Origin of the sequence: Micromonospora sp. H33, assembly GCF_052068455.1 — a bacterium.
Classification (GTDB): domain Bacteria; phylum Actinomycetota; class Actinomycetes; order Mycobacteriales; family Micromonosporaceae; genus Micromonospora.
This window is the reverse complement of record NZ_JBQHDE010000008.1, coordinates 113,937-170,118: the sequence shown is the minus strand read 5'-3', so window position 1 is coordinate 170,118 and position 56,182 is coordinate 113,937. Positions and strand designations below refer to the sequence as shown.

The window sequence follows — 56,182 nt, the reverse complement described above, 5'->3', positions numbered from 1 at the left end:
TGCTGTCCGGCGAGGTGGAGAGCCCGCACCGCCGCGAGGAGATCCTGCGCCGGGTGTCTGAACGCTTCCCGGACGTGCCGATCACCAGCGACATCGGGCTGATCCGCACGCAGGCGCCCACGGAGATCGAGCAACTGCCCTGAGGGAGGCACGATGGTGATCCGGATCGCCGCCGTGGGCGACGTGCATCTGGACGAGGACGTGGTCGGCCGCTTCCGGCCGGCCCTGGAGGAACTGCCCGACTGCGCCGACGCGCTGCTGCTCGCCGGCGACCTGACCCGGCACGGCACCGAGGCCGAGGCGCGGTGCGTGGCGCAGGAGTTCGGTGGGCTGGGCGTGCCGGTCGTGAGCGTGCTCGGCAACCACGACCACCAGTGCGACCAGGTGCCGCAGGTGGTCAAGGTGCTGGAGGACGCCGGGATCGCCGTGCTGGAGGGCACCGGCCTGGTCCTGGAGTGCGCGGGCGGGCGGCTCGGCATCGCCGGGGTGAAGGGGTTCGGCGGTGGGTTCGCCGGGCGCTGCGCGAGCGACTTCGGGGAACCGGAGATGAAGGCGTTCGTCCGGACCACCACGGAGAGCGCGGACGCGCTCGGCGCCGCCCTGCGCTCCCTCGAGTGCGACCTGCTGGTGGCGCTCACCCACTACGCACCGGTTCCGGACACGCTGGCCGGCGAACCACTGGAGATCTACCCGTTCCTCGGCTGCTACCAGCTGGGCCAGGCGATCGACTCGGCGCCCACCGCCCTCGCCCTGCACGGGCACGCCCACCACGGGACCGAGCGGGGGACCACGCCGGCCGGCGTACGCGTCCGCAATGTGGCGCACCCCGTCATCAAGCAGGCGTACAGCGTGTTCCACCTGGGCGATCATCTCGATCCGGGCCAGGTTTCCCGGATCGGCGCCTCGGGTACTCAGCGGCCATGGAGCTGATTCTCTGGATTCTCGCAGTCGTACTGGTGGTCGCCGGCGTCCTCGCGCTGTTCCGGCGGCAGATTCTCTGGGGCGTCGTCCTCATCATCGTCGGCCTGCTGGTCGGACCGGGTGGTGTCAGCATCTTCAGTTGACATGGCGGCCCGAGCGCCGCGCCAGGTGCGCGGTGACCGACGCCGCCGACCGAGGGACCCGCCGGGGTCGTCGCGACCGGAAGCTCCGTCCTCCCGACAGGAGCACGCCGGATGCGACGACCCCGGCGCCGTGTGTGCGGCGGGAGTCGTCGCCCCCGCCGCTCCGACACCGCCGGGTCGGGCTCGCAGGCGGGCGAGCAGGGTGCGGATGAGCGGGACCGCGACGGCCTGGTTTCCGGATTGTTACTTGGTCGTGTCCGTCCCGGGGGTGGACCACATCACATGCAAGCGCTTACATGTGGGCACGCCCATCGGACCGGCGCCGGGTGAGCGAGCACGACCTGCGCCGGCAAGGAAGGAGGACGGCATGGCGGTCTTCACCAGACCACGCCAGGCCTTCGTGATCGCCGGCGTACTCGGGCTGGCGCTCAGCGCCACCGCCTGCGGCACCGGCGGCAACGACAACAGCAACGACAAGGCGGACTCCGCCGAGTGCGCCGCTTACGAGAAGTACCAGGGCCACGACGGCAAGAAGGTCACGATCTACTCGTCCATCCGGGAGATCGAGGCCGACCGGCTGGAGCAGTCGTGGGAGCAGTTCTCCGAGTGCACCGGCATCGAGATCGACCACGAGGGCAGCGCCGAGTTCGAGGCGCAGCTCCCGGTCCGGGTCGACGGCGGCAACGCCCCCGACCTCGCCTTCATCCCGCAGCCGGGCCTGCTCAAGCGCTTCGTCGACGCCGGCAAGCTCAAGCCCGCCGGCGCGGACACCAAGGCCATGGCCGAGGCCAACTACCCGGCCGACTGGCTGAAGTACAGCACCGTCAACGGCACGTTCTACGGTGCCCCGCTCGGCTCCAACGTGAAGTCGTTCGTGTGGTACTCGCCGAAGACGTTCAAGGAGAAGGGCTGGGCCGTCCCGCAGACCTGGGACGACCTCATCAAGCTCAGCGACACGATCGCGGCCAGCGGCACCAAGCCGTGGTGCGCCGGCATCGAGTCCGGTGACGCCACCGGCTGGCCGGCCACGGACTGGATCGAGGACCTGATGCTGCGGACGCAGACGCCCGACGTCTACGACCAGTGGACCAGCCACGGCATCCCGTTCAACGACCCGAAGGTGGCCGAGGCCGTCGACCGGGCCGGCACCATCCTCAAGAACGAGAAGTACGTCAACGGCGGCTTCGGTGGCGTGAAGAGCATCGGCACCACCGCCTTCGGTGAGGCCGGCCTGCCGATCCTCGAGAACAAGTGCGCGCTGCACCGGCAGGCGTCCTTCTACGCCAACCAGTGGCCGGAGGCCACCAAGGTGGCCGAGGACGGCGACGTCTTCGCGTTCTACTTCCCGGCGATCGACCCGGCGAAGGGCAAGCCGGTGCTGGGCGGCGGCGAGTTCGTGGCGGCCTTCAACGACCGGCCCGAGGTGCAGGCGGTGCAGACCTACCTCGCGTCGGGCGAGCACGCCAACAGCCGCGCGAAGATCGGTGACTGGGTGTCGGCGAACAACAAGCTCGACATCGCCAACGTCGCGAACCCGATCGACAAGCTCTCCGTCCAGATCCTCCAGGACAAGAACTCGGTCTTCCGCTTCGACGGTTCCGACCTGATGCCGGCCGCGGTCGGCGCCGGGACCTTCTGGAAGGGCATGGTCGAGTGGATCAACGGCAAGGACACGGCGACGGTGCTCCAGGGCATCGAGGGCAGCTGGCCGAAGTGACCTTCTGACGGTGGGCCGGCCCGCGTCGCGGGCCGGCCCACCGTCGAAGCCGAGCCCCCAGAGGGAGGGTTGATGAACTTCGACTTCGCCGACGAACAGCCGAAGCTCCTCATGCTCATGTACGGGCTGGTCGCGTTCGTCGCGGTGGTGGGGGGCCTGCTCCTCCTGCTGGACGTCGTACCGGCCTGGTTCGCCCGGCGCCGGGAGGCGCAACTCGTCGCCGCGTCGGTGAGTGGCGCACCGCTCCCCCGCCGGCCGAAGCAGCGTGAGGCCCTGTTCGCGCTGTTCTTCCTGCTGCCCACCGTGCTGTTGCTGCTGGTCGGGCTGGTGGTGCCGGCGATCCGCACCGTGCTGCTGTCCTTCATGGACTCCAGCAGCACCGACTGGGTCGGCCTCCGCAACTACGTGTGGATGTTCGACGAGGACGCGATCGTCCGGGTGCTGAGCAACACTCTGATCTGGGTCGTCCTGGTGCCGCTGCTCGCCACATCGTTCGGGCTGCTGTACGCGGTCATGGTGGACCGGGCGCGGTTCGAGGCGATCGCCAAGTCGCTGATCTTCATGCCGATGGCGATCTCGATGGTCGGCGCGGCCATCATCTGGCGGTTCGTCTACGCCTACCGCGGCGAGGGCGAACAGCAGATCGGTCTGCTCAACCAGATCGTGGTCAGTCTCGGCGGCACGCCCCAGGCATGGTTGCAGGAGCCACCGATCAACACGTTCCTGCTGATCATCATCATGATCTGGATCCAGGCCGGCTTCGCCATGGTGGTGCTCTCCGCAGCGATCAAGGCGATCCCCGCCGACATCGTCGAGGCCGCCCGCCTGGACGGCGTCACACCGTGGCAGATGTTCTGGCAGATCACCATGCCGAGCATCCGGCCGGCGGTCATCGTCGTGGTGGTGACGCTGTCGATCGCGACGCTGAAGGTCTTCGACATCGTCCGGACCGGGACCAACGGGAACTACGACACCAGCGTGATCGCCAACGAGATGTACAACCAGGCGTTCCGCTACGGCGAGAACGGCCAGGGCTCCGCGCTGGCGGTCGTCCTGTTCGTCCTGGTCGTCCCGATCGTGTTCTACCAGATCCGTAACCTGCGTCAGCAGCGGGAGGGCTGAGATGACCACCACCACGCCCACCGTCGCCGTCGGCACCCAGCAGGTGGAGAAGTCGCTCGGCCGGTCCACCCGGGTCCGCCGGCGCCTGAACACGCGTACCGCCACGCTCGTCTCGGTCGTCATCGCGGTGCTCTGGACGGTCCCGACCTTCGGCCTGCTGATCTCCTCGATCCGGCCGGAGGACCAGATCAAGACCACCGGCTGGTGGACGTTCTTCAGCGACCCCCAGTTCACCCTCGAGAACTACCAGGAGGTGCTGTTCGGGCGGTCCTCGTCCTCCGGACAGCTCGCCAGCTACTTCATCAACTCGCTGGCCATCACCATCCCCTCGGTGCTGTTCCCACTCGCCTTCGCGGCGCTGGCCGCGTACGCGCTGGCGTGGATCAACTTCCGGGGGCGGGACTGGCTCTACATCGCGATCTTCGCGTTGCAGATCGTGCCCCTGCAGATGGCGCTGGTGCCGCTACTGAAGTTCTTCTCCACCGGGGTCACCCTGGCCGGCGTCACCCTGCTCCCGGCATGGGACCTCGACGGCTCGCAGAAGTTCGCGCAGGTGTGGTTCGCGCACACCTGTTTCGCGCTCCCGTTCGCCGTGTTCCTGCTGCACAACTTCATCTCGCAACTGCCCAAGGATCTGATGGAGGCGGCCCGCGTCGACGGCGCCACACACCCGAAGATCTTCCGCACCATCGTCCTGCCCCTGATCACCCCGGCGCTCGCGGCGTTCGGCATCTTCCAGTTCCTCTGGGTCTGGAACGACCTGCTGGTCGCGCTGATCTTCGCCGGGGGCGGCGACGAGACCGCCCCGCTCACCGTCCGGCTCGCCGAGCTGGCCGGCACCCGGGGCAACGAGTGGCAGCGGCTGACCGCCGGTGCGTTCATATCGATGGTCGTACCGCTGATCGTGTTCCTGTCCCTCCAGCGCTACTTCGTGCGCGGCCTGCTCGCCGGCAGCGTCAAGGGCTGATCCACGCTGCCGTCCCGCCGTCGACGCCCGGCGGCGGGGCGGGAGCGGGAGCGGGAGCGGGAGCGGGGTGAGCGTGACCAGGATCGACGACGTCGCCCGGCTGGCCGGGGTCTCGACGGCCACCGTCTCCCGGGCGCTGCGCGGGCTCCCGACGGTGTCCGCGGCGACCCGTCGCCGGGTGCTCGCCGCCGCCGAACAGTTGCAGTACGCCGTCTCGCCCAGCGCGTCACGGCTCGCCGGGGGCCGCACCGGCACGGTCGCCGTGGTCGTCCCCCGGCTCACCCGCTGGTTCTTCGGCGTCGTCGTCGAGGCGGTCGAGGACTTCCTCCACCAGGCCGGCTACGACCTGCTGCTGCACAACCTCGGCGGACGGGAACAGACTCGGCAGCGGGTGCTGCGCACCGCCAACCTGCACAAGCGGGTGGACGGGGTCATGCTCGTGGCCACCCCGCTGCGGGGCCCGGAGCTCACCTCGCTGGCCGCACTGGACCTGCCCGGCGTGACGGTCAGTTCCGGCACGACGGTGCCGGGCTGGCCGTGCGTACGCATCGACGACGTGGCGGCGGCGCGGACCGCGACGCGGCACCTGCTCGACCTCGGGCACCGGCGGATCGCCCACATCTCCGGCGACCCCGACGACGAACTCGCCTTCACCACCCACCTGGACCGACGCCGTGGCTACCGGGAGGCGCTGCGCGCCGCGGGAATGCGCCCGGACCCGAGCCTCGACGTCGAGTCGCGGTTCGACGTCGACGGCGGCACCCGGGCCACGGAGGAGCTGCTGCGCCGGGGCGACCCCCCGACGGCGATCTTCGCCGCCTGCGACGAGATGGCGATGGGGGCCCTGACGGCGCTGCGCGACGCCGGGCTGCGGGTGCCCGACGACGTCAGCGTCATCGGCGTCGACGACCACGCGCTGTCCGGTGTCCTCGGGTTGACCACCATCGCCCAGCCGGCGACGGACCAGGGGCTGCTCGCGGCGAAGATCCTGCTCGGCTCGCTGGACGGTCGACCGGCCGACCCGCTCCGCGCCGGTCCGGCGGACGGCCCGGTGATTCTGCCCACTCGGCTGGTCGTGCGTGAATCGACCGCACCACCACGGGCACACTGAACGGCAGACCGCCAGCCCGTACGGCTCGATCATGGGGAGAAGGTCCTGAACAGCAACCCGACGCACCAGGAGCAGTCCGCCGACCCGGTCACCGGCTGGTGGACCGAGGCCGTCATCTACCAGATCTACCCGCGCTCCTTCGCCGACTCGAACGGCGACGGGATCGGCGACCTGCCCGGCATCACCGCCCGCCTTGACCACCTGGTGGAGCTGGGCGTGGACGCCGTGTGGCTCTCGCCGTTCTACCCCTCGCCGCAGGCGGACGCCGGGTACGACGTCGCCGACTACCGCGACGTCGACCCGCTGTTCGGCACACTCGCGGACGCGGACAAGCTGATCACCGAGGCACGCTCGCGCGGCCTGCGGGTCATCGTCGACCTCGTCCCCAACCACACCTCGTCGGCGCACCGGTGGTTCACCGCCGCCCTCGCCGCCGGCCCGGGCAGCCCCGAACGAAACCGGTACGTCTTCCGTGAGGGCAAGGGTCCGGGCGGCGACCAGCCGCCCAACGACTGGCAGAGCGTCTTCGGCGGGCCGGCCTGGACCCGGGTCACCGAGGCCGACGGCCGTCCCGGCCAGTGGTACCTGCACCTGTTCGACCCCGGCCAGCCCGACCTGAACTGGGACAGCCCGGAGGTGCGGGCGGAGTTCCTCGACGTGCTGCGGTTCTGGCTGGACCGGGGTGTCGACGGGTTCCGGGTGGACGTCGCGCACGGCCTCATCAAGCAGGCCGACCTGGCCAACTGGCAGGAGCCGCAGGAGATCCTCTCCGGCCGGGAGGTGGACAAGCCGCGCCCGCCGATGTGGGACCAGGACGGCGTCCACGACATCTACCGGGACTGGCGCGCGCTGCTCGACGGCTACCCCGGCGAGCGGATCCTGGTCGCGGAGGCGTGGGTCGAACCGGCCGAACGGCTGGCCCGGTACGTGCGCCCGGACGAGATGCACCAGGCGTTCAACTTCGAGTACCTGCTCGCCTCGTGGACCGCGCCCGCCCAGTACGCGGTCATCACCCGCTCCCTGGAGGCCACCGACACGGTCGGCGCACCGACGACCTGGGTGCTGTCCAACCACGACGTGGTCCGGCACGCCTCCCGGCTCGGCCTGCCGGTTGGCACCCCGCGACCGCACGGCATCGGCATCGGCGACGAGCAGCCGGACGCCGCTCTCGGCCTGCGCCGGGCGCGGGCGGCCACCCTGCTGATGCTCGCCCTGCCCGGCTCGGCGTACCTGTACCAGGGCGAGGAGCTGGGTCTGCCGGAGCACACCACGATGCCGGACGAGGCCCGGCAGGACCCGACGTGGGAGCGCAGCGGCCACACCCTGCGCGGCCGGGACGGCTGCCGGGTGCCGATCCCGTGGGAGGCCGACGCGCCGTCGTACGGCTTCGGGCCGACCGACGCGAGCTGGCTGCCGCAGCCGCCGATCTGGGCGGAGTACGCGCTGGACCGGCAGCGCGGGGTGCCCGGCTCGACGTACGAGCTGTACCGCACCGCGCTGCGCCTGCGCCGGGAGCACGGGCTGGGCCGGGGCACGCTGGCCTGGCTCGCCACCGGGGACGAGGTGCTCAGCTTCCGCAACGCCGGGCTGACGGTGCTGACCAACTTCGGCGAGGCCGCCGTACCCGCGCCGGCCGGCGAGGTGGTCGCCACGAGCGCCCCGCTCACCGACGACGGCCGCGTACCGACCGACGTGACGGTGTGGGTGCGCTCCGCGTGAGGCGTTAGGCGGGGCCCCTTGTACAACGCGAGGCGTTAACAAGGGGCCCTTCCTTACAGCCGCTCCGCGCGGGTGTGCAGGAGGTCGCGCACGTCGGCGATGTCGCGCGGCGACGTCCGCGCGGCCCGCCAGTACATGATCCCGGTGGGCACGAAGAAGAGCTGGAAGGCCGCGAGCCCGACCGCGTAGTTCAGCGGCGGCGGGAAGGCGGCCCGCAGGCCGTGGAAGGCCACCCCGACCAGCCCGTTGCCGGCCGCCCGGCCGACGCCGTTGACCAGGTTGCCCAGGCTGTAGACGGTCCCCCGGTGCTCCGGCGGGTTGACGTCGGCGATCAGCGCGAACCAGTTGGGCGAGTTGGCCGAGGTGAGTGCGAGCGCCAGCAGCGCCGCGAGCAGGCTGAGCCCGACCGTCGGCTCGGTGAGGACGCTGGCCAGCACCGCACGGACCACGGCACCGCCGCCGGCGCCGTCGGGCACGTCGATGCGGATCGGCACGAAGAAGAGCACCAGGTAGAACGGGAGCGCCGCGAGGATGCCGACCGCCGCGACCAGCGCCCGGCCGGAGGGCGTACGCCGTTGCAGCGCGTCCCCGACCAGCCCGCCGACGATGGAGAAGACGCCGCCGAGCTGGAACAGCGTGGCGAAGACGCTGCCCACCACGACCGCCGTGGCGGTCGAGTAGCCCTGGGCCTCGGCCCGTTCGGTGAACAGCACGGGCAACCACACCAGCGACCCGAACGCGGCCTGCGCGGTGAGTCCCTGCAGGATCAGCCAGCGGTTGGTCGGCCGGCCCAGGATCCTCGGCAGGTCGGCCCGGGTGATGCGGTAGTCGTACTCGGCGCCGCCGGCGAGCCGCCCGGCGAGTTCCGGCTCGCTCTGCCCGCGCCGGATGTCGTAGGTCAGCAGGTACGCGGCGGTGGCGCCGAGCCCGACGACGGTCAGCACCAGGAAGGGCCGCCGCCAGTCGGCCGCGCCGAGCAGGCCGCCGACCAGCGTGCCGGCCAGCGTGCCGACGCCCTGGGACAGCCCCCAGAAGCTCATCACCAGGCCCCGCCGGCGGGGCGAGATCAGGTCGGTGACCACCGAGAACCCGACCGACCCGACCGCGCCGAGCCCGATCGCGCCGATCAGCTGGGCGGCCAGGAACGCGGGGTACGTCCCGGCGACCGCGCTGCCGCCGGTGCCGACCGCCCAGATCAGGGTGCCGAGCATGAGCAGCGGCTTGCGGTTCGTGCGGTCCCCGACGTACGCCCAGCCGACCGCCGCCACCGCGCTGACCAGGAAGGTGACGGCGGTGACCAGGCCGAGCAGGCGCTGCGGCACCTCGAACGCCTCGGCGATCGAGCCGTACAGCGGGGGGACCAGGCCGATCGCCACGTTGTCCAGGGAGGCGAGCAGCACGAACACCACCACGCTGTAGAACCGGTGCGCCGCGCCGCCGCGCCAGGCGCGTACCGCCCCGTCCCTGGCCACCGTCATGCCCGGCAGCCAACCAGGACGAGATCACGGTCCGGTCACCGGGGTCGGCGACGGCTCATCCCGGCGGTTCAAGACGCGGTCGCGGGCCTGCGCGTACCGCTCCCGGATGGCGGGGACGGGATCGGCCTCGTACGTCTCCGCGTCACCAGGTGTCCACAGCGGTGGCTCCGCACCGCCCAGGGCGATCCAGGCGGCCTGGCGGGCGGCGCCGTCGGCGACGTACTCGCCGGGCGGCGGGACGACGACCGGCGCACCGAAGACCTGCGGGGCGATCCGCCGCACCGCGGCCGAGCGGGCTCCTCCGCCGACCAGGATCACCCGGCGGACGGTGGCGCCCTGCGCGACGAGCGCGTCGAGGCCGTCGGCGAGGGCGCACAGCATCCCCTCGACGGCCGCCCGGGCCAGGTGCGCCGGCGTCGAGGTGCGCGCGGTGAGTCCGTGCACCGCGCCGGTGGCGTCCGGCCGGTTCGGCGTCCGCTCCCCCTCCAGGTACGGCACCTGGACCAGCCCGTCCGCGCCGGGCGGCGCGGCGAGCGCCAGGTCGGCCAGTTCGTCGAGGTCGACCCGGAGCAGCGCGGCGGCGGCGTCGAGCACCCGCGCGGCGTTGAGCGTGCAGACCAGCGGCAGGAAGCGGCCGGTGACGTCGGCGAAGCCCGCGACGATGCCACTCGGGTCGGCCGCCGGGGTGTCCGCGACGCTGAAGACCGTGCCGGAGGTGCCGATGGAGACGACCACGTCGCCGGGGCCGGCGCCGGCCCCGAAGGCCGCGGCGGCGTTGTCGCCGGCACCGGGACCGAGCAGCGCCGTCCCGACGGCGCGTGCCGGAGCCGCACCCGGGAGCACGGTCCGGTCGAGATGACCGGCGACCTCGGCCGGGCCGAGCACCCGGGGCACCGCCACGACCCGGCCGAGCGCGCGCTCCAGCAGGTCCGGGCGGTACTCGCCGGTCGTCGGGGACCAGTAGCCGGTGCCGCTGGCGTCGCTGCGGTCGGTGTGCAGCGCGTCGAGGCCGCGGGCGCCGGCCAGCCGCCAGGTGAGCCAGTCGTGCGGCAGGCAGACCGCGGCCACCCGGGCGGCGTTCGCCGGCTCGTGCCGTGCCAGCCAGCGCAGTTTGGTGACGGTGAAGCTGGCCACGGGCACCGCACCGACCGCCTCGGCCCAGAAGCGGCGGCCCTCCTCCCCGCCCCCGGCCTCGGCGATCAGGTCGGCGGCGGCGCCGGCCGAGCGGGTGTCGTTCCACAGCAGCGCCGGGCGGACCACCTCCCCGGTGTCGTCCAGGCAGACCATGCCGTGCTGCTGGCCGGCCACGGAGACCGCCGCGACGTCGTCGAGTCCACCGGCGGCGGCCACCGCCTCCCCCAGCGCGGACCACCACGCGGCGGGGTGGACCTCGGTGCCGTCCGGGTGCGGCGCCCGGCCCTCGCGGACGAGGACGCCGGTCTCCGCGTCCCGGACGACCACCTTGCAGGACTGGGTCGAGGAGTCGACCCCGGCGACGAGCGGCATCGTCGACCGCCTCAGCGGGCGCCGAGCAGGTGCTCGACGGCGAGCTGGTTGAGCCGGACGAAGCCGAAGCCGCGCGCGGCGGCCGCGTCGACGTCGTACTCCTCGAAGGCGGACCGGTCGGCCAGCAGGTCGGCGTAGCTCTCGCCGTCGCCCAGCGTCGGCGTGGCCAGCTCGCCCACCCGGCTGGCGGCGAGAGCCTCGGCCACCTCCGGGTCCGCCCGGAAGGCGGCGGCCCGCTCCTTGAGCAGGAGGTACGTCCGCATGTTCGCCTCGGCCGAGGCCCACACGCCGGTCATGTCCTCGGTGCGGGAGGGCTTGTAGTCGAAGTGCCGGGGGCCGTCGTACGCGGGACCGCCGTTCGGGCCGCCGTGCTCGAGGAGGTCGACCAGCGCGAACGCGTTGAGCAGGTCGCCGTGGCCGAAGACCAGGTCCTGGTCGTACTTGATCCCGCGCTGGCCGTTGAGGTCGATGTGGAACAGCTTGCCCTGCCAGAGCGCCTGGGCGATGCCGTGCGCGAAGTTCAGCCCGGCCATCTGTTCGTGGCCCACCTCCGGGTTGAGGCCCACCCGCTCGGGGTGGGCCAGGGTGGAGATGAAGGCGAGGGCGTGGCCGACGGTGGGGAGCAGGATGTCGCCGCGCGGCTCGTTCGGCTTGGGCTCGAGGGCGAAGCGCAGGTCGTAGCCACGGTCGACGACGTACTGGCAGAGCAGGTCGACGGCCTCCCGGTACCGGTCCAGGGCGGCGCGGACGTCCTTGGCCAGGTCGTACTCGGCACCCTCACGGCCGCCCCACATGACGAACGTGCGGGCTCCCAGCTCGGCGGCGAGGTCGACGTTGCGGAGCACCTTGCGCAGCGCGTACCGCCGCACGTCGCGGTCGTTGCTGGTGAAGCCGCCGTCCTTGAACACCGGGTGGGTGAAGAGGTTCGTGGTGACCATCGGCACCACCAGGCCGGTCTCGTCCAGGGCCTTGCGGAAGCGGGTCAGGTGCGCGTCGCGGGTGGCCGCGTCCGCGCCGAAGGGCACCAGGTCGTCGTCGTGGAACGTGATGCCGTACGCGCCGAGCTCGGCGAGCCGGTGCACGGCCTCGGCGGCGTCCAGCTCCGGCCGGGTGGCGTCGCCGAACGGGTCTCGGGCCTGCCAGCCCACCGTCCAGAGGCCGAAGGAGAACTTGTCGGCAGGGGTGGGACGGGGTGCCATGACAGACCTCCGGGAGTGTCGTCCACCATTTGTTCAGTGGTTGAATTATTTGACCGGCGTATGGCACTGTCAAGGGGTGAGCCCAACCGCCGCCGTACCCGCCGGCGCCGCCCGGCAGGGCAGTCTGCGCGAGCTCAACCTCGCCCTCGTGCTCGGTCGGATCGCCGCCGCCGACCGCCCGCCCTCGCGGGCCGACCTCGCCGCCCGGACCGGGCTGACCCGCGCCACGGTCTCCGCGGTCGTGGAGGATCTGCTGCTCGGCCGGTTGGTGGCCGAGGTGGAGCCGGCACCGCGCGCCGGCGCGGGACGGCCGGCACGCGGGCTGGTCCTCGCCGGCGACGGCCCGGCCGGGCTGGGCCTGGAGGTGAACGTCGACTACCTCGCCGCCTGCGTGGTCGACCTCGCCGGCCGGGTGCGGCACCACACCGTCGACCGGGCCGACCTGCGCCCGGTCCCGCCCACCGAGGCGCTCGACCGGCTGGCCGCCCTGGCGGCGGCCGCCCGGGCCGACGCGGCCGACCAGGGCCTCACGCTGGCCGGCGCGGCGCTCGCGGTACCCGGGCTCGTGGACGACGCCGGCCTGGTCCGCCTCGCGCCCAACCTGGGGTGGCGGGACGTGCCGGTGCCCGCGCTGCTGGCCCGGCACCCCGCGCTGACCGAGCACGTCGACGGCGTACCGCCCCTGGTGGTCGACAACGAGGCCAACCTGGCGGCCCTCGGCGAGCTGCACGCCGGCCCGCCCGGGGCGGCGAGCTTCCTGCACATCTCCGGCGAGGTGGGCATCGGCGCCGGCATCGTCCTGGACGGGACGCTGTTCCGGGGAGCGCGCGGCTGGAGCGGCGAGATCGGCCACGTCCCGGTCCGGCCGGACGGGCGGCCGTGCCGCTGCGGCGGGCGCGGCTGCCTGGAACGGTACGCGGGCCAGGAGGCGATCCTCGCCGCGGCCGGCCTGTCCGGGCCCGACCTGCCGGCGGACACCGCGGCGTACCGTCTGGCCGAGCTGGCCCGGGCCGGTGACGCCGCGACCCTGGCCGCGCTGCACGACGCCGGGACCGCGCTGGGCGTGGCGGTGGCCGGGGTGGTGAACCTGCTCGACCTGGACACCGTGGTCCTCGGGGGCGGCTACGCCCCGCTGGAGCCGTGGCTGCGCCCGCCGGTGCTGGCCGAGATCTCCCGCCGGGTGCTCACCGCCGCGTGGTCGCCGGTGACCGTGCGACCCGCGGCGCTCGGCACCCAGGCGGCGGCCGTCGGCGCGGCCGGTTCGGTGGTCCGCCGGATCCTCAGCCGGCCCGGCGGCTGGCTGGCGCACCGGTCCTGACCGCCACGTCCGGCCTGGTCAGACGTCGCGGTCGTCGCTCCGGGCCGCCGCTCAGGCCGTCCGGGCCGCCGGCGGCTCGCCGGCCGTCCAGTCGTCCGCTGGCGCCTCGACGTCCGCAGCCGGCCAGGGACCGGGCGGTTCGGCGTACGGGATCGACTCGCCCTGCCGGCGTGCCGCGTCGTCGAACTCGCGCAGACCCAGCAGCAGGGCCTCCCGGCCCTCCGGGCTCATGCCGGCGAGGATCTCGGTCAACTGGCGCCGCCGGTGCTCGCGGAGCTCGGTGAGGAGGCGGCGGGACTCCACCGTCAGGTGCAGCGAGATCTCCCGCCGGTCGAGGCGGCCCGGCTCGCGTTCCAGCATCCCGGCCGCCACCAGCCGGTCGCAGAGCCGGCTGGCCGAGGAGAGCAGCATCCCGAGACGGTTCGCCAACCGGCGCAGGTTGATCCCGTCGTGCTGCTCCACGACCATGATCACTCGCAACTGCGCTCCGGAGACCCGGTTGGTCGTGCTCTCCCGCGCCGTCTCCCAGACGGTCAGCAGGGCCTTCGCCGCGGCGTCGACCTCGGCAGCCATACTCGTCTGTGGTCCCGGCGGACCCTGTACTTCGACCATGGTGCGCCGAGCGTACTCCGCATCGGGCGGTAGCGGGTTTGTGATCAAGGAGCGGTGATGAGCGAACCGGTCGGCCGGGCACGAAGGGTGCTCATCCAGGCACCGGCCGACCTCCTGCTGGACCGGGTCGCCGAGGTCATGGGCCGGGCGTACGGCATCGAGCAGGCCGAACTGCTCCAGGTCGACTACCGCTTGTCGGTGCTGCTGCCGCTGACCGGGGGCGACCCGGTCAGCTCTCCGGGGCACCCCGCGTGGCGCTGCTTCGACCACCAGGTCCCCCTCGTCGCGGACGGCTGGGCGTACCTGCCGGTCTCGATGCGCGGCGAGCGCCGCGGCGTGCTGCGGATCGCCCCGGCGCCGGACGACGGAACGGTCCTCGCCGAGCTGGCGGAGGTCGCCACCGCGCTGGCGCACGAGATCTCCGCCGTCAACGAGGGCACCGACGTGTACCGCGTCGCCCGGCGCAGCCGGCGGCTCACCCTCGCCGCGGAGATGCAGTGGGAGCTGCTGCCGGGGCGGAGCCGCGTCCGCTCCGCGTTCAGCCTGGCGGGGCAGTTGGAGCCGGCGTACGCGGTGCGCGGCGACAGCTTCGACTGGTCCGACGACGGCGACCGGGTGTGGCTCGCCACGATCAACGGCTCGGGCGTCGGGGTGACGGCGTCGCTGCTGACCTCGTTGGCCACGTTCGCCCTGCGCAACGCGCGGCGGGCCGGCCTGTCCCTGGCCGACCAGGCGGCCCTCGCCGACCAGGCCGTGTACGAGGTGCACCGCGGCGAGCGGCACCTCGCCGTGCTGCTGATGGAGCTCGACCTGCACTCCGGGGTGCTGACCGTGGTCGACGCGGGGTCGCCCCGTCTGCTGCTGCTGCGCGAGGGCGAGGTCCACGACCAGCCGCTGGAGAAGCAGTTCCCGCTGGGCATGTTCGAGGACACCGACTACCGGGAGCAGCACTTCGCGCTGCGCCGGGGGGACCGGCTGTTCGTGGTCAGCGACGGGGTGATCGACGCGACCGGCCACGACGTCCGGTACGGCGAGACGGCGCTGGACCGCTTCCTGCGGCGCACCGGGCCGATGCAGCCGCTGGACGCCGTCCGCTCGCTCATCGGGGACCTGCGCGCCTTCGTCGCCGGCGACCTCGTGGACGACGCGGTGGTGGTCTGCCTGGACTGGACCGGGCCCCGGGTCTGACCGCGGTCAGTAGGCGCCGCGGCTGTTGATCACCGCGCCGAACGTCTTCCACAGGATCGTCAGGTCGGCCGCCAGCGACCAGTTCTCCACGTAGTAGAGGTCGAGCCGGATCCCGTCCTCCCAGCTCAGGTCCGACCGGCCGCTGACCTGCCACAGGCCCGTCATGCCGGGCTTGACCAGCAGGCGCCGGGCCACGTCGCCGTCGTACCGGGCGACCTCCGACGGCAGCGGCGGGCGCGGGCCGACCAGGCTCATCTGCCCGAGCAGGACGTTGACGAGCTGGGGCAGCTCGTCCAGCGACCACTTGCGCAGCAGCCGGCCGATCCGGGTCACCCGCGGGTCGTCGCGCATCTTGAACATCAGGCCGTCGGTCTCGTTGCGGGTCGACAGCTCCGTCAACAGGGCGTCCGCGTTCACCACCATCGTGCGGAACTTCCAGACGCCGAACTCCCGACCCCCCTGCCCCACGCGCGTCTGCCGGAACAGCACCGGCCCCCGGCTGTCCAGCCGGATGGCGACCGCGATGACCGCCAGCAGCGGCAGCAGCACCGCCAGCGCGAGGAACGCGGCGGAGCGGTCGACGAGGCCCTTGACGAGCTTGCGGGCACCCCGGAACTCCGGCGCCTCGACGTGGATCAGCGGCAGGCCCGCCACCGGCCGGGTGTGGATGCGGGGGCCGGCCACGTCGGTCAGCGCCGGGGCGACCACCAGGTCGACGCCGGTGCCCTCCAGCTGCCAGCCGAGACGGCGCAGCCGGGTGGCGGTCAGCTCCCCGGAGGCGGTGACGGCCACGGTGTCCGCGCCGATGGCGGTGGCGGCCTCGGGGATGCCCCGGAACGAGCCGACCACCGGCACGTCGCCCAGCCGCTGCGGGACCGGGGCGAGCAGCGCGTCCGGGATGCACGCCCCGACCACCTGGTAGCCCGCGTACGGCTCGCGGCGCAGCGTGTGCACCAGTTCCAGAACGTGCGCGGTGTCGCCGACCACGAGCACCTTGCGGGACCAGCCGCTGCCCCGGGAGCGGGCCCGGTGCAGCCGTTTGCGGGCGGCGAAGCGGGCCACCTCGAGCCCGAGCGTGCCGACCGCGAAGGAGATGCCGAGGAACCCGCGCGAGACACCGATGTCGAAGATGTAACCGGCGATCGCGATGCCGCCGGCGAGCCGCAGGCTGGCCGAACTCACCCGCCGGTACTCGTCGGCGCCGTACCCGAGGACCCGGTCGTCGTAGCACCGCAGCGCCTTCAACGAGACCAGCCAGGCCAGCACCAGGCCGGGCGCCACCACGACGTACGGGATCTCGGCGCCGCGCGGCAGCTCGTCACCGAAGCGGGCCACGTACCCCACGAGGACGGCGACGATCAGCACGGTGGTGTCGAGCACCACCAGCGCCCGGGTGTAGGAGCGCTCGGCGGTGCGTGCCGCGGGCCGGGACTGAGGGCCGCCCGCGGCCGACGACGACCGGGCGGGTGTCAACAGCGTTGCCGACGTCACCGCCCCCTCCCCACTTCCACGCCACCGGTGCCGTCCGCTGACTGCCCGCTCGTCGTCCGGAGCTCGACGACATCCTGCCCGAGAATTATGTCGGCCGATTGATTCCGACGTGTTGCCGTCACTTTTTCGACCATCGGCGATCGAAAAGGGGCCCGCCGTACCCGGATCCGGCGGTACGACGGGCCCTTCTTCGCTGTGTCGCCGCTCAGCTCAGGAGGGCGCCTTCCGCAGCGCGATCGCCTTGAGGAACACATCGGTGATCTTGGTCGGATCCTTGGCGATGAAGGCACCGCCGCTGCCGGCGGCATCCGCGATGGTGTCCAGCTCCGCCTTGCTGACATCGGGGCCGACGCCGACGATGATCACCTGCACCGGCTGCTCCGGATCCTTCAGTTTCTTGAGCTCGGTGACCAGCTGCGGCAGGGTGATACCCCCGTCAGGGTCGTCGTTCTCACCATCGGTGAAGAGCACGATCGAGTTGACCTTGCCCGGCTCCCATCCGCGCAGAGCCTCCCTGTAGGCGGCCAGCATCGTGTCGTAGAGGCCGGTGTCGTTGCTCGACGGCGTGATGCCCTCCAGCGCGCTCTGAATGTCGTCGCGCTGCCTCGACAGCGGCCCGGTCTGGATCAGCTCCCGGTGGTCGGTCGTGGCCGTCAAATTCGTGGAGAAGATCCAGAGCCCGATCGACCAGGAGTTGTCGGTGAGGGTGAGACCACGTCGGGCCGCATCGACGATGAGCTGCTGTCGAGTGGCCCCGTTCGCCGCCGGGACCTTCGTCTTCATCGAGCCGGAGACGTCGATGACGGCGAGCATCCGCCCCGACAGCGTGGCGATCGACCAGCTGGAGACCGCCCGCTCCACCGCGGTCGGGTCCAGGCTACCGGCCGCGACACCGCCCTGCGGGGGCGGCGCGACGGGCGCGTCACCACTGGCCGGGCTCGGCGCTCCCCTAGGCGCGTTGAAGCCGGCGCCCCAGTTGCTGTCCGGCGCTCGCAGCGCCTGGACGGCCAGCCGGTCGCGGAACTCCCGCGTGGTCAGCACCTCGTAGAGCACCTGCGCGGCGGACGCCTTGGCCGGTTCGATGCCGGGCAGGACCGCGAACGGATAGTCCAGGGCCATCGGTGGCGGAGTCAGGTAGAGCGCGGCCAACGGCACCGGCGGCTTCTTGCTGTTGTAGGCGATGACGTTCTGTTCCGACAGCGCAGCCGCGCCGAGGGAGCCGGCGATGGTGGTGGCGTCCGGGGCGGTGGGGAACTTGGCCAGCAGGTCCTGCCGCAGCGCCGAACTCTCGGTGGCCAGCGCCCGGAGCGCCGCGATCCGGTTCTTGTCGGCGGATTCGCCACCGGCGCCGGCGGCGGCGGTGGTCAGCGAGAGCAGACCGGACAGGCCCGCCGCGTCCCGCGTCGGCTCCACGATTCCGGTCTTGATCGGCCGAGAACTGTTGACCTGCTTGAGCAGCTGGTTCCACTCCAACTGCTTGTCCGGCCAGCCCAAGCGGGTGGCGATCGGCTCCGGCATGGCCACGACCACCGGGCTCATCGCGATGGACGCGCCGTTGCCCACTTCGAAGGCCGAGGCGCCGCCGGACTTCAACCGCAGCAGCCAGGTCGAGGAGTCCGGCACCCAGACGTCCGGGCTGACCGCCGTACCCGGCGCCTGACCCACACCGCCGAGGATCGCGCCGTGCTTGGCCGCCACCGTCGCGGCCACCTCGACCGGGTCGGACGCGGACACGTTCACCTCGATGCAGGTGGGGCCGACCGCAGCGCCCTCCTTCTCCCACTCGGTCGCGGCGGCGTCGACCGCCGGAGCGAGCTCCGTCGCCACGGCGACCGAGAGCTCGATCTTGCCCGAGCAGTCGGACGACGCGAGCTGTCGGTAGCCGAAGTAACCACCGGCGGTGACGACGAGCACGCCGACCGCGGCTGCGGCTCCGGCGGCATGGATATTGCTGCGCATACGATGGCGGCCTGCTGACACGGAGACCATCTTGCGGATCCGATGCGAGCAATGCCATGTCCGTTCGGACGAAAGTTACGCAGCAGCAACAGTTGATCGCAGATTTGCGACACTGCGTAACCACTCAGCCTCGGGCCGTTGCGCTGAACGGCGACTCAGGGTAGGACGCACGTGGGGCTCGGCACCGCCACGGGCTCGCCCACCGGGGCCGGCACACCGGTCGTCGGATCCACCCGGAAGACGCGGATCATGTCCGCCCGCTCATCGGCGACGTACAGGTGGTCACCGGTGAGCGCGAAGTGCCGGGGCCATTCCCCGTCCGTGTCGACCTCGGCCACCGGCTGCGGCAGCTCACCATCGAGGGCGAAGACCGCGATCGTGCCGACGCCCCGGTTGGCGACGTAGAGGAAGCGCCCGTCCGGCCCCACCGCGATCTCGGACGGCTGCACGTGACCCGGCCGCTCACTGGCCTCCACCCGGCCCCGCTGGTGCAGCGCGCCGTCGGCGGTCAGCTCGTACGCGACGACCGAGCCGTCCAGCTCCCCGACCAGCCAGCAGCGCCGCCCGTCCGGGTGGCGGGCCAGGTGCCGCGGGCCGGCCCCGGCGGCCGTCCGCACCCGCGGCGCCCGAGGCACCAGCCGTCCGGTCGCGGCGTCGAGGTCGTACCGGTAGACCGAATCGGTGCCGAGGTCGACCGCGAGCAGCGGGCCGCCGTCCCGGTCCGGGTTGACCATGTGGGTGTGCGCGTGCTCCTGCCGGTCCGGATCCGGGCCGTGGCCCTCGTGCCGGACCAGGTCGCTGCGCTCACCGGGAGCCCCCTGCTCGTCGAGCGGGAACACCGTCACGCTGCCGCCGCCGTAGTTGGCCACGAAGAGGTGCCGGCCGTCCGGGGCGACCGCCAGGTGGCACGGCTCGGCCCCGCCCGTGGGCCGCGTGCCGAGCGGGCTCAGGTCACCGTCGGGGGCGACCCGGAACGCGCTGATCTCGCCGGTGGTCAGCTCGTTGACCGCGTACAGCACGGGCCGGCGCGGGTGGCGGGCCAGAAACGACGGTGAGGGCGTGACCGCGACGGTGCCGAGCGGGGTGAGCGCGCCCGAATCGGGATCCCGCCGGGCGGCGACGATGCCGGTGCCCCGGCCGCCGCTGGCCGCGGTGTAGCCGCCGATGTGGACGATCACGCCCTGACCTGTCACCGGATCCGCCCTCCGCCGAGTCCTCCCCGATCAAACCAGAGGCTTCCCGGTCCACCGCGCCGTCACGCCCGAAATCAACCCCGATTTCCGGCAGTCTCTCAGCCCGCCGGCACCGGCTCACCGCGCTGGCGCGCCACGTGCTCGACGAGCGCGATCAGCACCTGCTTGCCCGACTGCCGGTCCCGCGCGTCGCACAGCAGCAGCGGCACGTCCGGGTCCAGGTCCAGCGCCTGGCGTACGGTCTCCAGGTCGAACCGGCGCGCCCCGTCGAAGCAGTTGACCCCCACCACGAACGGGATGCCGCGCTGCTCGAAGTAGTCGATCGACGGGAAGCAGTCGGCCAGCCGCCGGGTGTCGGCGAGCACCACCGCGCCGAGCGCCCCGAAGGCCAACTCGTCCCAGAGGAACCAGAACCGGTCCTGTCCGGGCGTACCGAACAGGTAGACCTGGAGGTCCTCGTTGATGGTGATCCGACCGAAGTCCATCGCCACCGTCGTGGTGGACTTCGCCTCCACGCCGGAGAGGTCGTCGGTGCCGATGCCGGCCCCGGTGAGCACCTCCTCGGTCTGAAGCGGTCGGACCTCGCTCAACGCACTCACCAGGGTCGTCTTCCCGGCACCGAAGCCCCCGGCGATGAGGATCTTCAGCGCGAGCGGAATGCGAGTGCCTGTTCCCGCCAGGTCAGAGCGCACGGAGTCCACTGACCACCGCCTTGAGGATGTCGTTGTCGGGCAGATACGGGGCGGGCGGGGGCTGGTGCACCGTCACCAGTCCCCGGTCCATGAGGTCGCCGAGCAGCACGCGGACCACCCCGACCGCGAGGTCGAGGTCGGCCGCGAGCTCGGCCACCGGCACCGGGCGGCCGGCCAGCGCCACCAACCTCCGGTGCTCGGGGTGCAGGTCGGGGTGCGCGGCGGGGTCGGCGTCCGGCTCGGCCACCACGTACGCGACCAGGTCGAAGCCGTCGACCGCGGACCGGACGCGTCCGCCGGTCAGGGTGTAGGGGCGCACCACCGGGCCGGCGTCGTCGTCCAGCCACTCGTGCGGCGAGCCCCCCTCAGCGCGCATCGCCGGTCCCCGCCGAGGACCGGGCCGGAGCGCTCATGTTCTCCCCGACGCGGGTGACGAGCATGGCCATCTCGTACGCCACCAGCCCGATGTCCGCGTCCGCGTCGCTCACGACCGCCAGGCAGGCGCCCTGCCCGGCCGCGGTCACGAAGAGGTACGCCGACTCCATCTCGACGACCGTCTGCCGGACCGGACCACCCGCGACGTGCCGGCTCGCGCCCCGGGCCAGGCTGGAGAAGCCGGAGGCCAGCGCGCAGAGGTGCTCCGCGTCCGCCCGCTCCTGCCCGGCGGACGCGCCGAGCAGCAGCCCGTCCGCGGAGAGAACCACGGCCTGCCGCGCGGACGGCACCCGCCCCACCAGCTCGTCGAGCAACCAGTCGAGACCGGCACTCTGCCTCGTCGGATGCAGCATCATGCGTCCCTCTCAGTCGCAGTCAGGTTTTCCGGGTCCGCCGGCGCCTCGCCCGACGCGGCGGACGGAGCCGGCGCGGCGGACGGAGCCGGCGCCACGCGTGGAACCGGCACCGTGGGTGGTGTCGCGGGCACGGCGACCGGTGTCGTGGCGGACGTGGCCCCGTCACCGCCCCGGGGCGCGGGGCCGGCGGCGGCCCGGCCCCGGGCGGTGCCCGCCTGCAACGCCGACATGAGCCGGCGCGCCTCCTCCGGCGTCCGTGGGGTCGGGTCGGCCGACGGCGGCCACCAGCCGGGGCCGCCGACAGTGGGCTGCCGGAGCGTCGGGCCGTCCACCGCCGGCCGGCGGACCTCGACGGTCGTCTCGTCCGGATCCGCCACGTCCGCGGCGGTGGTCCGCGTCCACCCGCCGGGCGCGGCGCCGGCGGCCGGCGGGTCGCTCCCGTCGTGCGCGGGCGGCGACGCGGGGATCGTCGCGTCGGGCCCTCCCGCGTCGCCGTGCCTCGCGTCGCCGGCCGGGCGCCCCCGGGCGGGGGGACGGAGCGGGACGACCGGGCCACGGCGGCGGACCCGGCGGGGAAGCCCGTCGATCTCACCGACCACCTCCGCCGGAGCCGGACCGCCGCCGGGCGGGGCCGCCTCGGCGGGGCCGGCCGCCGGACCGGACGCGCCGGAGGGCACGGGCGCGGGCGCCCCCGGGGCGCGCGGGCGCCGGGGTCGCGGCAGGGTCTCCCGCCGGCCCGACCGGGCGGTCCGCCGCCCGTCGTGGCCGGGGTCCGGCACTCCCACCGGCACCAGCGGCGGCTCCTCGGTGACCACGTCGTTCGGGACGAGGACGACGGCGGTCAGGCCGGCACCGTCGGACCGGCGCAGCCGGACGCGGACGCCGTGCCGGGCGGCCAGCCGGGCCACCACGAACAGGCCCAGCCGGGCGGTCCGGGTCGGGTCGAACTCGGGCGAGGACGCCAGGCGCCGGTTGGCGTCCTCCAGCGCCTCGGCGGACATGCCGAGCCCCCGGTCGGTGATCTCCAGGGCGTACCCGTTGGGCAGCCGCTGACCGGAGACCCGCACCCGAGTGTCCGGCGGGGAGAACCTCGTCGCGTTCTCGACCAGTTCGGCGAGCAGGTGGATCAGGTCGCCCACGGCGCGGCCGGCCACGCCCGCCGGCTGCACGGCGACGATGTCCACCCGGTCGTACGCCTCGACCTCCGAGATCGCCCCCCGGATCAGGTCGACCATCGCGACCGGATTGCGCCACCCCCGGCCCGGCGCCGCACCGGCCAGGATCACCAGGTCCTCGGCGTGCCGCCGCAACCGCGTCGCCAGGTGGTCGACCCGGAACAGCTCGGCCAGCTCGTCCGGGTCCTCGGTGCGCCGTTCCATCCGGTCGAGCAGGGCGAGCTGCCGGTGCACGAGGCCCTGGCTACGCCGCGCGATGTTGAGGAACACCTCGTTGACGGCCCGTCGCAGGTTGACCTCGTTCTCGGCGGCCCGGATGGCGGTCCGCTGCACGGAGGTGAACGCCCGCCCCACCTGGCCGATCTCGTCCGCGCCGTACTCCAGCGACGGCGCCTCGCGGGCGATGTCCACCGTCTCGCCCTGCCGCATCCGCGCCACCACGTCGGGCAGCCGGCGCTCCGCCCGTTCCAGCACGGTGCGGACCCGGGCGAGCCGGTACGCGAGGGAGCGACCGACCCGCAGTGCCACGACGAGTGAGACCACGACGGCGACCAGGCCCAGCACCCCCGCGAGGGCGAGCCGCACCAGGATGCGTACGGCCGTGGGGACCGACCGTTCGGCCAGGCCGTCGGCCTGGCCCAGCTCGAACTCGCGCAGGGCCTGCTGGACGGTGTCGTAGTCGGCCAGCCACGCGCCCGCGTCGACCGGCGGCCGGGGCGTACCGGCCGCGATCAGGCGGTCCTGCATGGACCTCAGCCGGTCGAACGCCTCGCGCTCGGTCAGCCGCTGGTACGCCGCGCGGTCCGCCTCGGGCAGGTCGGCCACCGCCGTCTCCACCAGGAACCGCTGGTTGGCGATGGTCTGCACGAGCTGGGTGTGCTCGCCGTCGGCGAAGCGGCCGGACACGAACACCCCGGCCAGCAACGCGTCGGCCTGGCCGAGCAGTTCCCGGGAGCGGCCGAGGGCGGTGACCGCCAGCGCCTGCCGGTTGAGCTCCGGGTCGGGCAGCGCCGCCATCCCCGCGAACGCCTGGAACGCCGACGAGATCATGCCGCTGTAGAGGCCGACGGCGCCGGCCCGGTCCACCGCCCGGCGGTCGATGAAGTCCCGGCCGGCCGGCAGTGCGTCCAGAGCGGCGACGAGCTGGTCCAGCCGGGCGTCCAACAGGTCCCCGGCGGCGTCGCGCAGGTCCTCGCCGGCGATGCGGCGGCGCAGCTCGGCGACGGCGCGGTCGGTCCGCTGCCGCTGCTCGGCCAGGCCGGGCAGGTCACGTTGCGTCGACAGGTGGACCACCGAGAGGCGGCGCTCGCGTTGCAGCTCCACCACGACCGCCTCACCGGGTCGGCCGAGGTCGTACAGGAGCGTCCGGGCGGCGAGCAGGTCCAGCGCGGGCCCGAAGGTGAGCGTGGTGGCGAAGAGCCAGAGCGCGAGCAGCGCGGTCACCGGCACCACGACCAGCGCGGTCAGCTTGGAGCGGATCGGCCAGTCGCGGGTGTTCACTCAAGACCTCGCCCGGAAGGTGTGGCTGCGGGGGCACCGGCAGCGGCCGGGCAACGCCCGACGGAGCCCGCCCGGCTGTGGCGCCGGGACGTCATCGACGGACGCCTTGGGCAGGATACGTAATCAGCGCCCGTTGCACTACCGTCCGTCGCACGTCGACGCCGTACGACATCTGGCCACCGTCCTGGTTGGTGTGGACCTGGAAGTCCGCTCTCTCCTGATCGGTCCACCCCACCCAAGCTTCTGTTCTGGGATGAGTCAAGACTTCGATGGGCGGCGCCCGTGTCCCGAGTCATCGACGACCCGGGGAAACGCCCGGACCGGGAGGTTTCACCGCCGCCGAGGAAAGTATCCCGGAACGGGATTGGCGATCAGGAGAGAGAGGGAATACCGGGGGCGAAGGAGGAGCCATGTCGCCCACGCAGGTAATCGTCATAGTCGTCGTCGTACTGGTGATCGTGGCGCTGGCCGTCGCGGGCCGGACGTACGCCCGCCGCCGGGCCCTGCGGTCCCGGTTCGGCCCGGAGTACGACCGGGTCGTCGCGGAGCAGGACAGCCGCACGGCCGCCGAGCGGGAGCTGCGCGACCGCGAGCGCCGCCATGCCGAGCTGACCCTCACCCCCCTCTCCCCCGAGTCCCGGGCCCGGTACGCCGCCGCCTGGGAGGAACTCCAGGTCCGTTTCGTCGACTCCCCCAAGGAGACCGTCGGCGACGCGGACGAGCTGGTCACCAGGCTCATCGCCGAGCGGGGCTACCCGACCGGTGACTTCTCCGACCAGATCGCCCACCTGTCCGTCGAGCACGCCCGCACCCTGACCCACTACCGCGACGCCCACGAGATCCACCTGCGCAACTCGCGCGGCGAGGCGAGCACCGAGGAACTCCGCCAGGCCGTCGTCCACTACCGCGCGCTCTTCGCCGACCTGCTCGGCGAGGAGCCGGTCGGGCACCGCCTGTCCGCCGACGAGCCCGACGGGCACCGCACCCAGGCCGAGGAGCCGGCCGGACACCGCACGCCCGCCGACGAACCCGACGGGCACCGCACCCAGGCCGAGGAGCCGGCCGGACACCGCACGCCCGAGCAGCGCGACCCCGAGCGCCCAGACGTCACGAGCCGCTGAGGAGGCCATCATGCGTCAGGACGAACAGCAGGCGAGCGACCACCCGGAGGCCGTACGCTCCGCACCCGTACCGGTGCCGCCGCCCGGTGACCGCGCCGACAAGGCCGATACGGGCGGCCGGGCGGACCGGACCGACGTGCCCGAGGACGCCCTCGACGACCGGGGAACCTTCGACGATCCGCGGGTCGCCGGCGACCGGGACACGGGCGACGACCGGAACGCCGGCGACCGCGACCGGGACCGGCGGGCCGATGCCGGGCGACGACCGGAGTTCCACGAGCCCGGTCCGGTGCCGACCGCCTTCGGCGCCACGACGGTGGGCGGCGCGGTCGCCGCCTCCGCGCTGGCCAGCGGCCGGCCGGAGGACGAGCCGGACCCGCGTACCGAATCGACCGCCCGGCCCGGCGACGGCGCCGAAGGCGGCGAGCGCGAGGGCTGGCGGGCGGACCCCACCGCCGAGTTCCGCGGTGGCCCGGGCTGGGAGGAGCGCCGCCACGAGCGGGCGGCGGCGTTCGACGGCGACGAAACGACGGGCACGACCACCGTGCTGCCCCCGGACGCCACCGAGGGGCGCCCCGAGCGGCGTGGCGACCTGACGACCTGGGGTGGCGACCCGGACGCCGCGGCGGCGGGGGCGGCCGGGTACGGCAGCGCGACCCCGAACATGGTCGACCCGGACTCCGTCTCGCCCGACGCGGACCCGGTGCTGGTCGGCAGGAGCGCCCGCACGGACGTCGCCGGGGCCGGCACCACCGGCCCGCTGGAGGCGGCCGGGACGGCCCGGCCGGCCGGGCCGACGGTGGCGGCGGAGCCGGCGACGCTCTTCGACACCGGCGTGGCGCAGGGCTTCCGGGACCGCTGGCGGGACGTCCAACTTCGCTTCGTCGACGACCCGCGCGCCGCGGCGAAGGAGGCCCAGGCGCTGGTCGACGAGGCCATCCAGGCGCTCGCCGCGGCCCTGTCGGCGCAGAAGCAGAAGCTCGGCGCCTGGCAGGACGCCGGCTCGGCGGACACCGAGCAGCTGCGGATGGCGGTGCGGCAGTACCGGGACTTCCTGGACCGGGTGCTCGGGCGCTGAACCGTACGACGGAACGGGCGTCCACGGTCGGGCGCCCGTTCCGTCGTGTCCGGGGCGCGGCCAAACCCTCTTCTCACATGAACCTTCGCAGTGGGGGTAATAGGGCGCGCACGTCCGGTACGGGCGGGTGCGGCGAAGGGTGGACGGGATGGACGGCGGCGGCCTCCGACGGAGGAGCGCTGGGACACTCCCGGCCGGACGGGGCACTGAGCCGCACCGGGGCCTGCGCCGACCGGCCGGGGCGGTCCGCGCATGGCGTCCGCCGCACGGGGTACGCGAGGAGGTAGCGAACGCGCGTGCGGACAGGAGGGCGACACCATGACCGATCGTGACCGGGACCGACCGCTGGAGGAGAGCCCCGAGGTGGCCGCGGCGGTCGAGGACGACACGGGCGTCCCCCAGCTGATGACCGGCGGCGGCGCCGACCGCGACACCCCGTCCTTCGCGGCGCCGGGTGAGCGGGTCGACCGCCGGGCGTCGAGCGACGACATCATCGGTGACCCGTACGCCGCCGGCACGGGCGCGACCGGCACCGGCACGGGCGCCGGCGGGGACAACATCCGCACTGGCGCGGAGCAGCCCTGGGAGCCGGAGGACCTGGTGGCCGCGCGCGGTCAGGACCTGACGCCGGAGAACATCGAGAAGGCCCGCCGGGATCTGGCCGAGCTGGGCCCGGCGGCGATCGAACGCACGGTCCCCTGACCGGTCCGGCCGGGCCCCCTTCACCGGCAGGACGCACGAGGGGGCCCCTGGCCCGACCGGGTGGTCGGACCAGGGGCCCGGGGAACCTGCCGCTGGAGCGCCTCACCTGAGTCCAGCGGCGGGTGGGCGCCGGAGGTCAGGACAGCGGCGGGTACGCGTTCTGCATGAGCTGCTGGAACTGCGCCGGGAACCAGGCCCCGGAGATCGGCGCGTTCGGCAGGGCGCCGGTCGGGTTGTTGCCGTTGCGGGGGTTACCGGTGTACGTCGGGTCGCACATGCGGTCGAAGCCCTTGCCCTCGTTGTTCGGGATGGCGGTGCTGGAGCCGTCCGACTCGCCCGGGGGCTTCACCCAGACGTACGCGTCGATGCCCGGCTCCGGCGCGGCCTTCGGCCGCTCGCCCAGACCCGCACCGGACTGGTTGCACCAGTTGCCGGCGTGGATCCGCCGGTCGACGCGGCCACCGTCGACGTACGCGTCCACACTGGTCGACGGGCCGGGGCCGGTGGGCCGGGCGCTGCCGCCCCAACCGTTGCGGGACGTGTCGATCAGCATGCCGATGTTGGCGTCGAAGCCGACCTGGACCAGCTTGTTCCGGAACGCCTGGGCGAACGACAGTTCGTCGACGTACTGGTTCCAGTCGACCCACTTGGACTGCCGTACGGTTTGGCCGTTCACCGAGTCAGTGATCTTGACGTACGGCTCACGCAGTGCCGAGTAGTTGGCGGTGTTGACGATGAAGCCGTGCACGTTGGCCACGGTGCTGCCGGAGGCGATGGCCGCGCTCTTCAGCATGTCGGCGGTGGGGCCGAAGTTGCTGGCCCAGCCAATCCAGCCGTGGTGAGCGGCGTCGATGTAGTTGTAGACGTTGGGGATGGCGCCCAGCTTGGCGAGGGCGTACCCGACGCCGTTGACGTACGCGCCGTTGGCCTTGACCGTGTCGCACATCGCCGTGCCGCCCGGCTGGCCGGAGGTGTTGGTCACCAGGTTCGGCAGTGAGTCGATCTCGATGATGTTGATGATCCGCAGGTTCCGGTACTTCGTGTCGGCCTGGATCGCGGCGATCGGGTCGATGTACTCGGCCTTGTAGCGGGGCAGCTCGTCCGCCTTCAGCTCGCCGTTCGAGGCCAGGGCGGCGCAGTCGCGGCCGGGCAGGTTGTAGATGACCAGCTGGATGTAGTTGGCGCCCTGCGCGAGCGCGGCGTCCAGGTGGTTCCGCAGGCCCATCGCGCCGTTCGAGCTGCTGTCCGGCGTGCCGTTGATCGCGGCGATCCGGTCCAGCCAGACGGCAGTCGGGTTGTTCGAGACCCGGTTGCCACCGGCCACCGACTCGGCCTTGGCCTTCCACTCCGGGTTCACGTACCCCTTGGCGTTCAGGTAGGGGTTGTCGACCCGGACGCCGGGCGGTGGGGTGGTCGGCGGGGGCGTGGTGGGCGGTGGGGTCGTCGGCGGAGGCGTCGTGGGGGGCGGCGTGGTGGGTCCGCCGCCGCCGTTGCAGGTGACCCCGTTCAGGGTGAACGAGGTCGGCTTCGGGTTGCTGCCGCTCCACGAGCCGTTGAAGCCGATGCTCACGGTGGCGCCGCTGGCCACCGAGCCGTTGTACGACTCGTTCTGCGCGGTGACGTTCTGGCCGGACTGGGTGAACCGGGCCGACCAACCCTGCACCACCCGCTGCGAGCTGTTGGGGAAGGTGAAGCCGAGCGTCCACCCGTTGAGCGCGTCACCAACGTTCTTGATGTTGACGGTGGCGGTGAACCCACCCGGCCAGTCGTTGGTCGTGTACGACACCTCGCACTGCGTCGCGGCGTGGGCCATGGTGACCGGTAGCGTCACCAACCCGCCCGCGACCAGGGCGCCCGCGCCGGTGAGCGCGAGGGCCCGGCGTGGGCCGGAGAGCCTTCTCCACACATTCATGCCACAGATCTCCTTGGGCGAGACCGGGACCGGCGAACGGCCCGGCGGAACGGCCCGGTCGGCACGGACGGCCTACCGGCGCCATACGGGGATGTCTTCGGGGTGCCCGACCCGGACGGGCGGTGGTGGTGTGCCGGACCGGCGACGCGACGACGGTCGGCCGGCGGGATCGTCGTCCGGCCGGCAAGCCCAGGGACGAGGGAGACGGAGTCCAGGCGGTGATCCGGCAAGGCGGAGATCGGTCCGGAGACCGGCGACGGAGACCGGCCGACGGTGATCGACCGACGGTTACGATCATCGGGTGAGCGTTGTGCAGCCGCCCGAGCCGATCCCCGGAGCGCGCCTGCTCTTCTCCCTCGACCCGTCGGTGAGCCATCTCAACCACGGCTCGTTCGGTGCCGTGCCGATCGGGGTGCAGCGGGCCCAGCAGCGGCTGCGCGACGAGATGGAGGCGAACCCGCTGCGGTTCTTCACCGCCGGGCTGGTCGACCGCATCACCCACACCCGCCGCCACCTGGCGGCCTTCCTCGGCGCTGACCCGGACGGCACCGCGTTGGTGCCGAACGCCACGACCGGCGTGGCGGTGGTGCTCCAGTCGCTCGGGCTGAAGGCCGGCGACGAGGTGCTGACCACGGACCACGGGTACGGCGCGGTCGGGTTGTCGATCGGCCGGGAGTGCCGCCGGAGCGGGGCGGTCACCCGGGCGCTGCGGGTACCGCTGGATGCCACCGACGAGGAGATCCTCCAGATCGTCCGCGCCGGACTGCGCCCCGGCCGGACCCGACTGCTCGTGGTGGACCAACTCACCTCCCCCACCGCACGGCTGCTCCCGGTCGCTGCCATCGCGGGGGTCGCCCGCGAGCACGGCGTGCCGGTCCTGGTCGACGCCGCCCACGCGCCCGGCATGCTGCCCGCCACCGTCCAGGGCATCGGGGCGGACTTCTGGGTGGGCAACCTGCACAAGTGGGCGTACGCCCCGCGCGGCACAGCCGTACTGGTGGTGGCCCCGCCGTGGCGGGACCGCATCGAGCCGCTGGTCGTCTCCTGGGAGCAGGAGTCCGGCTTCCCGACCCGGGTGGAGTGGCAGGCGACGATGGACTACACGCCATGGCTCGCCGCGCCGGTGGGCGTGTTCACGCTGCGCAGCCTCGGCCTCGACCGGGTGCGCGGGCACAACGCCGCGCTGGCCGCGTACGGCCAACGGGTGCTGGGGGACGCGCTCGGGGTGCGGCCCGCCGACCTGCCCGACCCCGGCGGACCGGGGGTCGCCATGCGGATCGTCCCGCTGCCGCCGGGCGTCGCCACCACCCTGGACGCCGCGCAGGCCCTGCGGGCCCGGATCGCCGAACGGCTGGCCGTCGAGGTCGCCGTGAACGCCTGGGACGGGCGGGGTTGGCTGCGGGTGTGCGGGCAGGTGTACAACTCGGCACCCGAGTACGAGCGGCTGGCCGTCTCGCTTCCCCCGCTGCTCGCGCAACGCTGAGCCAGCCGGCTGCACGGGGTTCCGGACGGCGCACCCGGCACCCCACGATTCGGACGCTCACGAGGGACCGGGGTCGAGCGGCAGCAGGCGTACCGGTCCGCGGCCGACCAGGGCCAGCGGATCGAGGTACATCTCGCCCTGGCGCAGCCCCCAGTGCAGGCAGGATGCGGCCGGGCAACCCGGATGCCCGGCCAGCAGGTGACCGATCGGTCCTCCGGCCGACACCGGGGCACCGACCTCGACGGTCGGCCGCACCGGCTCGTAGGTGGTCCGCAGGCCGTCGGCGTGCGTCACGGTGATGACCGGCCGTCCGGCGACCCTCCCCGCGAAGGTGACCGTGCCGGCACCGGCGGCCCGTACGGGCGTGCCGGGGGCGGCGGCCAGGTCCACACCCCGGTGGCCGGGCAGCCACGGCTGCGGCGGCGGGTCGAAGTGCCGTACCACGAACGGCGTCCCGGGCAGCGGCCAACGGAAGGACCCGGCCGCCAGCACCGCGGCGTCATCCGCCGGCCGGACCTGAGCAGCGGCCCCGACCGGCGTAACGACCGCGACCGAGCCGGACGCGGCGGACGGCACGACCGCCAGCAGGGCGACAATCCCGGAGGACATGATCGTCCACCGGGGCACGACGAACAGGGTGACGCCGAGCAGGGCGGTGCCGGGCAGGGCGATGCCGGGCAGGGCGACGAGACGCGGAGGAAGTCTCATGGGAGGCACCCTTCCCGAGCGGCCCGCCGGGTCGCCACCCCGACGCCCACCACCTGTGGACAATGTCCCCACTGTGGACAAACCCCACGGCGGGACCTGATCTGCTATGCGCCACCGACCCACCGGGCCACCGTTTCCGAACCTAGGCTGGGCCGATGACCGAGGACTGGTACGCATGGCATGACGACTACCGCGATCCCGACTCGCCACTGTCCCGCCGGCTCGCCGAGGTGCGTCGCCGGGTCGCGGACGCGCTCGACCAGGCCCCGTCCGGGCCGCTGCGCGCGATCAGCCTCTGTGCCGGCCAGGGTCGGGACCTCATCCCCGTCCTCGCGGAACACCCCCGTGGGTCGGACGTGACCGCCCGGCTGGTGGAACTCGACGGGCGCAACGCCGAGGTGGCCCGGTCGGCCGTCGCGACGGCCGGGCTCACCACGGTCGAGGTGGTCGTCGGCGACGCGGCGCGCACCGACGCGTACGCCGATCTGGCGCCGGCCGACCTGGTCCTGGTCTGCGGCGTCTTCGGCAACATCCCCGAGGCCGACATCCGGGCGACGGTCGGGCACTGCGCCGCCCTCTGCGCGACCGGCGGCACGGTGGTCTGGACCCGGCACCGGCGTGATCCGGACCTGGTGCCGACGATCTGCGACTGGTTCGCGACGGCCGGGTTCGAGCCGGTGGCGGTGAGCGAACCGGCGGACGGTGTCGGCGTCGGCGTGCACCGGCTGCGCACGGCACCGCGCCCCCTGCCGGCCGGCGTGACGATGTTCGCGTTCGACCGTCAGGGCCATGTCCTGAAGACGCAGCCCGGCGCGCCGGGGCGTCGAGACACGGCATAGCACCCTGTGCGGGCCGGCCGGCGCCCGACCGGCGCCGCCGAGCACGGCCTAGGCTTGATCCCGCGTCACGGCGGGCCACCGCCGTCCGGGCCGGGGAGAGCAGATGACCACTGTGGACGACGTCAGCCGGCCCGCACGGCTGGCCGCGCCGGACGAGGCGATCAGCGTCGAGGAGCTTCAGCTCGCCGCCCGCAACCACGGCATCCCGCTCGAGGCACTGCGCTACGACGTCACCCCGGCCGGCCTGCACTATCTGCTGATCCACTACGACATCCCGGACGTCGACCCGGCGATCCACGTCCTGACCGTCGACGGCGCGGTCGACCGGGCCCTCGCGGTGGGCCTGGCCGAGCTGCGGGAGCGGCCCCGGGTCACCCACCGGGTGACGCTGGAGTGCGCCGGCAACGGGCGCGCGCTGCTGCACCCCCGTCCGGTGAGCCAGCCCTGGCTGGTGGAGGCCGTCGGCAACGCGGAGTGGACGGGCACCCCGCTCGCGCCGCTGCTGCGGGAGGCCGGGCTCGCCCCCGACGCGGTCGACGTGGTCTTCACCGGCGCCGACCACGGGGTCGAGCGCGGCGTCGAGCAGGACTACCAGCGGGCCCTGCCGGTCGCGGAGGCGCTGCGCGACGAGGTGCTGCTGGCGTACGAGATGAACGGCGCTCCCCTGCTGCCGCAGCACGGTGCGCCGCTCCGGCTGATCGTCCCCGGCTGGTACGGGATGGCGCACGTGAAGTGGCTGCGCCGGATCGACGTACGCACCACCCCGTTCGACGGCTACCAGAACGCGATGGCCTACCGGCTGCGGCAGGAGGCCGCCGATCCGGGGGTGCCGGTGACGAGGATCGAGCCGCGCGCCCTGGTCCGCCCGCCGGGCTTCCCGGACTTCATGTCCCGCGCCCGGGTGCTCCGCCCGGGGCCGTGCACGCTCGACGGCCGAGCCTGGTCCGGCCACGCTCCGGTGGTCTCGGTCGAGGTGACCACCGACGGAGGCGGCACCTGGACACCCGCTGAGCTGGACGAGCACACGGACGGGCCGTACGCCTGGCGGCGCTGGCACCACGAGTGGACGGCGACTCCGGGGCGGTACGTGTTGAGCGCTCGCGCGACCGACGCCTCGGGCCGCACGCAGCCGGTCGAGCAGCCGTGGAACCGGGGCGGTTTCGCGAACAACCTCGTTCAGCGGGTCGAGGTCGTGGTGCTGGAGGGGTGACGGGCACGGCGGTGGGGGGCCGTGGTGCGTTGTTCCGGCGGGGGGGCCGCCGGAAGCGAGGCGTGAGTCAGCCGCCGAAGCCCGAGTCGGCGGGCAGCGAGATGTCGGGCTTCTCCAGCTCCTCCACGTTGACGTCCTTGAACGTCATCACCCGGACGTTCTTGACGAAACGGGCGGGACGGTACATGTCCCACACCCAGGCGTCGTGCATCTCGACCTCGAAGTAGACCTCGCCGTCCGAGTTGCGTACGTGAAGGTCGACCTGGTTCGCCAGGTAGAAGCGGCGTTCGGTCTCCACCACGTAGGAGAACTGGCGGACAATGTCGCGGTACTCCCGGTAGAGCTGCAGCTCCATCTCTGTCTCGTACTTTTCGAGATCTTCCGCGCTCATCCCTCTCCGCCTTCCATGACCACATCTTCCCCCACCGGCGCCGAGGGCCGAGGCCGCTCGCCCAACGCCACGCCGACGGTACCCCCTGGCGCGCCCAAGCGCTCCATCGGCTCGTCCGGCCTTGCGCCCAGTGGTCGGCGTGCCCGGGGCGGGGCGTCGTGCCGGCCCGACACCGTGGCGACGTTCACGTACGAGAACCGGTGCTCCGCGCACGGGCCGCGCTCGCGCAGCGCCGCCGAGTGCTCGGTGGTGATGTAACCCTTGTGCTCCGCGAAGCCGTAGCCGGGGAACGTCCCGTCCAGCTCGACCATGATCCGGTCCCGGGTGACCTTGGCCAGCACGCTCGCCGCCGCCACGCAGGCCGCCACCCGGTCACCCTTCCACACCGCCAGGCCCGGCACGTCCAGGCCGTCCACGCCGAAGCCGTCGGTGAGCACGTACTCCGGCGGGGTGGCGAGCGAGGCCAGCGCCCGGCGCATCGCGGCGACGTTGCACACGTGCAGACCGCGGGCGTCGACCTCCGCGGCCGGGATCACCACCACGGAGTACGCCAGGGCGCGGGCGACCACCTCCTCGTACACCCGTTCCCGGCTGGCCGGGGTGAGCAGCTTGGAGTCGGCGAGACCCTCGATCTCGCCGCGCCGCCCCTCGGGCAGGATCGCGGCCGCCGCCACCAGCGGTCCGGCGCAGGCGCCCCGGCCGGCCTCGTCGGCGCCGGCCACGTGCCGGAAGCCGCGCCGCTGCAGGGCACGCTCCAGGGCGTACAGCCCGCCCTCCCGGCGGACGACGGTGCGCGGGGGCGTCAGCACGGCCCGCCCCCGTCCACGCCGGCCGTGCCCGCCGCACCGCGGGCGGTCGACCCGCCGCGCGCGCCGGCCAGCGCCCGGGTCAGCACCGCCGGCAGGTCCGGCGGGTAGTAGCGCTCGCCACTGGCCGCCAGGTCCTCCGGCGACCACCAGCGGTGCCCGACGACACTGGCGCGCTCGACGGCGTCGAAACCCCCCGTGTCGACCTCCCACGCGGCCACCCGCACCAGGAAGAACTCCTGCTCCTGCCGGTACCAGACACCGTCGAACGGGAACTCGACCGTCTCCGACCACACCGGCTCGCCCAGCTCGCCCGGCGCGAGCCGCAGACCCGTCTCCTCGGCCAGCTCGCGCGCGGCACCGGCCGCCGGGCTCTCCCCCGGGTCGAGCCCGCCCCCGGGCGTGAACCAGTACCGGTGCCCGGGCCGGGCCGGGTCGCTGCCGTGGAACAGCAGGATGCGCCCGGCCGCGTCCACGAGCAGCACCCGGGCGGCGCGACGAGGGGTGTAGACGGTCACCGTCCCAGCCTGCCAGACGTCACCGACAACGCCCACGCCCCCACGGTTGTCGGCCAGGTCAGGAACCGGGGATGGTTTCGAACTGCTCCGGCACGCTCAGCAAGCCCGCCCGGTCGAGCGGCCAGAACACCGTGAACGCGCGCCCGACGACCTCGTCCTCGGGAATGGTCGCCTCGTTGATGTCCTGCCCGGACTGCTGCCAGTGCTGCAACGAGTCACCCGAGGCCGACCGGTGGTCACCCATGACCCAGATCCGCCCCTCCGGGACGGTGACGTCGAAATCCTGGTCGGCGGGCTTGTCGCGCTCGCCGTCGGAGGAGAACAGGTACGGCTCGTCCAGCGGCGTGCCGTTGATGGTGATCCGCCCCTGCTCGTCGCAGCAGACCACCCGGTCCCCGCCGACGCCGATGACGCGCTTGATGAAGTCCTCGCCGTCCGGGTTGCCGCTCCACGCGATGGGCGCCTTGAAGACGACCACCTCGCCCCGGTGCGGCGCCCGGAAGTCGTACACCAGCTTGTTGACCAGCACCCGATCGTCGATCTGCAGGGTGTTCTCCATCGACGGCGAGGGGATGAAGAAGGTCTGCAGCACGAAGGCTCGCACCAGCACCGCGACCAGGATCGCCACGCCCAGGAGAATCGGCAGCTCCTTCCAGAAGGAGCTGCGGGACTTGTCGGTCTGCTCGTCAATCACGCAAGGAGCCTACGTTGCCCGGTCGAACGGCACCGTCCGGAACGCGCGAGAACGGAGCAGTGCCGCCGAGAGCGGGAGCAGCAGCACCACACCGCCGTCCGGAGTGGGCCGGACCGGCGCCGTGCCGGTCGACACGCCGGCCGGACCCGGGACGTTCGCGAAGGTCTCCGGAAGGGACAGCGAACTCCACCGCGACGACGGCCACACCACGCCGAAGGCCCGACCGACCACGTTCTCGATCGGTACCGGCCCCTGGCAGCGGGCGTCCTGGGAGACCAGCCGGTGGTCACCCATGACGAAGATCTGCCCGGGCGGGACCACGACCTCCTGGAAGCGGCGGGATCGGCACTCGCGCGGGTTCGGCGGGACGTCCAGCGGCGAGTCACGGACGACGTACGGCTCGTTCAGCGGCGTGCCGTTGACCAGCACCCGGCCCTGCGCGTCGCAGCAGCTCACCCGGTCGCCGGGCAGGCCGATGACCCGCTTGATGAAGTCCTTCTCGCCGGGCCGGCTCACCCCCACCAGGTCGCCGATCGTGGCGCCGAGCTTGCCGACGAAGCCGGGCTCGGGCTGCCCGTCGTCCTGCGGGGCCCAGCGGTCGGTGCCCCGGAAGACCACCACCTCGCCGCGCACCGGGTCCCGTACGTCGTAGACGACCTTGTTGACCAGCACCCGGTCACCGACGAGGAGCGTGTCCTCCATCGAGCCGGACGGGATGAAGAAGGCCTGGAGCAGGAAGGTGCGGATCAGCACCGCGAGGCAGAACGCGACGATCAGCAGCAGCGGCAGTTCCTGCCAGAGCGGCATCTGCCGGCGCGTGCGGCGGGTCCGTCGACGCCACGGATCGACCGTGCCGTCCTCGTTGAGCGTCTGCACCACGCCACTCCCCGGTCCGCAGAAATGACACTACCGCCCGGGAACCTCGTCGAGGCTCCCCGGGCGGCAGTGGACGTCTTCCCCGCCGCGGGGCGAGGGGCCGCCGTGCTGCGCCCGTACGACCAGGGTAGTGCCGTCTGATCGGTACGACATACGCGCAGCTCGGGCGGCGTGGCGCAGCGCGACGTCAGCTGGGCTGCTTCTCGCGCTTCTCCTTGATCTTGGCCTTCTTGCCGCGCAGCTCGCGCAGGTAGTAGAGCTTGGCGCGCCGGACGTCACCGCGGGTCACGACCTCGATGCGGTCGATGGCCGGGCTGTTGACCGGGTAGGTGCGCTCGACGCCCACGCCGAAGCTGACCTTGCGGACCGAGAAGGTCTCCCGCAGGCCGTCACCCTGGCGGCGGATGACGACGCCCTGGAAGATCTGGACCCGGGACCGGTTGCCCTCGATGACCCGCGCGTGCACCTTGACGGTGTCACCGGCGCGGAAGTCGGGGAGGTCGACCCGCTTGGACTGGGCGTCAAGGGCGTCCAGGATGTTCATCGCTGCGTCCTCGTGAGGCTCACGGCGCACCGTCAGTCGGTGCGCGAATGGGTGATTCTGATCCCCGGGTGGTGGCCGGTGGCGCCGACCCCGGTCGAGGACCCTCGCAGCCGCCCGCGGCGCGGCCGACTGCGGCAACCCCTCTACTTTGCCACATCCCCCGGCGGGGGCTGAAATCCGGCCCGCTCCAACGCGGCGGCGTCCCGCTTGTCGAGCATCGCCGGGTCGAGGGCGGCCAGCATGTCGGGGCGCCGGCCGGCGGTGCGGATCAACGCCTCGTCGCGCCGCCAGCGAGCGATGCGCCCGTGGTCGCCGGAGCGGAGCACCTCCGGCACGTCCAGGCCCCGCCAGGTCGCCGGCTTGGTGTACATCGGGGCCTCGAGCAGCCCGTGGGCGTGCGACTCCTCCTCCAGCGAGCTCACGTTGCCGAGCACGCCGGGCAGCAGCCGGGTGACCGCCTCCATGATCACCAGCACCGCGACCTCGCCGCCGAAGAGCACGTAGTCGCCGAGGGAGACCTCGGTCACCGGCATCCGGGTGGCGGCGTGGTCGAGCACCCGCTGGTCGATGCCCTCGTACCGGCCACAGGCGAAGAGCAGGTGCGGCTCGGCCGCCAGCTCGTGGGCCATCGCCTGGGTGAACGGCGCACCGGTCGGCGCGGGCACCAGCAGCCGGGGCGGGGGGAACTCCGGCGGGGCGAGCGCGTCCAGCGCCTCACCCCAGGGCTCCGGTCGCATGACCATGCCCGGCCCGCCGCCGTAGGGGGTGTCGTCGACCGTGCGGTGCACGTCGTGGGTCCAGGCCCGCAGATCGTGTACGGCCAGCCGCAGCGTGCCGTTGGCACGGGCCTTGCCGATCAGCGACAGGTCCAGTGGAGCGAAGTACTCCGGGAAGATCGACACGATGTCGACACGCATGCGGGACGCTCCAACAGCTTCCAGGCCGGACGGCCGGCGCGGCCGGCCCGCCACTCGGGCCGGCGGACCTGGTCAGAGGTCGAGCAGACCGCCGGGCGGGTCGACGACGACGCGACCGCCGGCGAGGTCGACCTCGGGGACGATCGCCTTGACGAACGGGATCAGTGCGTCCGGCCCGCCGGGGCGGCGCAGCACCAGGAGGTCGGACGCGGGCGCGTGGTCGATCCGCGCGACCTCACCCAGCCGCTCGCCGGCCGGGGTGACCACGGCCAGGCCGACCAGCTGGTGGTCGTGGAACTCCTCCGGATCCTCCGGCGGGGTGACGTCGGAGCTGTCCACCCCGACCAGGGTCCCGCGGAGCGCCTCGGCGACGTCACGTTCCAGCACGCCCTCGAACGCGACCAGCAGTCGCCCCTGGTGCCAGCGGGCCGCTTCGACGGTCAGTTCCTCGGGCACCCGGTAGGCACCGGGCTCGGTGGGCGCGTTCGCCCCCGGCATGGTGCGCAGCACCATGCCGGGGGCGAACCGTGCCTCGGGCTCGTCGGTCCGCACCTCCACGGTGACCTCACCGCGGATCCCGTGCGGTTTGCCGATCCTGCCGACGATGAGCAGCATCAGTACGAGTCGACGATGTCGACGCGTACGCCGCGGCCGCCGATGGAGCCGATCACCTGGCGCAGCGCCTTGGCGGTCCGGCCGGACCGCCCGATCACCGTGCCGAGATCCTCCGGGTGCACGCGGACCTCGAGCCGCTTGCCCCGGCGGGAGTCGACCAGCCGGACGCGGACGTCGTCGGGGTGGTCGACGATGCCCTTGACCAGGTGCTCCAACGCCGGACGCAGTTCCACGTCAGGCCTGCTCGCCGGAGTCAGCACCGGCCTGCTCCTCGGTCTTCGGCGCCTCGGCCTCGGCCGGAGCCTCAGCCTTGGCCGGAGCCTCAGCCTTGGCCGGAGCCTCAGCCTTGGCCGGAGCCTCAGCCTTGGCGGCCTTCTTGGCCGGCTTAGCCGGGGCCTCCGCCACGCCAGCGGCGGCCTTGGCCTCAGCCTCGTACGCCGCCTTACGGTCGGCCCGCTCGGGGGCGACCTTCAGCGGCTCGGGGGCCGGCAGTCCCTTGAACTTCTGCCAGTCACCGGTCTTCTCCAGCAGGCGCTGCACCGCCTCGCTCGGCTGCGCGCCCACGGAGAGCCAGTACTGCACCCGGTCCGACTTGACCTCGATTACCGAAGGGTCCTCCTTCGGCTGGTAGATCCCGACGAACTCGATCGCCCGGCCGTCGCGCTTGGTGCGCGAGTCGGCGACGACGATGCGGTACTGCGGGTTGCGGATCTTGCCCATCCGCAGGAGCCGGATCTTTACGGCCACAGTTCTTTCGCTCCTGTTGCGATCTCACCGGCCCGGAAAGGGCGGTGCACGGGTGAGCGCCAACCGGCACAGTGGGGTTGGGCCGGAGACTGCTCGGTGGACTGGCGCGGTGCCCGGGGTAGAGGGCGCCGGACACACGCCGGATACCAGCCAGCCATTCTGCCAGATCGGGTCGGTAACTCTCACACCGGACCGGCCCGGGTCACCCGCCGCCACCCGAAAGTGGCGGGAAACACAGCCGCGGCCTCAGCGCGCCGGGGGCCGGTCCCAGCCGGGCGGCAGGTCCGGCGGGGGCGTCCACTCCGCCGGGGGCGCGAAGTCACACCAGGTGCCGTCGAACGGGAACTCCCCCGCCTCGGCCTGCCGGATCACCCGCTCCCCCTCGGCCCGGACCGCCTTCTCGTCGGTCACCCAGTAGTGGTCGGGGAAGGCGAGTCGCTCGAGGAACTCGTCCTCGTCCTTCCACTCCCAGGTCAAGTCCGGGTGGACCACCACGTCGAGGTCCTGGTCCACCACGTCGACCCCGGCCAGGGCACCGTCGTCCCAGCGGACCCCAGGCTCCTCCAGGTTGACGTACCAGTTGGCGAAACGTCCCTGCGCGTTCCGGAACCACCACACCGAGTGGGCGGCGCCGGTGGGCAGGAACTTCAGCACCGGCGGCCCGTTCCAGCGGCCCCGCGCCAGGCGGTAGGACGAGGTGATCCACTCGGCGAACGGCACCGCCCGCATGCCCAGCCCCGCCTCGGTCACCTCGTGCGCCACCGGGGTGTCCCGGGCGACCCACAGCAGCAGACCCCGGTCGTCGTCGAGGACCACGCGGGCCGGCCGGACCCAGCCGATCCGGCCGTGCCGCACGTTGCGGTGCATGATCAGCCGGCCCGGCGCGAACCGGCCGACGGGACCGCCCGGCCGCACCTCAGTACGCGCGGGCCAGGATGGCGGTCAGGTCCGGCTCGTCCTCCGAGTCCGGCACCGAGCCGTCCGCGCGGACCAGGCAGCGCACGGTCACGCCCTGGGCGTTCGCCTCGGCCTCGCCCTGCACGCCGACCGCCGACCAGGGCACCCGGGCCCAGCCGCTGGCGGCCGCCTCGATCGCCTCGGCGAGCGTCGACACCTCGCGGGTGCGGGTCTCCCGGTTGGCGAGCGCCTGGTCGTGGAGCACCTTCTGGTCGGCGTCCAGGCCCGCGAGCACCGCGCCGACCACGTCCGCCACCGGCACCGGGGACTTCGAACCGTCCGTACGCCGGACCACGACCGCGTTGCCGGCGGCCAGGTCGCGGGGGCCGACCTCGACGCGTACCGGGTAGCCGCGCAGCTCGGCGTCGACGGCCCGGCGTCCGAACGGTGTGTCGGTGCGGTCGTCGAGCGCGACCCGGACACCGGCGTCGCGCAGCGCGTCGCGCAGCTTGGCCGCCGCCTCGCCGACCCCCTCGCCGTCCTTGACGATCATGACGTACGCCTGGATCGGCGCGAGCTTCGGCGGCACCCGCAGGCCGTTGTCGTCGCCGTGGCACATGATCAGGCCGCCGAGCATGCGGGTCGAGGTGCCCCACGAGGTGGTCCACGCGTGCTGCCGGCCACCCTCGGCCGAGGAGTAGCTGATGTCGAACGCCTTGGCGAAGTTCTGGCCCAGCTCGTGGCTGGTGCCCAGCTGGAGCGCCTTGCCGTCGCCCATCATGCCCTCGAGCGTGTACGTGGCGGTGGCGCCGGCGAACCGCTCCCGGGCGGTCTTCAGGCCCACCTGCACCGGGATGGCGAGCACGTTGACCATCAGGTCCTCGTACGCCTCGTGCAGGATCCGCCGGGCGTAGGCGCGGGCGTCCTCGCGGGTCGCGTGCGCGGTGTGGCCCTCCTGCCAGAGGAACTCGCTGGTGCGCAGGAAGATCCGGGGGCGCAGCTCCCAGCGGACGACGTTCGCCCACTGGTTGAGCAGCAGCGGCAGGTCCCGGTACGAGTCGACCCACTTGGCCATGAACTCGCCGATCACCGTCTCGCTGGTGGGGCGCACCACCACGGGCTCGGCGAGCTGCTTGCCGCCACCGTGGGTGACCACCGCGAGCTCCGGCGAGAAGCCCTCCACGTGCTCGGCCTCGCGCTTGAGGTAGCTCTCCGGGATGAAGAGCGGGAAGTACGCGTTCTCCGCGCCGGCCGCCTTGATGCGGGCGTCCATCTCGGCCTGCATCCGCTCCCAGATGGCGTAGCCGGCCGGTCGGATCACCATGGTCCCCCGGACCGGGCCGTTGTCGGCCAGCTTCGCCTTGGCGATCAGGTCCTGGTACCAGCGGGGGAAGTCCTCCGCACGGGGAGTGAGCACGCGCGCCATGACCGCACATCCTATGCGCCGTCGGGCCGGTGGCCGCCATCGGGCGGCCCGCGCCCGTCGCGCGTCGCCACCCGGCTGCCGCGCGGCCCGGGGCCGGTGTCCGGAGACCGTGCCCGGCCGCGCCCGGACCCCGGCCCACTCGGGCGAGTCTCCGGAGAGGCGAGTCTCCGGAAACAGGCCCTAGACTTCGACCATCATGGGTGAGTTGAGGGAGGCCACCCGGTTGCGCGACGGCATCGTCGACGCGGCGCGGGCGCTGACGATCGCGACCGGCTGGGACGGCGTGCGGATGGGCGCGGTCGCCGCCGCCGCCGGGGTGAGCCGGCAGACGGTCTACAACGAGTTCGGCACCAAGGCGGGGCTCGCCGAGGCACTGGCCCGGCGCGAGGTGGACCGGTTCGTGTCCGAGGTCCGCGCGGCGCTGACCGCGCACGGGGACGACCTGCGCGCCGCGACGTACGCGGCGATCCGGCACACGCTCGCCTCCGCGGCGGACAACCCGCTGGTCAAGGCGATCCTGACCAGTTCCCGGGGCGGCTCCGAGGAGCTGCTGCCGTACCTCACCACCCGAAGCGACCTGGTGCTCGCCGAGGCGTCCGCCGCACTGATCGAGTGGGCCGAGCGGCACCTTCCCGGTGCCGACCCGGCGGCCCTGGCCTTCGCCGCCGACTCCATCGTGCGGCTCGTGATCAGTCACATCGTGCTTCCCCAGGCGCCGGTCGACGAGACGGCCGAGGCGCTCACGCGCCTCGCCGTCCGCCTCTTCGGCACCGCCGTCGCACCGCTGTCCTGACACCGGGGTTCCCCCCGCCGGCCGGACCCGCGGCGCCGGCCGGCACCACTCGCGACGACAGCGGCCGTCAGCGGACGACGCGGCCGCGCAGGACGATCCGGGCGGGGGTACGGACCACGCGCAGGTCGCGGCGCGGGTCCTCGGAGTAGACGACCAGGTCCGCCAGGCCCCCCTCGACCAGACCGGGGAACCCGAGCCACTCGCGGGCACGCCACGAGGCGGCGGCGAGGACGTCCACGGGAGACATGCCCGCCCGCTCGTGCAGCAGCAGCATCTCCTCGGCGGCGAGGCCGTGGTTGATGCCGCCGCCGGCGTCCGTGCCGACGTAGATCGGCACGCCCGCCTCGTACGCGGCGCGCACCACCTCGGGGAATCGGTCGCGCAGGGCGAGCATGTGGTCGGCGTACCCGGGGAACCTCGCGCGGGCCTGGTCGGCGATCCCGCCGAAGGTCTGAATGTTGATCATCGTGGGCACGAGCGCGGTGCCCTGCCGGGCCATCAGGTCGATCAGGTCGAGGCTGAGGCCGGTGCCGTGCTCCACCGAGTCCACCCCGGCACGCACCATGATCTCGACGGCCGTCTCGGAGAAGGTGTGCACCGCGGCGCGTACCCCGGCGGCGTGCGCGGCCTCGACGGCCGTGGTCATGGCGTCCGCGTCCCAGGCCGGCGCCAGGTCGCCCACCCCGCGGTCGATCCAGTCGCCGACCAGCTTGACCCAGCCGTTGCCGGCCCGCGCCTGCTCGGCCACCGTCGCGGCCACCTCGGCCGCGCCGACCTCCACGCCGATGTCGCGCAGGTACCGCTTGGGCGGCGCGATGTGGCGGCCGGCCCGCGCCAGTCGCGGCAGGTCCGGCTCGTCGTCGAGTTCCGGGTACGGGTACGGCGAGCCCGCGTCGCGGATGGCGAGCACCCCGGCGTCGCGGTCGGTGCGGGCCAGCTCGCGGGCCTGGTCGAGCGAGGTGATCGGGGCGCCGCCGCGGGCGATGCCGATGTGGCAGTGCGCATCGGCCAGGCCGGGCAGCACGTAGCCGCCGTCGACGACCGTCTCCGCCCCCGGCACCGGGTCGAAGGTGACCCGGTCGCCGACCAGCCAGAGATCCCGGACCTCGTCGTCGGGCAGGAGCACACCGCGTACGTGCAGAGCCATGTGCTCGTTCCTACCGGTTGACGTCCTCCCCCCGTGAAGCGGGGGGACTCCCGTAGCTGAGGCAGGTAGCGCCGCCAGCCGTTCGGGGGGTTGACGCTTCACAGACCGCCCAACGGCGAGGTCTCCACGCCCTGCGACCGCACGCCCTGCGGCCAGGATGTTCTTGGCCGCGTTCACGTCGGCGTGCGCCTGATGCCCGCAGGCGACGCACCGGAACACCGCTTGGCTCTTGCGGGAGTCCGGAGCGACGTGCCCACAAGCGTGGCAAGTCTGCGACGTGTACGCGGGGTTGACCTTGACGACGGCCGCGCCGTGGTAGCGCGCCGAGTGTTCGAGCCGGAGCAGGAACCCACCCCAGCCTTTGGACAGAATGGCCCGGTTGAGTCCCGCCTTGGCTGCCACCCTGCGGCCGGGCCTCTCGACGGTGCCCTTCGCGCTAGCTGTCATCCTCTTGATCTGCAAGTCCTCAACAGCGACCAAGCCATGGCTGCGGACCAGCCGCACTGCGGTCTGCGCGGCGAAGTCGGTCCGGCGTGCCCGGATACGCGCGTGCAGTCGGGCGAGTTGGGCGCGCGCAGCGTCGCGGCGCCGGGATCGAGAGTTGCGACCATGTACCTGCCGCGACCGGGCTAGCCGCTGCTGCAACCTCCGAATCCGCTGTTGCTCTCCAGGGGTGACGAAGGCCCGGTCACACATCTCGCCGTCTGATGTGGCAACCGCGACCGCCACACCCCGGTCCACCCCGATCGGTGGTTTGCCGTTCGGGGCAGCCGTGGCGATGCCGTCCTCGACGCAGAATGAGATGTACCAGCGGCCGGCGTCCCGGCTGACGGTGGCGTTACGAATGACGCCGCTGAGCGGACGGGTCCACCGAAATCGCACCGGGCCGAACTTCGGCAATCGGACTTCGCCCCAGCGGCGATTGAGCTGGCGCACCACGATGTGATCCGGGTCGGGGAACCGGAAAGAGGGTGCGTTACGCAGCTTGGACCGCCACCGCACCCTCCACGTGCCGTGCATCCGGCACGCCCGGTCCAAGTCCCGCAAGGTCTGCTGCAGCGTGTGGGACGGTGCGTCTGCCAGCCACGCGCACGCGGGATCCTTCTTTGCCTCGGCCACTTGCCTTGCTTGCTCGACGTAGGAGATGAACGCCCCGCGGCGGCGGTACTCCCGCCGCTGCTCCAACGCCGTGTTCCACACCGCCCGGCAGATGGAGCCGACGCATTCGGCATAGGCGGCTTGCTCCTCGGCGAACGCCAGCAGGTAGCGGCGACCGGTTAGCATTCAACGGCCCTCCGCTCCTCGATGTACCGCTTCACGATGGGCTGTGTGCAAAGGCATCTGGTCACTCCGGGTCGGCGGCAAGGAGGTCGTTTCGCCGGGCGCTCAGCGTTGGGAGGTCAACGGAGACCTTCCACGGCCGCTCCGTGACGAACAGGTCCTCGGTGTGGGCGACCTGCTCGTACTCGCGGCCGGCGCCGAGCGCGTACTCGGTCAGCGTGACGCGCTCCTGGAGCGGGTCGACCACCCAGTACGACCGGACCCCGGCGTGCGCGTAGACCTTGGCCTTGTCGTAGAGGTCATGGAACCGGTCGTGCCCGGAGAGCAACTCGACGGCGAGGACGACCTCCGCGACCGGCACCGGCGACATGTCCGCGCAGCCGGCGCGCACGACCAGGAGGTCAGGTCGAAACTCGTGGCGTCGGTCGATCGCCACCGAGACATGCAGGGCCGGCAGGAGATCTCCGGGGCAGTGCTCGCTGACCGCTTGGAGGAGGCTCAGGCAGAGGTCTTGGTGCACCGGAGTCCATTCCAGCGTGACCAGGCGACCGGCGACCAGCTCGTACCGGACCTCCTCGGGCAGGTGCAGCAGATCAGTCACAATCCAGCTCGCGCCGCGCGACAGCACTCCATGCAGTCCCTTCCAACAACGGCCTGCCACGGCAGAACTCGTCAGGTGCGCCGTGCGGTCCAGGCCAGGAATCTGTCGAACAGTGCTTCGGGAGACGGGGCGGAGTTCGGATACAGCTTCGTCAAGTCGGCCGTGGCGTCGAACAACTGGCCAGCCATGTAGATCGACAACGCTACCCGATTCCCCTCGAATTGGGTCCGAAGCAACATCCGGACGACTGGGCACGGCCAAGCAGCCGTGCACACCCGGCAGAGCCACAGGGGCCGACTGGGTAAGTGTTGGTGTACCGGATCGAACGTTCGCAGCGGCTGGTCATGGACAGGCAATGCATCCGGCGTGGTCACCCCTCCATAGTTACGCTACCTGTTGTCATTGTCAACGGACTCCGTAGTTGCCGCTGTCACGGACTTATGTCGCTGTCATCGTCAACCCGTGGAGCTCGTCGGCGTGTCAGAGATTCGGGAAATGCTCGGTGGCGTGTCCCGGCAGCGCGCCTCCGTCATTGCCAATCAACGGAACTTCCCGGAGCCAATCGCCGTGTTGGCCATGGGGAAGGTGTGGCGGAAGTCCGACGTAGAGAAGTGGATTCGGCAGCACCGGCCAGACTTGGCGGAAGACTGAGGAGCCACGCCGGAGCCGGCCGTTGGTGCGGTCAGTTGGCTGGCAGCCCGCCCCGTGGTGGCGGGACGGGCTGCGCTGGCGAGGCGCTCAGCGGGGGCGCTTGTCCCCCTTGCCGAGCTTGTTGAAGTCGATCTTCGGGAGCTTGAAGCCCGGCGGCAGGCCCTGGCCGGCCAGGTCGTTCGGGTCCACGCCCGGGGGCAGCTGCGGCATGCCGCCAGGGAAGCCGCCCGGCATCCCGGCGCCGGTGCGCGGCCGGCCGCCACCGCCGCCCTTGGCGCCCTTGCGCTTGTTCTTCGGCGACTTGGTCGCCTTCCGGCGGCCGCCACCCGCCAGGCCCATCATGCCGCCCATCTGCTTCATCATCTTCTGCGCGTCGGCGAAGCGGTTGAGCAGCTGGTTGACGTCCATGACGGTGACGCCGGAGCCGTTGGCGATCCGGGCCCGCCGCGAGCCGTTGAGGATCTTCGGGTTGGTGCGCTCGGCCGGGGTCATCGACCGGATGATCGCGGTCACCCGGTCGAAGTGCTTGTCGTCCAGCTCGGCGAGCTGGTCCTTCATCTGCCCCATGCCGGGCATCATCGCCAGCACGTTGGCGATCGGGCCCATCCGCCGGACGGCGATGAGCTGGTCGAGGAAGTCCTCCAGGGTGAACTGCTCGCCGCCCATCAGCTTGGCGGTCATCTTCTCCTTCTGATCGGCGTCGAAGGCCTGTTCGGCCTGCTCGATCAGAGTGAGGACGTCGCCCATGCCGAGGATCCGGCTGGCCATCCGGTCGGGGTAGAAGACGTCGAAGTCCTCCAGCTTCTCGCCGGTGGACGCGAAGAGGATCGGCTGCCCGGTGACCTCCCGGACCGACAGGGCGGCACCACCGCGGGCGTCGCCGTCGAGCTTGGAGAGGACCACGCCGGTGATGCCCACGCCGTCGCGGAACGCCTCGGCGGTGCGGACCGCGTCCTGACCGACCATCGCGTCGATGACGAAGATGACCTCGTCCGGGTTGACCGCGTCGCGGATGTCGGCGGCCTGCTGCATCATCTCGGCGTCGATGCCGAGGCGGCCGGCCGTGTCGACGACGACGATGTCGCGGGCGGCCCGCTTGGCGTGCTCGATCGAGGCCCGGGCCACCTGCACCGGGTCGCCGACGCCATTGCCGGGCTCCGGGGCGTACACCTCGACGCCGGCGCGGCCACCGAGCACCTGGAGCTGCCCGACGGCGTTGGGACGCTGGAGGTCGGCGGCGACCAGCAGCGGCTGGTGGCCCTGGGCCTTGAGCCAGCGGGCCAGCTTGCCGGCGAGCGTGGTCTTACCGGAACCCTGGAGGCCGGCGAGCATGATCACGGTCGGCGGTTGCTTGGCGAACTGGAGCCGCCGCCCCTCGCCACCGAGGACGTTGATCAGCTCGTCGTTGACGATCTTGATGATCTGCTGGGCGGGGTTGAGGGCCTGGGAGACCTCGGCGCCACGCGCCCGCTCCTTGACGTTCGCGATGAAGCCCTTGACCACCGGCAGCGCGACGTCCGCCTCCAGCAGCGCGAGGCGGATCTCGCGCGCGGTGGCGTCGATGTCGGCGTCGGTGAGCCGACCCTTGCCGCGGAGCTTGGTGAAGATCCCGGACAGGCGGTCACTCAAGGTGTCAAACACGCGAACATCCCGTTTGTCAGTGTTCCGGCGGGCACGAGCAGGGCCGGGCGAGCCGTCCGGCCACCGCTAGGGTATCCGGCCCGCCGGACCCCCGCTCCAGGCCGCCGGGCGTTGGGGGTCGCGGGCCGCGGCATCGGGGGGTGTCGGGGCGCGGTGCCACCGGGAGCTGCCGCATGTCGCGCCGCCGCGGTCGCACCTGCTCGTCACACCGCCGCCAGGACGGCGGATTCCACCCGGGCCCGGGTGACGTCGTCGGGCCAGCCGCCGACGAGGTAGAAGGCGTCCACCACGTCCGCGCCGAGGGTGGAGATCCGGGCGGCCCGGACCTGGGCGCCCGCCTCGTCGAGGGCGCACGTCACGCGGTAGAGCAGGCCGGCCGCGTCCGCGGCCCGCAACTCCAGCACCACCGCGTCGGTCGCCGCCTCCCGGTGCCACACGACCCGGGGCGCCGCACCCGCACCGCGGGCGGCGAGAGCCCTCCCCCGCAGGCGCTGAGTCACCGACACGTCGCCGGTCACGGCCCGGCGCAGGTCGGCCGTCAGCGCGATCGGGTCCGGCGCGAGGCCGTACCGGGGCTGGACGCGGCACTCCACCAGCGCACGCCCGTCGACCGTGGAGGCGTCGGCGGAGATCACCTCGAGCCGGTGCAGGGCCAGGCAGCCGGCCACCGTCGCGAGCAGGCCCCGCCGGTCCGCCGCGGCCACCGCCACCCGGTCCCCCGTCTGGTGTACGACCGGCAGCGGGCCGGCCAGCAGCGCCGGGTCGGGTGCGGGCGGCTCGGGCAGCACACCCGTGTCCAGCGTGGTACGGACCCGGGCGACCAGTTCGGCCACCAGCCGCCCCTTCCAGTCCGACCAGGCAGCCGGCCCGGTCGCCGCCGCGTCGGCCCGGACCAGGGCGTGCAGCAGGTCGAGGGTGGTGGTGTCGCCGACCTTCCCGGCCACCCCGGCGATCGTCTTCGGGTCGGCGAGATCCCGGCGGGTCGCCACGTCCGGCAGGAGCAGGTGCAGCCGGACCAGCCTGCCGATCAGCGTCACCTCGTGCTCCGGCAACCCGATCCGGGTGGCCACCGCCTCGGCGAGCGGCGCGCCCACCACGCTGTGGTCGCCCCCGAGCCCCTTTCCCGCGTCGTGCAGCAGGGCGCCGAGCAGCAGCAGGTCGGGCCGGTCGACCTCGCGGGTGTGCCGGCTGGCCTCGTACGCGGTCTGCACCAGGTGCCGGTCGAGCGTGAACCGGTGCACCGGGTTGTGCTGCGGCAGGCTGCGCATCCGGGTCCACTCGGGCAGCCAGCCGTCGACCAGCCCGTACCGGTCGCAGGTCTCCCACGCCGGCACCAGGCCGGGACCGGCGCCGAGCAGGGTGATCAGCGCGGCGCGCGCCTCGGCCGGCCACGGCGCCGGCAGCGACGGGCAGTACGCGGCCAGCCACTCGCAGGTGGCCCGGGCGATCGGCAGCCGGGTGGTGGCCGCCGCGGCGGCGACCCGCAGCGACAGGCTCGGGTCCGGGCGCGCCCCGATCGCGGTCCGCGCGAGCACCAGCTCGCCGTCGTGCTCCACCACGTCCCGGGCGACCGGGCGGCGGAGCGGGCGGCCGTCGACGCCGCGGCGACGGCCGGCGCGGAGACGGTCGGTGGCCCGGAAGGCGTCGTCCAGGGCGTGGCTGACCGTCCGGGCGTCGCCCGCGACCCGGCGCAGCAGCGCGTCGCCCTCGTCGACGGCGCCCGGCCCCGCGTCGGCCGGGAGCTGCCGCAGCCCGAGCAGGGCGGCGACACCGTCGCGTTCCTGGGCGAGGAGCCGGTCCACCCGGCGGCCGACCTGGGTGTGCAGGGCGTCCCGCGTGTCGAGCAGCCGCAGGTGGGCGGCCCGGACCGCGGGGCGCAGCGCGTCGGTGATGCCCGCGATGGCGATGGCACGGAGGATGCCCACGTCCCGCAGGCCGCCGGCGGCCTCCTTGAGGTCGCCTTCGAGGAGGAAGGCCAGCTCACCGTGTGTCTCCCAGCGGGCCGCGGTGATCTCCCGCAGCCCGGGGAGCTGCCGCACGGCGGTGCGCCGCCAGTGGTCGGTGCCCGTACGGATCAGCTGCTCGGCGAGCGCCGCGTCGCCCGCGACGTGGCGGGCGTCGAGCAGCCCGAGCGCCACCTTGACGTCGTCCTGGGCGACCGAGAGCGCCTCGGCGACCGTCCGCACCGAGTGGTCGAGCCGAAGCCCGGCGTCCCAGACCGGGTACCAGATCCCGGCGGCCAGGTCGTCCACGCCGGGCACCCCCGCGTGGAGCAGCAGCAGGTCGAGGTCCCCGTACGGGGCGCACTGCCGCCGCCCGAGCCCGCCAACGGCGACGAGTGCGACCCCCTCGCGGGCCGGCAGCAGCGTCCGCAGCCAGGCGTCGAGCGCGTCGGCGCGGGCGGCCCGCGCCGACGCGCCGATGCCACCGGGTACGCCGACGACCCCGTCGACCACTCCGCCCGCGTCGCCGTTGCCGGGCTGTCCTGACGCGGTGGTCGTGGTCGACGAGGTCATCGAGCGGTCTCTCCTACAGGGCGTCGAGGCCGCGCTCGCCGGTGCGGACCCGGACGACCTCCTCGACCCCGGTGACCCACACCTTGCCGTCGCCGATCTTGCCGGTCCGGGCGGCGGCCACGATGGCGTCGACGATCTTCTCGACGTCGATCTCGTCGGTGAGCACCTCGACCTTGATCTTCGGCAGGAACTCGACCGTGTACTCGGCACCCCGGTAGACCTCGGTGTGCCCCTTCTGCCGGCCGTAGCCCTGGACCTCGCTGACGGTCAGGCCGGCCACGCCCAGGGCGTGCAGGGCCTCCTTCACCGCGTCCAGCTGGTACGGCTTGATGACCGCGGTCACCAGCTTCATGTCCAACCCCTCCATCCCAGGAACGTTAACCGGCGACCTTCTCGTTGACCGGCCCGGCGCCGGACTCGGCCGGCACCGCCGGCTCGTCCGCCGCCTTGCCACCCGGGGTGAGCCCCGCCATCGCGAACGCCCCGCCGGAGCTGCTGCCCGTGGTCGGCGAGAGGTCGTACGCGCTCTCCGCGTGCTCGGCGACGTCGATGCCGGCGACCTCGTCCTCGGCGTCGGCACGCAGGCCGATGATCGCCTTGACCGCGAGGGCGATGAGCGCCGCCACGGCGAACGAGTACACCGACACGATGCCGCTGCCCAGCGCCTGCCGTCCGAGCTGGGTCAGCCCGCCCCCGTAGAACAGGCCCTCGCTGCCGCCGAGGCCCTCGATCGCCGAGTTCACCTGGAGGGTGGCGAAGAAGCCGATGGAGAGCGACCCGATCCAGCCGGCCACGAAGTGCACGCCCACCACGTCGAGGGAGTCGTCGAAGCCGAGCTTGTACTTGAGGCTCACCGCCCAGGCGCAGACCGCACCGGCGATCAGGCCGAGCAGCACGGCCGGCAGCGGGGCGATGAAGCCGCAGGCCGGGGTGATGGCGACCAGGCCGGCGATCGCACCGGAGGAGGCGCCGACCAGCGTCGGCTTCCCGTTGCGCAGCCACTCCACCACGATCCAGCCGAGCACGCCGGCGGCCGTGGCCACCTGGGTGTTGACGAAAGCCACCGCCGTGGTGCCGTCGACGGTCAGCTCGCTGCCGGCGTTGAAACCGAACCAGCCGAACCAGAGCAGGCCGGCGCCGAGCGCCACCAGCGGCACGTTGTGCGGCTTGAAGCTCTCCTTCGGCCAGCCGATCCGCTTGCCGAGCACCAGGACCAGGCCGAGCGCGGCCGCACCGGCGTTGATGTGCACCGCCGTGCCGCCCGCGAAGTCGAGGGCCTTGATCTTGGCGCCGATGAAGCCGCCACCCCACACCCAGTGCGCCACCGGGATGTAGACCAGGGTGAACCAGGCGAACGCGAAGAGCAGCCAGCCGGAGAACTTCAACCGGTCGGAGACCGCGCCGCTGATCAGGGCCACCGTGATGACGGCGAACATCATCTGGAAGACCATGAAGACGTACGTCGGGATGCCCGTGCTCGCACCGAGGAAGAGCCACTCCTCGCCGATGAAGCTGGTCTCGGTGCCGAGGTACTGGGTGAAGCTGCCGATCACGTTGTTCAGGCCGGCGTTGTCGTTGACGCCGAACGCGAGGGTGAAGCCGTAGATGACCCAAAGAACAGAGATGAGCCCGATCGCGGAGAAGCTCATCATCATCATGTTGAGCACGCCCTTGGACCGGTTCAGACCGCCGTAGAACAGGGCCAGACCCGGCGTCATGAGCAGCACGAGCGCAGACGACAAGAGCAACCAGGCGGTGTTGCCGGTGTTGATCTCCACGCTGCCTCCTCTCGGTGTGGAAGTCCTCCCTCCGACTGAGACCTGGCAGCATCGCCCGTCAGCCGGTTGCGCGGAAGCTTTGTCCCCGGCTGTTTCACCCAAGGTCCCCGACCGGTTTCCGGTCGATGACGGCTTGTTTCGGACGTGTGAAGAAACGCGCACAACCGCCGGCATGGACCGGGGTGGATCGGCCGTCCGGACGGGCGTCGATGGTTGTCCGCCGGTGCGGCGCCGCCGGTCGCCGCCCCGGGCCCGCCGCAGCCGGGCCTGGTCTTGTGACCCAGGCCGCTAGTGCAGGGCGGCCTCCAGGGCCTGCCGCTCGTAGTCGAGCAGCCGCAGGTCCCGCATCGGCCGGCGCAGGTGGCCCTTGTGCACGATCCGCACGAAGGCCGGCTCACCGGCGGCGGCCATCCGCCGGATGCCCTCCACGTGGTCGACGATCCGCTTCCGGATGGTGCGGATCAGCCGGTGCCGGTCACGCGGGATGAGCCCGTACGCGTCGGCGAAGAGCCGCAGGCGGCGCGGCCGGTCGGGGCGCTTCCAGCCGAGCGTGATCGAGTCCCGGTCGGAGAAGATCGGCACCCAGGTCCAGGCCGCGTACGCCACGTCGTAGATGCGCGCGCCCGGCGAGGCGAGGTCGAAGTCGATCAGCCCGAGGGTGCCGTCCGGACGCCAGATGACGTTGTGCGGGGCGGCGTCGTGGTGGCAGATCACCTCGGTGTCCGGCGGCGGGGGCCCGAACGAGCGCCACACCGCCCCCGGCGGGGGGACGAAGCCGTACTGCGCGTCGTGGAACATGCGCAGCATCGTGGCCACCGTCACCAGCGCCTCGTCGGTGACCCAGTGCGGGGCCAGCGGGTACTCGCCGCACTCCCCCTCCAGGTACGACAGCACCTCCCGGTTGCGCTCGTCCATGCCGAGCGCGCGGGGGGCTCCGGTGAACCCCACGTACTCCAGGTGCCGCAGCAGGGCGTGCACCGAGGGCGTCCACGGGCCGGCATTGCGCCGTACCGTGTCCCCGACCCGGACCACGGTGCTGACGTTCCCGCCGTGCAGCGGGATCTCCTGCGAAGTCACGTACGGTCTCCCGAGGCGGGGTGCCGGGTGGTCGGGGTCGCGCCACCCGACGTAGGCGCGATCGTCGGTCGTCACTGCGAGATTACGCGTCCCGTCCGGGGGCCTCGGTGCCCAGCAGCGCGTCGACGAACTGCGCGGGGTCGAACGGCGCCAGGTCGTCCTTGCCCTCGCCCAGCCCGACGAGCTTCACCGGGATGCCCAGCTTGCGTTGCACGGCGATCACGATGCCGCCCTTGGCGGTGCCGTCGAGCTTGGTGAGCGCCACGCCGGTCACGTTGACCACCTCGGTGAACACCCGCGCCTGCTCCAGGCCGTTCTGGCCGGTGGTGGCGTCGAGGATCAGCAGTGTCTCGTCGATCGGGCCGTGCTTCTCCACCACCCGCTTGACCTTGCCGAGCTCGTCCATCAGGCCGACCTTGTTCTGCAGGCGGCCGGCGGTGTCGATCAGGACGGTGTCCACGCCGGTCTCGATGCCGCGTTTGACCGCGTCGAAGGCCACGCTGGCCGGGTCGGCGCCCTCCGGGCCGCGGACGGTCTCGGCGCCCACCCGACCGGCCCAGGTCTCCAGTTGGTCGGCCGCGGCGGCGCGGAACGTGTCGGCCGCGCCGAGGATCACGCTGCGGCCGTCCGCCACCAGCACCCGGGCGATCTTGCCGCAGGTGGTGGTCTTGCCGGCGCCGTTGACGCCGACCACCAGCAGCACGGCGGGCACCCCCTCCTTGGGAGCGGTGTTCAGGGACCGGTCCAGGGTCGGGTCCAGGGCGTTGACCAGCTCGGCGGCGAGCAGCGCGCGCAGCTCGGTGGCGGACCGGGTGCCGAGCACCCGGGTGCGCTCGCGCAGCCGGTCGACGATCTCCCGGGTGGCGTCGACGCCGACGTCCGCGGTGATCAGGCTGTCCTCGATCTCCTCCCAGGTGTCCTCGTCGAGGTGGTCGCGGCTCAGCAGACCGAGCAGGCCCTTGCCGAAGACGTTCTGCGAGCGGGACAGCCGGGACCGCAGCCGGACCAGCCGGCCGGCGGTCGGCTCGGGCACCTCCACCGGGGGCGCCTCCACCACCGGCGGCTCGACCAGGATGCCGGTGGACACCTCCGCCTCGGGCGCCTGGACGGGCGGCCCGGCGAGATCCTCCTCGGCGCGGGTCTCGACCTCCGTCGGCAGCGGCGGCTCGGGGCGCCGCCGCAGCTTCGGCACCACCAGCCCGAGGGCACCGAGGATCAGCACGCCGAGCAGAGCGAGTGCGATGAGGAGGTATTCCGTCATGCCGAAATCCTGTCAGACGTCGGCCACGGCGTCTTCACCACCGCACCCCCGGCGCGCTCAGATCCGGCGGTACGCTCGGTGCCAGCCAGCAGTGGTGCGACCGCCGGCCGGGTAGTAAAGACGAAGTTTGCTCTCCTCGGAGGTCCGCCATGCCCGCCGCACACCTGCTCGTCGGTCCGCTGCTGCGGCGGGTCGTCGACACGCGGGCCACGGTCTGGGTGGAGACCAGCGGGCCCGCGGTGGTCACCGTCCGCACGGCCGACGGCGCCACCGGCACCGCACCCACCTTCTCGGCGTACGACCACCACTACGCGCTCGTCGTGGTGTCCGGCCTCACACCGGACGCCGCCACCACCTACGAGGTGCTGATCGACGGCGAACTCGCCTGGCCGGAGCCGCGCGGCCAGTTCCCGCCCAGCGTGATCCGCACCCGCGCCGCCGACGACCGCGACCAGCCGGTCCGGCTGATCTTCGGCTCCTGCCGGGAGACCACCCAGCACGCCACCGCCCGGCGGCTGCCGCCGGACGCCCTCGACGCGTACGCCCGCCGGCTGGCGGCCGACTTCGACCCGGCGGCCGTGCCGGACCTGCTGGTGCTCCTCGGCGACCAGGTGTACGCGGACGAGACCTCGCCGACCGTGAAGCGGCTGCTCAAGCGGCGCCGCCGCCGGCCGAAGGGGGCACCGGCCGACCAGGTGGTGAGCTTCGACGAGTACACCAAGCTCTACCTGGAGTCGTGGCGCGACCCGGAGATCCGCTGGCTGCTCTCGACCGTGCCCAGCGTGATGATCTTCGACGACCACGAGATCATCGACGACTGGAACACCTCCGCCTCCTGGCGGGCCGACGCCCGCGCCGAGCCGTGGTGGGCGGAGCGGATCGGCAGCGGCCTCGCGTCGTACTGGGTCTACCAGCACCTCGGCAACCTCTCGCCCGACGAGATCGCCGCCGACCCGGTGTTCGCGAAGGTGACGGCCGCCGAGGACGCGACCGGCGTGCTGCGCGAGTTCGGTCACCGGGTCGACCAGGAGTCCGACCTCGCGCACGACACCGAGCGGTGGCGGGCCGTGCAGTACCAGTGGAGCTACGCGCTCGACCTGGGGCGGACGCGGCTGGTCATGCTCGACAACCGGTGCAGCCGGGTGCTGGATCCCGGCCGGCGGGCGATGCTGCCGCCGGGCGAGTGGTCGTGGTTCGTCGACCAGGCCCACGGCGCGTACGACCACCTGTTGGTGGGGTCCTCGCTGCCCTGGCTGCTCCCCCCGGGCATCCACCACGTGGAGGCGTGGAACGAGAAGCTGGGCGACTCGCGCCGACGCTGGGTCGGGGCCGTCGCCGAGACGCTGCGCCGCGGCCTCGATCTGGAGCACTGGGCGGCGTTCCGCCGCTCGTTCGAGGCTCTCGGCGCGCTGTTCGCCCGGATCGGCAGCGGCACACCCGAGCCGGGCGCGCGGGTGGGCGCGGGCCCCGCGTACGCGCCGCCGGCCTCGATCAGCGTGCTCGGCGGGGACGTGCACCACTCGTACGTGGCCCGGGCCCGGTTCGACGACCCGGGCGTGGTCACCCCGGTGCACCAGCTCACCTGCTCGCCCATCCACAACCAGGTGCCGGCCGGGATACGCCCGCTGATGCGACTGGGCTGGTCACCGGGCCCGTCCGCGGCCGCCCGGGCCCTCGCCCGGACCGCCGGGGTCCGCCGGCCGTCGTTCCGGTGGAAGAAGCTGGCCGGCCCGTACTTCGGCAACGCCGTGGCCACCCTCGTGCACGACGGCCGCTCGGCGGAGGTGACCATCGAGGGCATCACCAGCGACGGCCACGTGCGCCCGGTGATGCACCACCGCCTGACCAGCGACCGGTGAGGCGCCCGCCGTACGCTCTATCACCGTGGACGAGCACCCCCCGGAGACCGTACGGGCGGTCGAGCACGAACTGACCGCCCTCCTCCGCCGCAGCCGCGCGGTGTCCTGGGACATCGCCCGGGAGGTGCACCCCAACCTGGAGCCGAACGCGTACGGGCTGCTGCTGTGGCTGCGCCGCTCCGGGTCGATCCGGCTCACCGACCTGGCCGCGCGGCTCGGCATCGGCAAGGGCACCCTCAGCCGGCAGATCAACGGGCTGGAGACCATCGGTCTGGTCCGGCGTGACCCGGA

The 56,182-nt window shown here is 72.9% G+C and carries 54 protein-coding genes and 1 pseudogene (2 of these 55 only partly in view); 20 read left to right on the top strand and 35 right to left on the bottom strand.

Annotation, left to right across the window (positions count from 1 at the left end; genetic code table 11):
- The 8 genes from ACTMS0_RS19315 to ACTMS0_RS19280 all read left to right on the top strand — a co-directional run.
- On the top strand, positions 1-143 hold the 3' portion of the coding sequence (locus ACTMS0_RS19315) for a hypothetical protein (RefSeq protein WP_441156608.1). It extends 133 nt beyond the left edge of the window; 143 of the gene's 276 nt are visible here — the last part of the coding sequence; its start codon lies off the left edge, out of view; it ends in the stop codon at positions 141-143.
- 10 nt (positions 144-153) lie between these two features.
- Positions 154-930, top strand: coding sequence for a metallophosphoesterase family protein (locus ACTMS0_RS19310; RefSeq protein ID WP_441156607.1), 777 nt, complete (start codon positions 154-156; stop codon positions 928-930).
- Positions 921-1,064 (top strand): GPGG-motif small membrane protein, encoded by a 144-nt coding sequence (locus ACTMS0_RS19305; protein ID WP_441156606.1) that lies wholly within the window; start codon positions 921-923, stop codon positions 1,062-1,064. Before ACTMS0_RS19310 ends, ACTMS0_RS19305 begins: the two co-directional genes overlap by 10 nt.
- A gap of 367 nt (positions 1,065-1,431) precedes the next feature.
- Positions 1,432-2,781, top strand: a complete 1,350-nt coding sequence (locus ACTMS0_RS19300; RefSeq protein WP_441156605.1) for an ABC transporter substrate-binding protein — start codon at positions 1,432-1,434, stop codon at positions 2,779-2,781.
- Positions 2,782-2,853: 72 nt separating this feature from the next.
- Positions 2,854-3,903, top strand: coding sequence for a carbohydrate ABC transporter permease (locus ACTMS0_RS19295; protein WP_441156604.1), 1,050 nt, complete (start codon positions 2,854-2,856; stop codon positions 3,901-3,903).
- 1 nt (position 3,904) lies between these two features.
- The gene (locus ACTMS0_RS19290) at positions 3,905-4,870 is read left to right on the top strand and encodes a carbohydrate ABC transporter permease (protein ID WP_441156603.1); all 966 of its coding nucleotides are present in this window, start codon (positions 3,905-3,907) and stop codon (positions 4,868-4,870) included.
- 73 nt (positions 4,871-4,943) lie between these two features.
- Positions 4,944-5,981, top strand: a complete 1,038-nt coding sequence (locus tag ACTMS0_RS19285) for a LacI family DNA-binding transcriptional regulator (RefSeq protein WP_441156602.1) — start codon at positions 4,944-4,946, stop codon at positions 5,979-5,981.
- A 45-nt stretch (positions 5,982-6,026) separates the two neighbouring features.
- Positions 6,027-7,700 carry a glycoside hydrolase family 13 protein gene (locus ACTMS0_RS19280; protein WP_441156702.1) on the top strand — a complete coding sequence of 558 codons (1,674 nt, stop codon included), beginning with the start codon at positions 6,027-6,029 and terminating at the stop codon, positions 7,698-7,700.
- A 53-nt stretch (positions 7,701-7,753) separates the two neighbouring features.
- Here the strand turns inward: ACTMS0_RS19280 and ACTMS0_RS19275 are convergent, their stop codons facing one another.
- From ACTMS0_RS19275 to xylA, 3 genes are read right to left on the bottom strand one after another with little or no spacing between them, the layout of a single operon-like run.
- Positions 7,754-9,178: an MFS transporter gene (locus ACTMS0_RS19275; protein ID WP_441156601.1), complete on the bottom strand. Its 1,425-nt coding sequence runs from the start codon at positions 9,176-9,178 to the stop codon at positions 7,754-7,756.
- Between the two features lie 24 nt (positions 9,179-9,202).
- Positions 9,203-10,684, bottom strand: a complete 1,482-nt coding sequence (xylB, locus tag ACTMS0_RS19270) for a xylulokinase (protein WP_441156600.1) — start codon at positions 10,682-10,684, stop codon at positions 9,203-9,205.
- Positions 10,685-10,695: 11 nt separating this feature from the next.
- Positions 10,696-11,883, bottom strand: coding sequence for a xylose isomerase (xylA, locus tag ACTMS0_RS19265; RefSeq protein ID WP_441156599.1), 1,188 nt, complete (start codon positions 11,881-11,883; stop codon positions 10,696-10,698).
- A 76-nt stretch (positions 11,884-11,959) separates the two neighbouring features.
- Here xylA and ACTMS0_RS19260 point away from each other — a divergent pair, with 76 nt between their 5' ends.
- On the top strand, positions 11,960-13,201 hold the full coding sequence (locus ACTMS0_RS19260; protein WP_441156598.1) for an ROK family protein: 1,242 nt from the start codon (positions 11,960-11,962) through the stop codon (positions 13,199-13,201).
- A 51-nt stretch (positions 13,202-13,252) separates the two neighbouring features.
- On the opposite strand, the gene ACTMS0_RS19255 is transcribed toward ACTMS0_RS19260, so the two are convergent.
- Positions 13,253-13,774, bottom strand: coding sequence for a MarR family winged helix-turn-helix transcriptional regulator (locus tag ACTMS0_RS19255; protein WP_441156597.1), 522 nt, complete (start codon positions 13,772-13,774; stop codon positions 13,253-13,255).
- Positions 13,775-13,870: 96 nt separating this feature from the next.
- Between ACTMS0_RS19255 and ACTMS0_RS19250 the strand changes: the two genes are divergently transcribed.
- Positions 13,871-15,001, top strand: coding sequence for a PP2C family protein-serine/threonine phosphatase (locus tag ACTMS0_RS19250; protein ID WP_441156596.1), 1,131 nt, complete (start codon positions 13,871-13,873; stop codon positions 14,999-15,001).
- A gap of 6 nt (positions 15,002-15,007) precedes the next feature.
- Here the strand turns inward: ACTMS0_RS19250 and ACTMS0_RS19245 are convergent, their stop codons facing one another.
- From ACTMS0_RS19245 to ACTMS0_RS19215, 7 genes are all read right to left on the bottom strand, one after another.
- Entirely contained in the window at positions 15,008-16,492 is a 1,485-nt protein-coding gene (locus ACTMS0_RS19245) for a sugar transferase (protein ID WP_441156595.1), read from the bottom strand.
- 210 nt (positions 16,493-16,702) lie between these two features.
- Positions 16,703-18,472 carry a substrate-binding domain-containing protein gene (locus tag ACTMS0_RS19240; RefSeq protein WP_441156594.1) on the bottom strand — a complete coding sequence of 590 codons (1,770 nt, stop codon included), beginning with the start codon at positions 18,470-18,472 and terminating at the stop codon, positions 16,703-16,705.
- Between the two features lie 134 nt (positions 18,473-18,606).
- On the bottom strand, positions 18,607-19,644 hold the full coding sequence (locus ACTMS0_RS19235) for a lactonase family protein (protein WP_441156593.1): 1,038 nt from the start codon (positions 19,642-19,644) through the stop codon (positions 18,607-18,609).
- A gap of 98 nt (positions 19,645-19,742) precedes the next feature.
- Positions 19,743-20,345 (bottom strand): GTP-binding protein, encoded by a 603-nt coding sequence (locus ACTMS0_RS19230; protein ID WP_441156592.1) that lies wholly within the window; start codon positions 20,343-20,345, stop codon positions 19,743-19,745.
- A complete protein-coding gene (locus ACTMS0_RS19225; RefSeq protein ID WP_441156591.1) occupies positions 20,326-20,712 on the bottom strand; it encodes a DUF742 domain-containing protein in 387 nt (128 codons plus the stop codon). Before ACTMS0_RS19225 ends, ACTMS0_RS19230 begins: the two co-directional genes overlap by 20 nt.
- Positions 20,702-21,127, bottom strand: coding sequence for a roadblock/LC7 domain-containing protein (locus ACTMS0_RS19220; protein WP_441156590.1), 426 nt, complete (start codon positions 21,125-21,127; stop codon positions 20,702-20,704). The genes ACTMS0_RS19225 and ACTMS0_RS19220 overlap by 11 nt, the downstream gene beginning before the upstream one ends.
- Positions 21,124-23,802 carry a sensor histidine kinase gene (locus ACTMS0_RS19215; RefSeq protein ID WP_441156589.1) on the bottom strand — a complete coding sequence of 893 codons (2,679 nt, stop codon included), beginning with the start codon at positions 23,800-23,802 and terminating at the stop codon, positions 21,124-21,126. Before ACTMS0_RS19215 ends, ACTMS0_RS19220 begins: the two co-directional genes overlap by 4 nt.
- Positions 23,803-24,212: 410 nt before the next feature.
- On the opposite strand from ACTMS0_RS19215, the gene ACTMS0_RS19210 reads away from it, so the two are divergent.
- The 3 genes from ACTMS0_RS19210 to ACTMS0_RS19200 all read left to right on the top strand — a co-directional run bounded on the left by ACTMS0_RS19210 (position 24,213) and on the right by ACTMS0_RS19200 (position 26,703).
- The gene (locus ACTMS0_RS19210) at positions 24,213-24,923 is read left to right on the top strand and encodes a hypothetical protein (RefSeq protein WP_441156588.1); all 711 of its coding nucleotides are present in this window, start codon (positions 24,213-24,215) and stop codon (positions 24,921-24,923) included.
- 10 nt (positions 24,924-24,933) lie between these two features.
- On the top strand, positions 24,934-26,001 hold the full coding sequence (locus tag ACTMS0_RS19205; RefSeq protein WP_441156587.1) for a hypothetical protein: 1,068 nt from the start codon (positions 24,934-24,936) through the stop codon (positions 25,999-26,001).
- 318 nt (positions 26,002-26,319) lie between these two features.
- A complete protein-coding gene (locus ACTMS0_RS19200) occupies positions 26,320-26,703 on the top strand; it encodes a hypothetical protein (RefSeq protein ID WP_441156586.1) in 384 nt (127 codons plus the stop codon).
- Between the two features lie 136 nt (positions 26,704-26,839).
- Here the strand turns inward: ACTMS0_RS19200 and ACTMS0_RS19195 are convergent, their stop codons facing one another.
- Entirely contained in the window at positions 26,840-28,615 is a 1,776-nt protein-coding gene (locus ACTMS0_RS19195; protein ID WP_441156585.1) for a glycoside hydrolase family 6 protein, read from the bottom strand.
- A 301-nt stretch (positions 28,616-28,916) separates the two neighbouring features.
- On the opposite strand from ACTMS0_RS19195, the gene ACTMS0_RS19190 reads away from it, so the two are divergent.
- The gene (locus ACTMS0_RS19190; protein ID WP_441156584.1) at positions 28,917-30,098 is read left to right on the top strand and encodes an aminotransferase class V-fold PLP-dependent enzyme; all 1,182 of its coding nucleotides are present in this window, start codon (positions 28,917-28,919) and stop codon (positions 30,096-30,098) included.
- A gap of 57 nt (positions 30,099-30,155) precedes the next feature.
- Here the strand turns inward: ACTMS0_RS19190 and ACTMS0_RS19185 are convergent, their stop codons facing one another.
- A complete protein-coding gene (locus ACTMS0_RS19185) occupies positions 30,156-30,707 on the bottom strand; it encodes a murein hydrolase activator EnvC family protein (RefSeq protein ID WP_441156701.1) in 552 nt (183 codons plus the stop codon).
- Between the two features lie 254 nt (positions 30,708-30,961).
- On the opposite strand from ACTMS0_RS19185, the gene ACTMS0_RS19180 reads away from it, so the two are divergent.
- The gene (locus tag ACTMS0_RS19180) at positions 30,962-31,645 is read left to right on the top strand and encodes an SAM-dependent methyltransferase (RefSeq protein ID WP_441156583.1); all 684 of its coding nucleotides are present in this window, start codon (positions 30,962-30,964) and stop codon (positions 31,643-31,645) included.
- Positions 31,646-31,748: 103 nt separating this feature from the next.
- The gene (locus ACTMS0_RS19175; RefSeq protein ID WP_441156582.1) at positions 31,749-32,855 is read left to right on the top strand and encodes a sulfite oxidase; all 1,107 of its coding nucleotides are present in this window, start codon (positions 31,749-31,751) and stop codon (positions 32,853-32,855) included.
- A 67-nt stretch (positions 32,856-32,922) separates the two neighbouring features.
- On the opposite strand, the gene ACTMS0_RS19170 is transcribed toward ACTMS0_RS19175, so the two are convergent.
- From ACTMS0_RS19170 to proS, 12 genes are all read right to left on the bottom strand, one after another.
- The gene (locus tag ACTMS0_RS19170) at positions 32,923-33,246 is read right to left on the bottom strand and encodes a DUF2469 domain-containing protein (protein WP_007075222.1); all 324 of its coding nucleotides are present in this window, start codon (positions 33,244-33,246) and stop codon (positions 32,923-32,925) included.
- Positions 33,243-34,055, bottom strand: a complete 813-nt coding sequence (locus ACTMS0_RS19165) for a ribonuclease HII (RefSeq protein WP_441156581.1) — start codon at positions 34,053-34,055, stop codon at positions 33,243-33,245. The genes ACTMS0_RS19170 and ACTMS0_RS19165 overlap by 4 nt, the downstream gene beginning before the upstream one ends.
- Positions 34,049-34,570, bottom strand: coding sequence for an NUDIX hydrolase (locus tag ACTMS0_RS19160; protein ID WP_441156580.1), 522 nt, complete (start codon positions 34,568-34,570; stop codon positions 34,049-34,051). The genes ACTMS0_RS19165 and ACTMS0_RS19160 overlap by 7 nt, the downstream gene beginning before the upstream one ends.
- Before the next feature lie 58 nt (positions 34,571-34,628).
- Positions 34,629-35,264 (bottom strand): signal peptidase I, encoded by a 636-nt coding sequence (lepB, locus tag ACTMS0_RS19155; RefSeq protein WP_441156579.1) that lies wholly within the window; start codon positions 35,262-35,264, stop codon positions 34,629-34,631.
- Between the two features lie 9 nt (positions 35,265-35,273).
- Positions 35,274-36,143 (bottom strand): signal peptidase I, encoded by an 870-nt coding sequence (lepB, locus tag ACTMS0_RS19150; RefSeq protein WP_441156578.1) that lies wholly within the window; start codon positions 36,141-36,143, stop codon positions 35,274-35,276.
- Between the two features lie 184 nt (positions 36,144-36,327).
- Complete coding sequence (gene rplS, locus ACTMS0_RS19145; RefSeq protein ID WP_441156577.1) at positions 36,328-36,684, bottom strand: 50S ribosomal protein L19; 357 nt, start codon at positions 36,682-36,684, stop codon at positions 36,328-36,330.
- 143 nt (positions 36,685-36,827) lie between these two features.
- Positions 36,828-37,601, bottom strand: coding sequence for a tRNA (guanosine(37)-N1)-methyltransferase TrmD (trmD, locus tag ACTMS0_RS19140; protein WP_441156576.1), 774 nt, complete (start codon positions 37,599-37,601; stop codon positions 36,828-36,830).
- 72 nt (positions 37,602-37,673) lie between these two features.
- Entirely contained in the window at positions 37,674-38,213 is a 540-nt protein-coding gene (gene rimM / locus ACTMS0_RS19135; RefSeq protein ID WP_441156700.1) for a ribosome maturation factor RimM, read from the bottom strand.
- Between the two features lie 2 nt (positions 38,214-38,215).
- Entirely contained in the window at positions 38,216-38,476 is a 261-nt protein-coding gene (locus ACTMS0_RS19130) for an RNA-binding protein (protein WP_441156575.1), read from the bottom strand.
- On the bottom strand, positions 38,451-38,963 hold the full coding sequence (gene rpsP, locus ACTMS0_RS19125; protein ID WP_441156574.1) for a 30S ribosomal protein S16: 513 nt from the start codon (positions 38,961-38,963) through the stop codon (positions 38,451-38,453). Before rpsP ends, ACTMS0_RS19130 begins: the two co-directional genes overlap by 26 nt.
- Before the next feature lie 246 nt (positions 38,964-39,209).
- Complete coding sequence (locus ACTMS0_RS19120) at positions 39,210-39,830, bottom strand: DUF402 domain-containing protein (RefSeq protein WP_441156699.1); 621 nt, start codon at positions 39,828-39,830, stop codon at positions 39,210-39,212.
- A gap of 49 nt (positions 39,831-39,879) precedes the next feature.
- Positions 39,880-41,286, bottom strand: coding sequence for a proline--tRNA ligase (gene proS / locus ACTMS0_RS19115; protein ID WP_441156573.1), 1,407 nt, complete (start codon positions 41,284-41,286; stop codon positions 39,880-39,882).
- A 196-nt stretch (positions 41,287-41,482) separates the two neighbouring features.
- Here proS and ACTMS0_RS19110 point away from each other — a divergent pair, with 196 nt between their 5' ends.
- Positions 41,483-42,079 (top strand): TetR family transcriptional regulator, encoded by a 597-nt coding sequence (locus ACTMS0_RS19110; protein ID WP_441156572.1) that lies wholly within the window; start codon positions 41,483-41,485, stop codon positions 42,077-42,079.
- A 67-nt stretch (positions 42,080-42,146) separates the two neighbouring features.
- On the opposite strand, the gene ACTMS0_RS19105 is transcribed toward ACTMS0_RS19110, so the two are convergent.
- From ACTMS0_RS19105 to ACTMS0_RS19090, 4 genes and pseudogenes are all read right to left on the bottom strand, one after another.
- A complete protein-coding gene (locus ACTMS0_RS19105; protein ID WP_441156698.1) occupies positions 42,147-43,226 on the bottom strand; it encodes an amidohydrolase family protein in 1,080 nt (359 codons plus the stop codon).
- A gap of 162 nt (positions 43,227-43,388) precedes the next feature.
- Positions 43,389-44,510 (bottom strand): annotated as a pseudogene (locus ACTMS0_RS19100) (RNA-guided endonuclease InsQ/TnpB family protein); the annotation flags it as partial.
- A 61-nt stretch (positions 44,511-44,571) separates the two neighbouring features.
- Complete coding sequence (locus ACTMS0_RS19095; RefSeq protein WP_441156571.1) at positions 44,572-45,108, bottom strand: Uma2 family endonuclease; 537 nt, start codon at positions 45,106-45,108, stop codon at positions 44,572-44,574.
- A 71-nt stretch (positions 45,109-45,179) separates the two neighbouring features.
- Complete coding sequence (locus ACTMS0_RS19090) at positions 45,180-45,443, bottom strand: hypothetical protein (protein WP_441156697.1); 264 nt, start codon at positions 45,441-45,443, stop codon at positions 45,180-45,182.
- A 127-nt stretch (positions 45,444-45,570) separates the two neighbouring features.
- On the opposite strand from ACTMS0_RS19090, the gene ACTMS0_RS19085 reads away from it, so the two are divergent.
- Positions 45,571-45,759: a hypothetical protein gene (locus ACTMS0_RS19085; protein ID WP_167999180.1), complete on the top strand. Its 189-nt coding sequence runs from the start codon at positions 45,571-45,573 to the stop codon at positions 45,757-45,759.
- An 87-nt stretch (positions 45,760-45,846) separates the two neighbouring features.
- Here the strand turns inward: ACTMS0_RS19085 and ffh are convergent, their stop codons facing one another.
- The 6 genes from ffh to ftsY form a co-directional block, all read right to left on the bottom strand.
- On the bottom strand, positions 45,847-47,400 hold the full coding sequence (gene ffh, locus ACTMS0_RS19080; RefSeq protein WP_441156570.1) for a signal recognition particle protein: 1,554 nt from the start codon (positions 47,398-47,400) through the stop codon (positions 45,847-45,849).
- A gap of 203 nt (positions 47,401-47,603) precedes the next feature.
- A complete protein-coding gene (locus tag ACTMS0_RS19075) occupies positions 47,604-49,916 on the bottom strand; it encodes a [protein-PII] uridylyltransferase (protein ID WP_441156569.1) in 2,313 nt (770 codons plus the stop codon).
- A gap of 13 nt (positions 49,917-49,929) precedes the next feature.
- Positions 49,930-50,268, bottom strand: a complete 339-nt coding sequence (locus ACTMS0_RS19070) for a P-II family nitrogen regulator (protein WP_441156696.1) — start codon at positions 50,266-50,268, stop codon at positions 49,930-49,932.
- 25 nt (positions 50,269-50,293) lie between these two features.
- Positions 50,294-51,694, bottom strand: coding sequence for an ammonium transporter (locus tag ACTMS0_RS19065; protein ID WP_441156568.1), 1,401 nt, complete (start codon positions 51,692-51,694; stop codon positions 50,294-50,296).
- A 288-nt stretch (positions 51,695-51,982) separates the two neighbouring features.
- The gene (locus tag ACTMS0_RS19060; RefSeq protein ID WP_441156567.1) at positions 51,983-52,846 is read right to left on the bottom strand and encodes an aminoglycoside phosphotransferase family protein; all 864 of its coding nucleotides are present in this window, start codon (positions 52,844-52,846) and stop codon (positions 51,983-51,985) included.
- A gap of 7 nt (positions 52,847-52,853) precedes the next feature.
- Positions 52,854-54,032 (bottom strand): signal recognition particle-docking protein FtsY, encoded by a 1,179-nt coding sequence (gene ftsY / locus ACTMS0_RS19055; RefSeq protein WP_441156566.1) that lies wholly within the window; start codon positions 54,030-54,032, stop codon positions 52,854-52,856.
- Between the two features lie 149 nt (positions 54,033-54,181).
- Here ftsY and ACTMS0_RS19050 point away from each other — a divergent pair, with 149 nt between their 5' ends.
- Both ACTMS0_RS19050 and ACTMS0_RS19045 read left to right on the top strand, forming a co-directional pair.
- Complete coding sequence (locus ACTMS0_RS19050; RefSeq protein WP_441156565.1) at positions 54,182-55,891, top strand: alkaline phosphatase D family protein; 1,710 nt, start codon at positions 54,182-54,184, stop codon at positions 55,889-55,891.
- Between the two features lie 25 nt (positions 55,892-55,916).
- Positions 55,917-56,182, top strand: partial view of a MarR family winged helix-turn-helix transcriptional regulator gene (locus tag ACTMS0_RS19045; protein WP_441156564.1) — the 5' portion only. 175 nt of this gene lie beyond the right edge of the window; 266 of the gene's 441 nt are visible here — the first part of the coding sequence; it begins with the start codon at positions 55,917-55,919; its stop codon lies beyond the right edge, outside the window.

Excerpts from the sequence above, each read along its gene's own strand:
- ACTMS0_RS19105 (WP_441156698.1), bottom strand. The coding sequence starts at position 43,226 with ATGGCTCTGCACGTACGCGGTGTGCTCCTGCCCGACGACGAGGTCCGG.
- ACTMS0_RS19255 (WP_441156597.1), bottom strand. The coding sequence starts at position 13,774 with ATGGCTGCCGAGGTCGACGCCGCGGCGAAGGCCCTGCTGACCGTCTGG.
- ACTMS0_RS19200 (WP_441156586.1), top strand. The coding sequence starts at position 26,320 with ATGACCGATCGTGACCGGGACCGACCGCTGGAGGAGAGCCCCGAGGTG.
- ACTMS0_RS19180 (WP_441156583.1), top strand. The coding sequence starts at position 30,962 with ATGACCGAGGACTGGTACGCATGGCATGACGACTACCGCGATCCCGAC.
- ACTMS0_RS19275 (WP_441156601.1), bottom strand. The coding sequence starts at position 9,178 with ATGACGGTGGCCAGGGACGGGGCGGTACGCGCCTGGCGCGGCGGCGCG.
- ACTMS0_RS19205 (WP_441156587.1), top strand. The coding sequence starts at position 24,934 with ATGCGTCAGGACGAACAGCAGGCGAGCGACCACCCGGAGGCCGTACGC.
- ACTMS0_RS19310 (WP_441156607.1), top strand. The coding sequence starts at position 154 with ATGGTGATCCGGATCGCCGCCGTGGGCGACGTGCATCTGGACGAGGAC.
- rplS (WP_441156577.1), bottom strand. The coding sequence starts at position 36,684 with ATGAACATCCTGGACGCCCTTGACGCCCAGTCCAAGCGGGTCGACCTC.
- ftsY (WP_441156566.1), bottom strand. The coding sequence starts at position 54,032 with ATGACGGAATACCTCCTCATCGCACTCGCTCTGCTCGGCGTGCTGATC.
- ACTMS0_RS19295 (WP_441156604.1), top strand. The coding sequence starts at position 2,854 with ATGAACTTCGACTTCGCCGACGAACAGCCGAAGCTCCTCATGCTCATG.
- ACTMS0_RS19185 (WP_441156701.1), bottom strand. The coding sequence starts at position 30,707 with ATGTCCTCCGGGATTGTCGCCCTGCTGGCGGTCGTGCCGTCCGCCGCG.
- proS (WP_441156573.1), bottom strand. The coding sequence starts at position 41,286 with ATGGCGCGCGTGCTCACTCCCCGTGCGGAGGACTTCCCCCGCTGGTAC.
- ACTMS0_RS19175 (WP_441156582.1), top strand. The coding sequence starts at position 31,749 with ATGACCACTGTGGACGACGTCAGCCGGCCCGCACGGCTGGCCGCGCCG.
- ACTMS0_RS19070 (WP_441156696.1), bottom strand. The coding sequence starts at position 50,268 with ATGAAGCTGGTGACCGCGGTCATCAAGCCGTACCAGCTGGACGCGGTG.
- ACTMS0_RS19210 (WP_441156588.1), top strand. The coding sequence starts at position 24,213 with ATGTCGCCCACGCAGGTAATCGTCATAGTCGTCGTCGTACTGGTGATC.
- trmD (WP_441156576.1), bottom strand. The coding sequence starts at position 37,601 with ATGCGTGTCGACATCGTGTCGATCTTCCCGGAGTACTTCGCTCCACTG.
- ACTMS0_RS19290 (WP_441156603.1), top strand. The coding sequence starts at position 3,905 with ATGACCACCACCACGCCCACCGTCGCCGTCGGCACCCAGCAGGTGGAG.
- ACTMS0_RS19305 (WP_441156606.1), top strand. The coding sequence starts at position 921 with ATGGAGCTGATTCTCTGGATTCTCGCAGTCGTACTGGTGGTCGCCGGC.
- ACTMS0_RS19110 (WP_441156572.1), top strand. The coding sequence starts at position 41,483 with ATGGGTGAGTTGAGGGAGGCCACCCGGTTGCGCGACGGCATCGTCGAC.
- ACTMS0_RS19225 (WP_441156591.1), bottom strand. The coding sequence starts at position 20,712 with ATGCGCGCTGAGGGGGGCTCGCCGCACGAGTGGCTGGACGACGACGCC.
- xylB (WP_441156600.1), bottom strand. The coding sequence starts at position 10,684 with ATGCCGCTCGTCGCCGGGGTCGACTCCTCGACCCAGTCCTGCAAGGTG.
- xylA (WP_441156599.1), bottom strand. The coding sequence starts at position 11,883 with ATGGCACCCCGTCCCACCCCTGCCGACAAGTTCTCCTTCGGCCTCTGG.
- ACTMS0_RS19170 (WP_007075222.1), bottom strand. The coding sequence starts at position 33,246 with ATGAGCGCGGAAGATCTCGAAAAGTACGAGACAGAGATGGAGCTGCAG.
- ACTMS0_RS19300 (WP_441156605.1), top strand. The coding sequence starts at position 1,432 with ATGGCGGTCTTCACCAGACCACGCCAGGCCTTCGTGATCGCCGGCGTA.
- ACTMS0_RS19120 (WP_441156699.1), bottom strand. The coding sequence starts at position 39,830 with ATGCACCGCAACGTGCGGCACGGCCGGATCGGCTGGGTCCGGCCGGCC.
- ACTMS0_RS19050 (WP_441156565.1), top strand. The coding sequence starts at position 54,182 with ATGCCCGCCGCACACCTGCTCGTCGGTCCGCTGCTGCGGCGGGTCGTC.
- ACTMS0_RS19220 (WP_441156590.1), bottom strand. The coding sequence starts at position 21,127 with ATGATGCTGCATCCGACGAGGCAGAGTGCCGGTCTCGACTGGTTGCTC.
- ACTMS0_RS19075 (WP_441156569.1), bottom strand. The coding sequence starts at position 49,916 with ATGACCTCGTCGACCACGACCACCGCGTCAGGACAGCCCGGCAACGGC.
- ACTMS0_RS19250 (WP_441156596.1), top strand. The coding sequence starts at position 13,871 with ATGAGCGAACCGGTCGGCCGGGCACGAAGGGTGCTCATCCAGGCACCG.
- ACTMS0_RS19195 (WP_441156585.1), bottom strand. The coding sequence starts at position 28,615 with ATGAATGTGTGGAGAAGGCTCTCCGGCCCACGCCGGGCCCTCGCGCTC.